Consider the following 57002-nt stretch of genomic DNA (forward strand, 5'->3'; position numbering starts at 1 on the left):
ACACCGACAGCCACGGCCGCTGAGACCGGGCAGTCGACAAGTAGTAAGGGATTGAATGCATGCGCGCCTTAGCTGAGTTCATCATGCGCGGTCGTGTGCAGGCCACTCTGGTAGTGGCTGGATGTGCGGCATTGCCGTTGCTTTATTGGTTGGGTGCTGCCGCAGGTTGCCTTGTGCTGCTGCGGCGCGGTTTGAAGGACGCCCTTGGCGTTCTTGCCCTGGGATTGTTGCCGGCCTTGATCTGGTGGCTGCAATTGGGTGATCCGCGGGTACTTCTGGTACTGCTGGGGTCATCGAGCCTTGCGTTGGTTTTACGCGCAAGTGAGTCCTGGGTCCGCACGCTGCTGGTCAGCGTGGCATTGGGGTTGGTGTACTCAGTGATGCTTGGCGCGGCTTTCCGCCCGCAAATCGAGGCGCTGGCGCAAGAGATCGTCAAGATCCTGCCGCTGGCTCTCGGGGATCTCTACCAGCAGTTGACGGTAGATGAGCGAGCGCGGTTTGCGTCACTGATTGCCCCGGTCCTGACCGGCCTGATTGCGGCATTGTTGCAGGTCGTCAGCGTGCTGAGCCTGATTCTTGGGCGTTATTGGCAGGCGTTGTTGTACAACCCGGGTGGTTTTGGTCGCGAGTTTCGCAGTATCAGAATCCCCGCGGGGCCGGCGATGTTGCTGCTGGCGTGCATGGTTGTCGGGCCGAACTTTGGCCCTCAGATGGCCTTGCTGGCGCCGATTTGCAGCGTACCGCTGGTGTTTGCCGGGTTGGCCCTGATTCATGGGCTCGTTGCGCGAAAGCGCCTGGCCAAGTTTTGGCTGGTGGGGTTGTACGTCACGCTGTTGCTGTTCATGCAGCTGATCTATCCGTTACTCGTGGTTCTGGCCATTGTCGACGGCCTGATTGATTTTCGCGGTCGTCTGGCGTCGAAAGACGCCGATAACGCGAACGGTGAAGGTTAAAAGTTAGAGGATTTTCACATGCAACTGATCCTTCTGGAAAAAGTCGCCAACCTGGGCAACCTGGGCGACAAAGTGAACGTTAAGGCCGGTTACGGTCGTAACTACCTGCTGCCATACGGCAAAGCCACCGCTGCAACCGCTGCCAACCTGGCTGCGTTTGAAGAGCGTCGTGCTGAGCTGGAAAAAGCAGCAGCAGACAAAAAAGCTTCGGCCGAAACTCGCGCTGCCCAACTGGCTGAGCTGGAAGTGACTATCACTGCCACCGCCGGTGACGAAGGCAAGCTGTTCGGTTCGATCGGCACCCACGACATCGCTGATGCACTGACCGCCTCCGGCGTTGAAGTGCAGAAGAGCGAAGTTCGTCTGCCGAACGGCACCATCCGCAACGTAGGCGAATTCGACGTAGCCGTGCACCTGCACGCCGAAGTTGAAGCCACCGTACGCGTTGTCGTGGTAGCAGCTTAAGCAACACCTAACTGACTGGCACCTCGCGTGCCAGGCGGTTAACATCGGGCACGATCCTGTTTACAGGTCGTGCCTTTTGTTTTTCTACAAACCCCTAATTCCAAGTGGCCATGAACGATATTTCAGCTCCTGAGCAATACGATCTGCAAACCGCTGCCCTAAAGGTGCCGCCGCATTCCATCGAGGCCGAACAGGCCGTGCTCGGTGGCCTGATGCTGGACAACAACGCCTGGGAACGCGTGCTGGATCAAGTCTCGGACGGTGATTTCTATCGCCATGACCACCGCCTGATCTTCCGCGCCATTGCCAAGCTGGCCGACCAGAACTCACCGATCGACGTGGTGACCCTGGCCGAGCAGCTCGATAAGGAAGGCCAGACCTCTCAAGTCGGCGGCCTGGGTTACCTGGGCGAGCTGGCAAAAAACACGCCTTCCGTGGCCAACATCAAGGCGTATGCTCAGATCGTCCGCGAGCGGGCCACCCTGCGCCAATTGATCGGCATCAGCACCGAAATCGCCGACAGCGCCTTCAACCCCGAAGGTCGCACCGCTGCCGAGATCCTTGACGAAGCCGAACGCCAGATCTTCCAGATCGCCGAGGCCCGTCCGAAAACCGGCGGCCCGGTGGGCGTCAACGAGTTGTTGACCAAGGCTATCGACCGTATCGACACCCTGTTCAACACCGACAACGCCATCACCGGTATTTCCACCGGCTACACCGACCTCGACGAGAAGACCAGTGGCCTGCAGCCGGCTGACCTGATCATCGTCGCCGGCCGTCCATCCATGGGTAAGACCACCTTTGCGATGAACCTAGTGGAAAACGCTGTGCTGCGCAGCGACAAGACCGTTCTGGTGTACTCCCTGGAGATGCCAGGTGAATCGCTGATCATGCGGATGCTCTCGTCCCTGGGGCGTATCGACCAGACCAAGGTGCGGGCCGGTCGCCTGGAAGATGACGATTGGCCGCGCCTGACCTCGGCGGTCAACCTGCTCAACGACCGCAAGTTGTTCATCGATGACACGGCGGGCATCAGCCCGTCGGAGATGCGCGCACGTACTCGGCGTTTGGTACGTGAGCACGGCGATATCGCCCTGATCATGATCGACTACCTGCAGTTGATGCAGATCCCGGGATCCAGCGGTGATAACCGCACCAACGAAATTTCCGAGATTTCCCGGTCCCTAAAGGCCCTGGCCAAGGAATTCAACTGCCCGGTGGTGGCGCTGTCCCAGCTCAACCGTTCCCTGGAACAACGTCCCAACAAGCGCCCGGTGAACTCCGACTTGCGGGAATCGGGTGCGATCGAGCAGGACGCCGACGTCATCATGTTCGTGTACCGCGACGAGGTGTACCACCCCGAGACCGAGCACAAAGGCATTGCCGAGATCATCATCGGCAAGCAGCGAAACGGGCCGATCGGCTTTATCCGCCTAGCGTTTATCGGTAAGTACACCCGTTTCGAAAACCTCGCGCCGGGCAGCTACAACTTCGACGACGACGAATAAGTTGTTTTAACGAGGCTCTGCAAACAACCCTTCAATCATTGCTTCGTCGTAGCCGTAATTCCAGCGCAGTTCGGTGCCGGGCTCCAGGTCTTCTCCCGCAAAAAGCGCAACGAGCTGCAGCCGCTCCATGGGCAGATCTTTGACCTGGGTGTCCACAAGAAACGCCGCATCCACGACGTTGTATCCGGTTTTAGCCTGTTTGACCGGCTTGCCGCTCTCGTACTCGAACAGGGTGTTGATTCTTGAGAGCAGGTTATCCCCCGAAAGTGCCAGGGCGGGATTTATGGGGCTGGATGTCGTAGTGCCGGGGCGTATGTCCACGTAAACGTCGAGCAAGTACGGGTCGCGGCGGTTCGCCGCGATGTACTCGGGTAGCAACTCCCCGCCATACACCCCAAGAGGTTCATCCTTGCGGATTGCTCGAGTCGTGATCACGGTAGATTGGCCGATCAGGCTCACTTCTTCTGGAAACCGCTGATGGGCTGCTGTGAAGGACACGACTTTAAGCTTGTCATCATAAAGCGCCGCGACTTTTTCAAACCCCTCCCACTGAATGAACGGCATAATTTGCGCCTTGGAAAATTCCTGTCCGGTTTTGCGTGAGCGGCCGTTTATCTCGATTTTTTTGATGCGCATCGGCTCCCCTTTCTCGTTGCGCAAGGGGTATCTGCCGTTGTTGGCTCGATCGTAGATGCCCAGATAGTTCTGGCTGAACTGGTAGCTTCTTATCGCACGCATAGACTGCATCTCCTGACGCATGTAGACCGTGGCGCCTTCTTCTGCCGATAGGTATTCACTGTCCGATTCCGCTGACTCGAATTCCTCTCTGGCGCTAGTGCCTTGGGCGTTCCAGGGCTCTGGGGCGAGCGTTCCGACATTGCTCTGGTCCAGTTCCCACCCCCCTACCTGGCGCTTACGAATAAAGGGTTGGTACGCCCGGAACGGGCTGCGGTTATCCATCAGTTGCCAGCCGTTGTCGTTGAAGCGCACCTGGAAATACTTTGCGTTGTGCAAAATGTAAAAGCGCGAGCTACCACCGGGAAGCGCCGGGGCTTCATAGACGCCGTCGGAGCCTGGGTTCAAGCTGTCCGGTGGCGTTGGGTCGGCGAACAAGGGGTCAAGCTGCCGGATCGATGGAAAGGAAGCCCGCCTGGGTATGTTCGCCCGTATGGCCGGTGACCCTCTGCTCATGATGCGCAGGTTGGTATTGTGCAGAGCCTGTTTCAGCGTGCGGGTGTTGGATTGGGTCAACACGGCTTTCAGTTGGCTGTCAGTCAGGCCGTGAGTGATCGCGTCGAGCAAGTTCGTTGACGCCTGATAGGAGAGGCCTTGTCGGCCCTGGAGTTGATAGTGCTCGCCGCTGCGGGTTATTACACAGTGTGAGGCCGCCTCTTCGGCACCGCTGCAGAACAGCAAACGGCCTGTGGCGTCTTTCTCACGTATTTCAATTCGAAGTGCAGTCGGCCAGCCGGGGACCTGTTCCAGGGTGGACAGCATGATTGCTGGTGTTTCAGTCGTGTCGGCCGAGTCCATGTGAAGACTCGCCCTCGCTCGACTGGCACGCATCTGCTGCCGGTATTGGTCGGCCTCCCAGTGCTGCTCGGCGGTCAGGCTTTTTTCCTGCAGCAGCCTTCGCTGTTGTGCGGGGGAGAGCACGGCGGCCAGTTCTTCAACGTGGCTTGTTGATAATTCGGGAACCAGTTCGCCGATTTGTTGCGCGCTTGCGGAGGTGGCTTTGCCCAGGGTTTGGTTCAGCCAACTGAACAGTCTCGATGGGTGTTGGTGTGCTTGCTCGGTTAGGCGCAGGGCCAGGTTTTCAACGTTGCTCAAGCCTTCCAGGCGGGAGGCGGGCAGCAGTTCGTTGAATTGGCTGGTGGGCAACTGGTCAGCCAGGCAGTGCAGCAGATCGCCTTTGCGAAACCGTGCCTCCGGCACTCTGATCTCTATGCCTGATGTGCCGTGGGTGAGCAAGGTGGCACCGTGTTCATCGACAACCTTCAACAGATACGCTTTGGGCCACTCTGCCAGTGAGCAAACAGAATGAAACTGAATGAAGGGCGTGTAGGGTGTCACTTGTGAGCCTTCTGCCCGGTAGGTGTCGAACGCTTGGATTTCCTCATCAAGATTGAAGCGTTTTAACGTGTCGCGTAGCAGGGGCGGCGGACGCAGCATTTGCTGGTGCGTTTCGCGCAACGTGGCGTTGTCCAAGCCACCCAGCAAGAGGAGCGGCTCTACCTGTGCCTGGGTGATGTTTGACGCGTCCGGTCCCAGGCGCTTGATCAACTTGAGGCTGTCCCAGTCCTGGGGCGTTTCTTGCGCCATGCGCCAACCGCCCACGCCATTGCTGAGCAGCGTCGGGGTGTAGGCGTCGGGGTTTTTGGGGTGTTGCAGTTGCCACGCTTGGCTTTGCGGGTCGCGCTTGACGCTGTGCAGGTGGTCATCAAGCTTTATGTACTGTTGCTGTTCGTGGGTGTAGAGGCCTTGCGCGTTGGCCGGCAGCCCGTCGGGCAAGGTCTTATCGAGATGACGGTAGGGGGCCGGGTCAGGGTTCCAAAGGCGCTCGCCACCCTGTCGCAGCTTCACCTTGACCAGGCCGACGGTGTACCCGGCCGTCTTGACGGCTCCTGCAGTCACCGCAGCCAGCGCAACGCTGTCGACTACGTCCAGCAAGTCGTTGAGCGCTTCGTCACTGTCGCCACGGCTCCAGGCGGCAAAGCCATGGTAAATGGAGTGCACGAGCTGGGCTGCGCTGACCACCAGAAGCACCTCGCCCACGATTGGCACGAAAGACGCCGCGAAAAACAGCAGTGACTGACCAAGGTCCAGAAAACATTGCAGGCGTTTTTGCCTGGCGGCTGCATCGGCGTCCGCTGTGGGTACGGCGAGGGTGCGGGCATCACGTTTGATCTGGTCGATTCGTTGATGGGTGATGGCCAGGAACAGATCGCCTGCAATGGTCGTGCGGCTGACGAGGGCTTCCAGGCTGATGGGCATCGGTTTACCGGTGGCACCTACAGAGGTCCAGTCAGTCCAGGCGGGTTTTATATTCAGTAGTGTTTCCCGGTGTTGTAATGGCACAAGGCGTTTGAAAAACTTCCGGTAGTCAAGGCTCTGGTCGAGGCGTGCGGCCAGTTCGCTTTCCAGATCCGACATGTGGAGGTGCGGGCGAAAGGGGGTCACTGGATCTTCGGGAATGTAGAGCAGATGTTTGCTACCGGTCTGGATGACAAGAACATTGGGTAGCACGACGCTATCGAGGGTCAGATGTGAGCAGGACAGATCCGGGTGACTCCCTTGTTTTTGCAAGGCGAGCAACTGTTCATAAAGAGGCTTGGCGAGGCCGCCTTTCAAGTAAGTCACGTGTAATGCGACCTCGAAGGTCGTGCGCTCCTGATCATTGAAGCGCTTTTCTGCCGAGGATATTCGGCGGGCGTGCTTTCTGGGGCCCAGCACTTGATCCAGGTGGTACTGGTAGTACCGTCCAATATCCAGAGTGCGGCAAAAGCTGGCGAACTGTGCCGGCGAAATCGGATTTCGAATGCCGCTGTTCGAATAGACGCCGGATCCCGCTTCCATTCCACCTTCTTGCGCCTCATCTGCATCAAAATTCTGCAGGGCGGCCTCTAGCAACGTTTGCTCGGTCGTGCGGGCGTGGGTTTTGATCAATCCGAACAGGTGGTGGTTTTTCCATTCCCGGCGCAGAAGGCTCTTTTCGTCGTTCAGCAGCCCGTAGAATTTACGCCTCAACGCGTTTCTCAGCAGCGGGCGGGCAAAGGCCTCGGGGCTTTGCAGCCGATGCAGGAGCGCCTGGAGATCGTGCCTGGATTGGTTGCTCCTGATCAGGCTGTCACGCAAAGCCTTGCGCATGGCTTCGGGGGCACGAGCCAGCCAGGTGGGCAGTTGAGACTGGATGAAGCCTGCGTGGACGGAAAGAGCAGGCGGATGGTGACCGTTCATCGATGTATCCATGGGAAGAGTGGTTCAGTACCAGACTACCCATGGAATCTCTGACAAACGGCTAGCCTGCTGACACCCCGCGCCCCATGAAATCGGGTAATGGGCACTGCTGTGAACAACCTCGATCAAAGCCGACCATTACCGTCGGAATTGGTCAAAATTTGTGCTATATTCCGCGCCCGCGATTTTTCATCTCAACACCGGTCACCGTCATGCAAACAGCCAAGCCGTTATTTGACTATCCCAAGTACTGGGCCGAATGTTTCGGTCCAGCGCCATTCCTGCCCATGAGCAGGGAGGAGATGGATCAGCTTGGCTGGGATTCCTGCGACATCATCATCGTTACCGGTGATGCCTACGTTGACCATCCGTCGTTCGGCATGGCAATTATCGGCCGGCTGCTGGAGTCCCAGGGCTTTCGCGTCGGGATCATTGCCCAGCCGAACTGGCAGTCCAAAGACGACTTCATGAAGCTCGGCGAGCCGAACCTGTTCTTCGGCGTCGCGGCCGGCAACATGGACTCGATGATCAACCGCTACACCGCCGACAAAAAGATTCGCTCCGACGACGCCTATACCCCCGGCGGCATGGCCGGCAAACGCCCGGACCGCGCCAGCCTGGTGTACAGCCAGCGTTGCAAGGAAGCCTACAAGCACGTGCCGATCGTACTCGGCGGCATCGAAGCCTCCCTGCGCCGAATCGCCCACTACGACTACTGGCAGGACCGCGTGCGCAACTCGATCCTGATCGACGCCAGCGCCGATATCCTGCTGTACGGCAACGCCGAGCGGGCCATCGTCGAGGTTGCCCAACGCCTGTCGTGGGGCCACAAGATCGAAGACATTACCGATGTACGTGGCACCGCGTTCATTCGCCGTGACACGCCGGCGGGCTGGTACGAAGTGGACTCCACGCGTATCGACCGCCCGGGCAAGATCGACAAGATCATCAACCCGTACGTCAACACCCAGGACACCCAGGCCTGCGCCATCGAGCAAGAGAAAGGCCCGGTGGATGACCCTGAAGAAGCCAAGGTCGTACAGATCCTGGCCAGCCCGAAGATGACCCGCGACAAGACCGTGATCCGCCTGCCGTCAGTGGAAAAAGTCCGTGGTGACGCGGTGCTCTACGCCCACGCCAACCGCGTGCTGCACCTGGAGACCAACCCAGGCAACGCCCGCGCCCTGGTGCAGAAGCACGGTGAAGTGGACGTGTGGTTCAACCCGCCGCCCATCCCGATGACTACCGAAGAAATGGACTACGTGTTTGGCATGCCTTACGCACGTATCCCGCACCCGGCGTACGGCAAGGAAAAGATCCCGGCCTACGACATGATCCGTTTCTCGGTGAACATCATGCGTGGCTGCTTTGGCGGCTGCACCTTCTGCTCCATCACCGAGCACGAAGGCCGCATCATCCAGAACCGTTCCGAAGAGTCGATCATTCGCGAAATCGAAGAGATTCGCGACAAAGTGCCAGGCTTTACCGGCGTGATCTCCGACCTCGGCGGCCCGACCGCGAACATGTACCGTATCGCCTGCAAGAGCCCGGAAATCGAATCCGCGTGCCGCAAGCCATCGTGCGTATTCCCGGGCATCTGCCCGAACCTGAACACCGACCACTCCTCGTTGATCCAGCTGTACCGCAGCGCGCGTGCATTGCCGGGGGTGAAGAAGATTCTGATCGCGTCCGGTCTGCGCTATGACCTTGCGGTCGAGTCGCCGGAATACGTCAAGGAACTGGTCACCCACCACGTCGGTGGTTACCTCAAGATCGCCCCGGAACACACCGAGGAAGGTCCGCTCAACCAGATGATGAAGCCTGGCATTGGCAGCTATGACAAGTTCAAGCGCATGTTCGAGAAGTACACCAAGGAAGCGGGCAAGGAGCAGTACCTGATCCCGTACTTTATCGCCGCCCACCCAGGCACCACCGATGAAGACATGATGAACCTGGCCCTGTGGCTCAAGGGCAACGGCTTCCGCGCCGACCAAGTGCAGGCGTTCTACCCGTCGCCGATGGCCACTGCCACCGCGATGTACCACTCGGGCAAGAACCCGCTGCGCAAGGTCACCTACAAGAGCGACGCGGTGACCATCGTCAAGAGCGAAGAGCAGCGCCGTTTGCACAAGGCGTTCCTGCGCTACCACGACCCGAAAGGCTGGCCGATGCTGCGTGAAGCGTTGACCCGCATGGGGCGCGGTGACCTGATCGGCCCGGGCAAGGACCAGTTGATCCCGCTGCACCAGCCGTCCACCGACAGCTACCAGAGCGCCCGTCGCAAGAACTCGACGCCGGCTGGCAGCCACAAGGTCGCCAAGGAAACCACCACCAAGATCCTCACCCAGCACACCGGTTTGCCTCCGCGCGGTAGCGATGGCAGCAACCCATGGGACAAGCGTGAGCAAGCCAAGGCTGCGGCCCAGGCACGTAACAAACAGGCCGCCAAGGAACGCAGCGATGCCGCCAAGGGCAAGGGCGGCAAGCCTGCGCGCAAGCCGGTGGTGCCGCGTTGATCGCAACCTGAACAAAAAAACGCCAGCCTGATGCTGGCGTTTTTTTTGGCGTGCTTTCCAGTGACAGTGCGTCGCTTGCGCCAGGCTACCCACGTGTGTGGTTGGGTAGATTCACCACCCGCCGTCACACGGACGGTACAAATAGGTGCGACGCTTGCACCATGGCGCCACCGTTCGCGCCGTTTTGGTGCTGTACTGCACCGGGTCTTACGATAAAGCGCAATGACTGCCGCTCTGGCATAAGTCTTGCGCGCGTCAAGCCCATGCCCTGGCTCGCAGGAGGCCGCCGTGTCGATTCATGTCGCGTTGCACCACGTTACGCATTACCGCTACGACCGCGCCGTTGAACTCGGCCCACAGATCGTGCGTTTGCGCCCGGCGGCTCATAGCCGCACGCGGATTCTGTCCTACGCGTTGAAAGTGCTGCCCGAGCAGCATTTCATCAACTGGCAGCAGGACCCTCAGGGCAATTATCTGGCGCGGCTAGTATTCCCGGAAAAGACGGACGAGCTGCGTATCGAAGTCGACCTGGTCGCCGAGATGGCGGTGTTCAACCCGTTCGATTTTTTCCTGGAACCGTACGCTGAAAAAATCCCCTTCAGCTACGCCGCCGATGAACAGCGTGAGCTGGCGCCCTACCTGGAAACCTTGCCGCTCACGCCCAAGTTTGCCGCCTACCTGGCGGGTATCGACCGCACGCCACTGCCGGCGGTGGATTTCCTGGTGGGTCTCAACCAGCGCCTGGCCGCCGATATCGGTTACCTGATCCGCATGGAGCCGGGCGTGCAGACCCCGGAATTCACCCTGGAAAACGCTTCCGGTTCGTGCCGCGACTCGGCCTGGCTGTTGGTGCAGATTCTGCGCAATCTGGGGTTGGCCGCACGGTTTGTGTCGGGCTACCTGATCCAGCTCACCGCTGACGTAAAAGCCCTCGACGGCCCGTCCGGCACCGAGGTGGACTTCACCGACCTGCACGCCTGGTGTGAGGTGTATCTACCCGGTGCCGGCTGGATCGGCCTGGACGCCACGTCCGGTCTGTTTGCCGGTGAAGGCCACATCCCATTGGCCTGTAGTCCCGATCCATCGTCTGCTGCGCCCATCAGTGGGTTGGTGGAGCCTTGCGAGTGCGAATTCACCCACGAAATGTCGGTAGAGCGGATTTGGGAAGCGCCGCGCGTCACCAAGCCCTACACCGAAGAACAATGGCTGGCGATCCAGGCCCTGGGCCGGCAGATCGATGGCGACCTGCTCAAGGATGACGTGCGCCTGACCATGGGCGGCGAGCCCACCTTCGTGTCCATCGACGACCCTGACGGCGCCGAATGGAACACCGCGGCGCTTGGGCCGGATAAACGTCGCCTGTCCGCCGAACTGTTCCAGCGTATGCGCAAGCACTACGCGCCAAAAGGCTTGGTGCACTTCGGCCAGGGCAAGTGGTACCCCGGCGAGCAATTGCCGCGATGGTCGCTCAATTGCTACTGGCGCCGCGACGGTGTGCCGATCTGGCACAACAGCGCGCTGATCGCCGACGAGCAAGAAGACTATGGCGCGGACGGCACGATGGCCGGGCGTTTCCTGGCGAGCGTTGCTGAACGCTTGAAGCTACCGGCACGCTTTGTGTTCCCGGCCTTCGAAGATAATTTTTACTACCTGTGGCGTGAGGGCGCGCTGCCGCAAAACGTCACCGCCCAGGACCCGCGCCTGAGCGATGAGCTGGAGCGCGAGCGCCTGCGCAAAGTGTTCAGCCAGGGTTTGGATAAAATCATCGGTCAGGTGCTGCCGCTGGCGCGTACTGCCGCCAATGACCGCTGGCAGAGCGGGCGCTGGTACCTGCGCGACAATCACTGCCGCTTGGTGCCAGGCGATTCGCCGCTAGGCTATCGCTTGCCATTGGCGTCGCAACCCTGGGTGACGGCGGCGGAATATCCGTTTGTGCACCCCACCGATCCGAACCAGGATCAGCCGGAACTGCCGACCACCGCACAACTGCAGCGCCATGATGAAGCCGCGCCCGTCGATGAGCGTGTGCCGAAGGTGGACCAGTCCGCCGATTGGCTCACCCGCACCGCCCTGTGTGCCGAAGCGCGCGAAGGTAGGCTGTACCTGTTCATGCCGCCGTTGGAGCGGGTCGAGGATTATCTTGAGCTGGTCGCTGCTATCGAAGCCACCGCCGAAGAGCTGCACTGCCCGGTGTTGCTGGAAGGCTACGAGCCACCGGCCGATACGCGGTTGAGCAACTTCCGTGTCACGCCGGACCCCGGTGTGATCGAGGTGAATGTGCAGCCGTCCGCCACCTGGGATGAGTTGGTCGAACGCACCGAGTTTCTTTACGAGGAAGCGCGGCAAACCCGCCTCACCACCGAAAAATTCATGATCGACGGGCGCCATACGGGCACCGGCGGTGGTAACCACTTTGTGCTCGGGGGGGCGACACCCAAGGATTCACCGTTTCTACGTCGCCCGGATTTGCTGCGCAGTCTGATCAGCTACTGGCACAACCATCCCTCGCTGTCGTACCTGTTTTCCGGCCTGTTTATCGGCCCGACCTCCCAGGCACCGAGAGTGGACGAAGCCCGCAACGACGCGTTGTACGAGCTGGAAATCGCCTTCGCACAAATGCCCGAGCCGGAGGAGGAATGCCCGCCGTGGTTGGTGGACCGTTTGCTGCGCAACCTGCTGATCGACGTGACGGGCAATACCCACCGCGCCGAGTTCTGCATCGACAAGCTCTACTCGCCGGACGGCGCCACTGGCCGCCTGGGCCTGCTGGAACTGCGCGCGTTTGAAATGCCGCCGCACGCGCGCATGAGCCTGACCCAACAATTGCTGTTGCGTGCCCTGGTCGCGCGGTTCTGGCGCGAACCCTATGCGCCGCCGAAACTGGCGCGTTGGGGCACCGAGTTGCATGACCGTTTCCTGCTGCCGCACTTTATCGAGCAGGACTTTGCCGACGTGATCGTCGAGCTCAACGCCGCCGGCTACCCATTGCGCGCCGAATGGTTTGCTGCGCACTTGGAGTTTCGTTTCCCCAAGGTGGGCGACTACGCTGTCAGCGGCATCGAGCTGGAACTGCGCCAGGCCTTGGAGCCCTGGCACGTGTTGGGCGAAGAAGGCGCAGTGGGCGGCACGGTGCGCTACGTGGACTCGTCCCTGGAGCGCCTGCAAGTGAAGTTGACCGGGTTGGCACCGCAACGCTATCTGCTGACGTGCAATGGCGTCCCTGTGCCGCTGCAAGCCACTGGCCGCGTGGGCGAGTTTGTCGCTGGTGTGCGCTACCGCGCCTGGCAACCGGCCAACTGCCTGCAACCGACCATCCCGGTGCATGCGCCGTTGGTGTTTGATCTGTTGGACACCTGGATGCAGCGCTCTTTGGGTGGTTGCCAGTACCATGTTGCCCATCCGGGTGGGCGTAATTACGACAGCTTGCCGGTGAATGCCAATGAAGCGGAGAGCCGGCGGATGGCGCGGTTTTTCCGATTGGGGCATACGCCAGGAAAGCAGCCGGTGCCACAGGTTGTCATCAACGATGAGTTGCCGATGACATTGGACTTGCGGCGTTTCCCCCATAAAAAAGATTGAACACGATCCAAAATGTGGGAGCTGGCAAGCCGGCTCCCACATTAGACTGTGCTGACCTTGACCTTCTTTGCCTCTGCCGAGCGTTCCATGTCCGACTTGCTCGACCGTTACCCGCTGACCGCGGGCACTTATCACGAACTGCTCGATGACAGCGGTGCGGTGCGTGCCCATTGGCAGCGCCTGCTTGACCACCTGCAACGCAGCACTCCCGCGCAACTGGCCCAGCGCCAAGCGTTGCTGACCCGGCAGATCCAGGAAAACGGCGTGACCTACAACGTCTACGCCGACCCAAAAGGCGCCGACCGCCCGTGGGAGCTGGATTTACTGCCCCACGTGCTGGCGGCCGAAGAATGGCAGCAGCTGTCGGCGGGGATCGCTCAGCGCGCGCGCTTGCTCAATGCCGTGTTGGCCGATCTGTATGGTCCGCAACGCTTGATCAAGGAAGGCCTGTTGCCGGCTGAGCTGGTGTTCGGTCACAACAATTTCCTGTGGCCATGCCAAGGCATCCAGCCGCCGGATGGTGCGTTTTTGCACCTCTACGCCGTGGACCTCGCGCGCACGCCGGATGGTCGCTGGTGGGTTACCGCCGACCGTACCCAGGCGCCCTCTGGCGCCGGTTACGCGTTGGAAAACCGTACCATCGTGTCCCGCGCGTTCCCGGACCTGTACCGTGATTTGCAGGTGCAGCACCTCACTGGTTTCTTCCGTACCTTGCAGGAAACCCTGGCCCGTCAGGCGCCCGCCGATGACCAGCCGCCGTTGATCGTGTTACTGACGCCGGGGCGTTTCAACGAAAGCTATTTCGAACACCTCTACCTCGCCCGCCAACTCGGCTACCCGCTGGTAGAAGGGGGCGACCTCACGGTGCGCGACAGCTGTGTGTTCCTGAAGACCCTCAGCGGGCTGCGCCGGGTGCACGCGATCATGCGCCGCCTCGACGACGACTTTTGCGACCCGCTTGAGCTGCGCACCGACTCGGCTCTTGGCGTGCCGGGCCTGCTCGATGCCGTGCGCCAGGGCAACGTGCTGGTGGCCAATGCTTTGGGCAGCGGCGTGCTGGAGTCCCCCGGTTTGCTTGGTTTCCTTCCCAAGATCAACGAGTTTTTGTTCGGCGAGGAACTGATCCTGCCATCCATCGCCACCTGGTGGTGTGGTGAAGCGCCGGTGCTTGCCGAAGCCTTGGAAAAACTGCCCGAACTGCTGATCAAACCAGCGTTTCCGTCGCAAAGCTTTAGCCCGGTGTTCGGTCGCGACCTGGACGAAAAACAACGTGAGGCCCTGGCTGAACGCATGCGCGCACGGCCTTACGCTTATGTTGCCCAGGAGCTGGCGCAGTTGTCCCAGGCGCCGGTGTGGCACACCGTGGAAGACCATCTGCAACACCGCGCCATTGGCATGCGCGTGTACGCCGTGGCCAGCGATCAAGGGTATCGCGTGCTGCCCGGCGGCCTCACCCGCGTAGCCGCCGAAGCCGATGCCGAAGTGGTGTCGATGCAGCGCGGCGGGGCCAGCAAAGACACCTGGGTGCTCGGCGAACGCGCCGCCGGTGGCGAGCATTGGCGTGCTCAGCGCGCGATTGGCGCCCATGACCTGGTGCGTCGCGACCCGTACTTGCCGTCCCGCGTGGTGGAGAACCTGTTCTGGTTTGGTCGTTATTGCGAGCGCTGCGATGACAGCGCGCGCTGGCTGCGTATCGTGCTGGCGCGCTATGTCGATGGCGATGACCCATTGGCGTTGCAGGCCGCTGTCGAACTGGGCGAAACCTTGCGCTTGCTGCCGGAGGAGGGCGAGTTGCCCGAGCGCCTGTTGGCAGCGCTGCTGGGCGATGATTGGCCGTCGAGCCTGCGCGCCAACCTGCAGCGCTTGCAGTGGGCAGCGTCCCAAGTGCGCGGCAAGTTGTCCCGCGAGAATTGGCAGGCCCTGGTGGAGTTGCAGCGCGAAGCCATGGAGCTGGAAAGCGAAACCCCGGATTTTGGCGAGCTGCTGGACTTCCTCAACCGCCTGGTGATGTCGCTGGCAGCGTTGTCCGGGTTTGCCCTGGACGACATGACCCGCGATGAAGGCTGGCGCTTTTTGATGATGGGGCGGCGCATCGAGCGCCTGCAATTTCTCAGCAGCAGCCTCGCGGCGTTCCTGCGTGGCGTGGCGGTGTTCGATCAGGCGGGCCTGGAGTGGTTGCTGGAACTGGGCAACAGCAGCATCACCTATCGCTCTCGCTACTTGGCGGTGCCGCAGTTGATCCCGGTGCTCGACCTGTTGCTGTTGGACGAGCAGAACCCCCATGCGGTGTTGTTCCAGTTGAAACTGGTGAGCCGTACGTTGCGCCGTCTCAACGATGATTTTGGCGTGCCCCGTGAAACCGGTCTTGGGCCGTTGGTGGAGCGCTTGGCGCGGTTCGATCTCGGTTGCCTGGAGAACCCGCTGTTTGGCGAGTCCAGCGTGCGTGCCGCGTTGGACGGCCTGGCCGACCTGCTGCAAGCGGTGGCCGATGAGAGTGGGCAAGTGTCGGATCGCCTGGCGTTGCGCCATTTTGCCCATGTGGATGATGTCAGCCAGCAAACGGTGTCGGTGTGATGAGTGCGCGCTACCAGATTTTCCACGATACCCATTATCACTACGACAGCCCGGTGTCCCTGGCGCAGCAGTTGGCGCACCTGTGGCCACGGCCGTGTGCCTGGCAGCGCTGCAGCGCGCAGCAACTGGACATCAGCCCGCAGCCGTCCTCGCGGCGGGATGAGCTGGACGTGTTTGGCAACCCGATCACGCGGCTGGCGTTCGAGCGGCCCCACGATGAATTATTGGTGAATGCGGGGCTGACCGTTGAAGTGCTGGCGCGGCCTGCGCTGGACTTCCAACAGTCGCCAGCCTGGGACCAGACCCGTGACCGCCTGACCTACAGCAGCCAGCCGATGTCCGATGAGCTGATCGAAGCCTGCCGCTACCGCTTCGAATCGCCCTATGTACACCTGAAAAAAACCTTCGTCGAATTCTCCGAAAACTGCTTCCCGCCGGGATGCCCGTTGTTGTTGGGTGTGCAGGCATTGATGGAGAAAATCTTTGACGAGTTCACCTTTGATGCCGAGGCCACCCAGGTCGCCACACCGTTGGTGGAAGTGCTGGAGCGCCGTCGTGGCGTGTGCCAGGACTTCGCTCACCTGATGCTCGCCTGCCTGCGCTCACGCGGGCTGGCGGCGCGTTACATCAGCGGCTACCTGCTTACCCAGCCTCCGCCCGGCCAGCCACGGCTGATCGGCGCCGATGCATCTCATGCGTGGGTCTCGGTGTATTGCCCGGTGTCGGGTTGGGTGGATTTTGATCCGACGAATAATGTGCAACCGGCACTGGAGCACATCACCTTGGCCTGGGGCCGGGATTTCTCTGATGTGTCGCCGTTGCGGGGGGTGATTCTGGGGGGAGGGAACCATGACCCGGAGGTTCGGGTGACGGTGATGCCGCTGCAATAACGGCAGATTGTGGCGAACCGGGCAAGCCGGTTCACCACAAAGGAAATTATTCAGCCGGATCTTTTGGTGTTTCGGTCTCGTCGCTCGTTTCTTCACCATCAACATCTGCGTTCAGCCCATTGGCCTCTTCTTCTGCAGCGGCTTTCTTGCGTTGCAGTTTTTCCTCTTTCTTCTGCTCCTTGGCCAAGTCTCTCTGACGTTTGGCGAAGGAGTAATTAGGTTTGGCCATGGGCGATCCTCTAGGGTCGAAGGTGAGGGTGGCGGCGCGCAGCTGCCTTGGGTCGCTATGGTAGCAGCTTAGCAGCGCGCTTGGCCTTCACTTACCGCAGGCGTACGCGGCCAGCAGGCCGTTGAACAGTTGGTCGAGGTGCATGGCTCGGACTCCAGTGGGGGATGGGCCGATCATAGGAAGGTCGTACTACTTTGGCTGTTAGATTGTGTTGATAAGTCTGATAGCCTAAAGTTGTATACAATCCGTTGACTCAGATCATAAGAATTCACGCCCGCATCGGGCACCCTTGTCGCAATACGCGTTTTCTAAACCCTGCCTTGGAGATTCACATGTTCGCCAAACTCGTTGCTGTTTCCCTGCTGACTCTGGCTAGCGGCCAGTTGCTTGCTGCAGAGTGCGCAGTCACCGTCGACTCCACCGACCAGATGTCCTTCAACACCAAGGAAATCACGATCGACAAGAGCTGCAAGACCTTCACCGTGAACCTGGAACACTCGGGCAGCTTGCCGAAAAACGTCATGGGCCATAACTGGGTGCTGACCACCAAAGCCGACATGGCTGGCGTTGCTACCGACGGCATGGCCGCTGGCATCGACAAGAACTACCTGAAGGAAGGCGACACCCGCGTGATCGCCCACACCAAGATCATTGGTGCTGGTGAGAAAGATTCGGTGACCTTCGATGTGTCCAAGCTGGCGGCGGGCACTGAATATGAGTTCTTCTGCTCGTTCCCAGGCCACAACTCGATGATGAAAGGCGCGGTGGTGCTTAAGTAAGACCGCGTTATCGTTCATCGCAGGCAAGCCAGCCCCCACATTTGATTTGTGAACACATTCAAATGTGGGGGCTGGCTTGCCTGCGATGGCGGTCTAGCTCACGGCGCGAACGGCATGACCCGCTTGTGCTCAGTCTTGCGATACGTCTCGCAAATAATCCGGAACGCCTCTTCGCGCACCGGCTCTCCGTGCAAAAACGCATCGATCTCTGCATAGGTCACGCCATGTGACGCTTCGTCCGGCTTGCCCGGCGACAGGTCTTCCAGATCCGCTGTCGGCACCTTCTCCACCAACGATTCCGGTGCACCAAAGTGCCGTGCAATCGAGCGCACCTGGTTCTTCACCAGCCCGCTCAACGGCGCCAGATCGCACGCGCCATCACCGAACTTGGTGAAAAAGCCCATCACCGCTTCCGCCGCATGGTCAGTACCAATCACCAGGCCGCTGGCCGCGCCCGCGATGGTGTACTGCGCCACCATGCGCATGCGTGCCTTGGTGTTGCCCAGCACGAAATCACGGGACACCGCCGCCTTGCCTTCAAACGCCGCCACTTCACTGGCCAGGGCTTTTACCGCCGGGCCGATATTCACGGTATGGCGCTCGTCCGGCTCGATAAAGTCCACCGAGGCCTGGGCATCTATCTCATCGAACTGAGTTTCATAAGGCAGGCGCACCGCGATAAAACGGTAGGCCTCGTCGCCGGTGCTGGCGCGCAGTTCCTGCATCGCGCGTTGGGCCAACAGGCCTGCGGTCAGGGAGTCGACACCGCCGCTGATGCCCAGCACCAAGGTCTTGAGCCCGGAATTGCGCAGGCAATCCTGGATAAAGGTGATGCGCCGGGCAACCTCGGCTTCGAGGGCGGCCTGGTCCTGGAACGGTGCTTGAACCTTGAGCTGCTGCGCAATTTCACGCTGTACGGCTTGCATGATTCACTCCTTGCTGGAAAGGGCAGGTACTTTGAAAACGTGCCGCAAATAGGCGACAAAATTCGGGTCGGTGCAATGGGTCTTGCCCGCTTCGTCGGAGATCTTGGCGACAGGCTGGCCATTGCAGGCAGTCATTTTAAGCACGATGCTCATGGGCTCCACACCTGGGATATCGCAGGTCAGGTTGGTGCCAATGCCGAAGCTCACATTGATGCGACCGCGCAGCGCCCGGAAGATCTCCAGGGCCTTGGGCAGCGACAGGCTGTCGGAGAACACCAACGTCTTGCTCATCGGCTCAATGCCGAGCTTATGGTAGTGGGCGATGGCTTTTTCTGCCCACTGCACCGGATCACCGGAGTCGTGGCGCAGGCCGTCGAACAGCTTGGCGAAGTACAGGTCGAAGTCGCCGAGGAACGCGTCGGTGGTGATGCAATCGGTCAGGGCGATGCCCAGCAGGCCACGGTATTCGCGGACCCAGCAGTCGAGGGCGGCGATCTGGCTGTCGATCAGGCGCGGGCCGAGTTGCTGGTGGGCCATGATCCACTCGTGGGCCATGGTGCCCAGGGGTTTCATGTCGAGTTCGCGGGCCAGGTGCACGTTGCTGGTGCCGACAAAACGCCCGGGGAAGTCGTGCTTGAGTACGCTGACCACTTCTTCCTGCACCCGGTACGAGAAGCGTCGGCGGGTGCCGAAGTCGGCTACTTGCAGCTCGGATAGTTCTTCGCTGCTGGCATTGGCCGTCAGCCAATCGAACTTGCGGTACAACTGCTCGCGGGCCTGTTCGAGGATCACGGTCTGGTAGCGGTAGCGGTTACGCACTTCGCTGACGATGGCCAGCATCGGCACTTCAAACAGGATCACATGCAGCCACGGCCCGCGCAGGCGGATAAATAATTCGCCGTTCTCGATGCCGGTCTGCACATAGCGCAGGTTGAAGCGGAACAACCCGAGGAAGCGCAGAAAGTCCGGCTTCATGAAGCTGATGCGCTCCAGGAAACCCAGTTGATCGGGGCTCAGGCTCAACTCGGCAAGGCGCTCGATCTGGTAGCGGATTTCCGCCAGGTACGGGCGCAGGTCCTCACTGTTGCGGCAACGAAACTCCCATTCAACTTCCACGTTCGGGTAGTTGTGCAGCACCGCCTGCATCATGGTCAGCTTGTAGAAGTCGGTGTCGAGCAGGTTCTGCACGATGCGATCGGCAAACACACTCTCGCTCATAACGGGAATCTCCAGACGAGTCGGCGATGGGCGCCGACCTTTACGCACAATTAAGGAAGGGGGCTAGTGGCGCATAGACCTGTGGGGTTTTGCCAGTGATTTTTTTGGAATGGCCACTTGTCCCATCGCAGGCAAGCCAGCTCCCACACTTGGAATGCATTTCAAATGTGGGAGCTGGCTTGCCTGCGATGGCGGTGGTGCGGCCGAATAAATCTAGACCTGCTCCATCATCCACTTCACAAATTCGCGCACCTTGGGCACCTCCGCCGAATGCTCAGGATAAGCCAGGTAATACGCATCCTGGCTCGGCATCGCATGTTGCCACGGGATCACCAGCTTGCCGTCCGCCAATTCCTCTTCCACCAGGAAGCGCGGCAGCAGCGCCACGCCACAGCCCACTTGCGCCGCACGAATGCACATATAGAACGTATCGAAACGCGGCCCGTGGTAACTGTGCTCGGTCTGGAAGCCCTGGCTGGCAAACCAGTCATGCCAGCCCTGAGGCCGCGAGGCATTTTGCAGCAGCACCAGGTCGCTCAGTTGCGTTGGGTCCGTAAACGGCCGCGCAGGCAGGCTCTCCGGCGCACACACCGGCACCAGCTCTTCGCTGAACAGCTTGAGGGTCTCGGTACCGGGGCGTGAGCCCTGGCCAAAGTAGAACGCCATGTCGGCCTTGCCTTGCAGCAGTTCGTCCGGCTCCTGTTCGTTGCACAGGTCCAGGTGGATTTGCGGGTGGCGCAGCCGCCATCCCTTAAGGCGCGGCACCAGCCAACGTGCGCCGAAGGTGTAGGGCGTGGAGACCCGCAGCACTTCGGTCTCGCCACCGTAGGAGCGCAGGTAGTGGGTGGACATCTCCACTTGCGTGAGGATTTTTCTCACTTCCACCAAGTACAAATCGCCCGCTGGGGTCATCTGCAAGCGGCGACGCACGCGGCGAAACAGCAGGTGCTGGAGTAATTCTTCCAACTGCGCCACCTGCTTGCTCACCGCGCTCTGCGTGAGGTTCAGCTCCTCGGCTGCGCGGGTGAAGCTCAGGTGGCGGGTGGCGGCTTCGAAGCACTGCAGGGCGGTGATCGAGGGCAAATGTCTTTTGTTCAGCACGGCGTGCCTCTTTTTATGCTTTGCATGAATAAACGGAATGATATCTCGCCTAATCGTCGTTTGTTGGCAAGTCTTGGGCCAGCTACAAATAAGGTCTGGATCGCCGTGCGGGCCGCGGCGCGAATTTTCTGTTTGCAGATTGAAGGAGTGACCCATGGTTGCCGCATTGCTTGATCGTCTCGGGGTAGACCCAGCGTTGTACCAGTCGGGCAAACACCCCGTGCATTCGCCGATTGACGGCAGCCGTATCGGCAGTGTGCAGTGGGAAGGTGCCGCCGAAGTGGAGCAACAGGTCAGTCGCGCCGAGCATGCATTCGACGCCTGGCGAAAAGTGCCGGCCCCGCGTCGCGGTGAACTGGTGCGCCAGTTCGGCGACGTGCTGCGCGAATACAAGGCTGATCTCGGCGAACTGGTGTCGTGGGAAGCCGGCAAGATTACCCAGGAAGGCCTGGGCGAAGTGCAGGAAATGATCGACATCTGCGACTTCGCCGTCGGCCTGTCCCGCCAGCTCTACGGCTTGACCATCGCCTCTGAGCGCCCAGGCCACCACATGCGTGAAACCTGGCACCCGCTGGGCGTGGTCGGCGTGATCAGCGCCTTCAACTTCCCGGTGGCCGTGTGGGCGTGGAACACCACCCTGGCGCTGGTGTGCGGCAACGCGGTGATCTGGAAACCGTCGGAAAAGACCCCGCTCACCGCCCTGGCTTGTCAGGCGCTGTTCGAGCGTGTGCTGAAGAATTTCAACGACGCCCCGCAATACCTCAGCCAAGTGATCATCGGCGGTCGCGATGCCGGCGCCGCGTTGGTCGATGACCCGCGTGTGGCCCTGATCAGCGCCACCGGCAGTACCCGCATGGGCCGCGAAGTCGCGCCCAAAGTCGCCGCGCGTTTTGCTCGCAGCATCCTCGAACTGGGCGGCAACAACGCGATGATCCTCGGCCCAAGCGCCGACCTGGACATGGCCGTGCGTGCCATCCTGTTCAGTGCGGTCGGCACCGCCGGCCAGCGTTGCACAACCCTGCGTCGCCTGATCGCCCATGAGTCGGTGAAAGAAGAGATCGTCACCCGCCTCAAGGCCGCCTATTCCAAGGTGCGCATTGGCCACCCGCTGGAAGGCAACCTGATCGGCCCGCTGATCGACAAGCATGGTTTCGAAAACATGCAGGATGCCCTGGAGCAAGCCTTGAGCGAAGGCGGCAAGGTGTTCGGCGGCAAGCGCCAGCTGGAAGACAAGTTCCCGAATGCCTACTACGTGTCGCCGGCCATCGTGGAGATGCCCGAGCAAAGCGACGTGGTTTGTACCGAAACCTTCGCGCCGATCCTTTACGTGGTCGGCTACACCGACTTCGCTGAGGCCCTGCGCCTGAACAACGCAGTGCCTCAAGGTTTGTCGTCGTGCATCTTCACCACCGATGTGCGCGAAGCCGAGCAGTTCATGTCGGCGGTGGGCAGTGATTGTGGCATCGCCAACGTCAACATCGGCCCGAGTGGCGCGGAAATCGGCGGTGCGTTTGGTGGCGAGAAAGAAACCGGTGGCGGGCGTGAATCGGGGTCGGATGCGTGGCGCGGGTATATGCGTCGCCAGACCAATACCGTGAACTATTCGCTGGAGTTGCCGCTGGCACAGGGCATCACCTTCGACTAACGCGGTTAAAAATGTGGGAGCGGGCTTGCTCGCGAATGCGGTAGATCAGTTGTACATCTGTTGACTGACACACCCCATTCGCGAGCAAGCCCGCTCCCACATTTGATTGCATTTACAGTTCGGAATAGATGTTTGTTAGGTCTCACCGGAGTCTGGCAATGGCATTACGCGAAACATGTTTATGGGAGCACCTCACCCCAAGCCGCCCCGATCGCGCCGCACTCAAAGGCGAACTCAAGGTGGATGTGTGCGTGATCGGCGCCGGCATCACCGGCTTGTCGGCGGCCATTCATCTGCTGGAGCAGGGCAAAAGCGTCGCCGTGCTGGAAGCCCATCGCACCGGCCACGGTGGTTCGGGGCGCAATGTCGGCTTGGTGAACGCCGGCCTGTGGATCCCGCCGGACGACATCGAAGCCGGTTTCGGCACAGAGGTGGGCAGCCAGCTCAACCGGATGCTGGGCGCGGCACCCTCGTTGGTGTTCAGCCTGATCGACAAATACAACATCGATTGCCAATTGCGCCGCGAGGGCACCTTGCACATGGCGCACAACGCGCGTGGCGAGGCGGATTTACGCAGCCGTGAAGAACAATGGCAGCGCCGTGGCGCGCCGGTTGAATTGCTCACCGGCCAGGCATGCGAGCACGCCACGGGCACAAAAAAAATTGCAGCGGCCTTGCTGGATCGGCGTGCTGGCACCCTGAACCCGATGGCCTATACCAGTGGCTTGGCCAACGCTGCCGCAGGCCTTGGCGGGCAGTTGTTTGACCATTCACCGGTGACTCAGCTGGAGCGCCAAGGCGCGCAGTGGTCGGTGCAAACCGCTCAGGGTTCGGTGCAGGCTGCACAAGTGGTGATCGCCTCCAACGCCTACACCGAAGGCGAGTGGACCGAGCTTCGGCGCAATTTCTTCCCCGGTTACTACTACCAAGTCGCGTCAGCCCCGCTGACAGATGACGCCGCCCAGCAGATCCTGCCTGGCGGTCAAGGCTCTTGGGATACACGCCAAGTGTTGAGCAGTATTCGCCGCGACGCCGATGGACGCCTGTTGCTCGGCAGCCTGGGCAATGGCAACCAGAAACCGGCGTGGTTCCTCAAGGCGTGGGCCGATCGGGTGCAGCAGCATTACTTCCCGTACCTCAAATCGGTGCAGTGGGAATACACCTGGACTGGCTGCATTGCCTTTACCCCCGATCACCTGATGCGTCTGTTCGAACCGGCGCCGGGCCTCGTGGCCGTTACGGGCTATAACGGACGTGGCGTCACCACCGGAAGCGTGGTCGGCAAGGCGTTTGCCGACTACTTGTGTCACCAGAATCCCCAGGCCTTGCCGATTCCCTTCGCGCCGATGCAGCCGTTGGCCGGCGTTGGCCTGCGCAGCTGTCTTTATGAGGCTGGATTCTCGCTCTATCACGCCGGGCAATGCCTGAGGATCGTGATCTGATCAGCGAAATACCCTTCAAAAGCCTGCATTTTCTTAGCAGGCTACTAATCTGTATTGGTGCAAGTCGTAGCAATCACGCACTGTAAATGTGCAGTTCCGTTACGCAGTCTGTTACAGCTGTAGGAACTGTCGTTTCTCCGTCTGGTTGCAGGTGCGACCTGCCAGGGTTGTACTTTTTTTGCTTGTTGGTTGCACCTCCTGAGGCTAGAGGGTTGCACGTCCTGGCAAGCGGAGCCGAAACGCCCGTAATAACAATGACACCGTGTCTTTTTGAAGAATAAAAACGTAATGGCACGAGGCTTGCTCTGGGCTTTCAGTGGAAAGTTTGAACGCAAGTTGTAGTGCCTAAAATCAAAAATATCGGAGCACCACTCATGTCCCAGACGTTTTACAAGAAAGGTTTTCTGGCCCTCGCCGTTGCAGCGGCACTGGGTGTTTCTACGTTTGTTCAAGCTGATGTGAAGATTGGCGTCGCGGGGCCCATGACGGGTGCCAACGCCGCTTTCGGTGAGCAGTACATGAAGGGTGCCCAGGCGGCAGCCGATGTAATCAACAAGGCCGGTGGCGTCAACGGCGAGCAGATCAAGCTGGTTGCCGGTGACGATGCCTGCGAACCCAAGCAAGCGGTGGCCGTGGCCAACCGCCTGGCCGACCAGGACAAAGTGATCGGCGTAGTCGGGCACTTCTGCTCGTCGAACACCATCCCGGCTTCCGAGGTGTACGACGAAGCGGGCATCATCATGATCACCCCGGGCTCCACCAACCCACAGGTGACCGAGCGTGGCCTGGGCGCCGTGTTCCGTATGTGTGGGCGTGACGACCAGCAAGGCATCGTCGCCGGCGACTACATCGTCGACGTGCTCAAGGGCAAGAAAGTCGCGGTCATCAACGACAAGGACACCTACGGCAAAGGCCTGGCCGACGCCACCGCTGCCCAGTTGACCAAGCGCGGCGTGAAGCCGGTGCTGGAAGAAGGCTTGACCCGCGGCGAAAAAGACTTCAGCGCGCTGGTCACCAAGATCCGTTCCACCGGTGCTGACGTGGTGTACTTCGGCGGCCTGCACCCCGAAGCCGGTCCACTGGTTCGCCAGATCCGTGAAGCCGGTCTGAAAGACGTCAAGTTCATGTCCGATGACGGCGTCGTCACCGACGAACTGGTTGCCACCGCTGGCGGCGCGCAGTACGTCGACGGCGTCTACATGACCTTCGGCGCCGACCCGCGCCTGCTGCCAGACAGCAAGGCCGTCGTTGAGCAATTCCGCAAGGCGGGCGTCGAGCCGGAAGGCTACACCCTGTACGCCTACGCCTCGATCCAGGCCCTGGCCGCTGGCTTCAACGGTGCCAAGTCCAACAAGGGCGAAGACGCTGCCAAGTGGCTCAAGGCTCACCCGGTGAAAACCGTCATGGGTGAAAAAGCCTGGGACGGCAAGGGCGACCTGAAAGTCTCCGACTACGTGGTTTACCAGTGGGACAAAGACGGTAAATACCATCAGCTGGAAAAACAGAAGTAATTACAAGCACCACGGACCCAATGTGGGAGCGGGCTTGCTCGCGAAAGCGGAGTGTCAGTCTCTGAATGTGTTTCTGACACACCGCATTCGCGAGCAAGCCCGCTCCCACAGGGGGACTGTGCTGTGATCGAGATCTGTCTTTTCCTCCAGAAGCGCCGCACACCCACAGGTGTGCAGGTGCTCACCGCGTGAGATTGCGTTATGGATGGTATTTTCCTGCAGCAACTGGTCAACGGCCTGACCCTCGGGTCGGTCTATGGCCTGATCGCCATCGGCTACACAATGGTCTATGGCATCATCGGCATGATCAACTTCGCCCACGGCGAGGTTTATATGATTTCCGCTTACCTCGCGGCGATCAGTCTGGCACTGCTGGCTTACTTCGGCATCGAATCCTTCCCGCTGCTCATTCTCGGCACCTTGATCTTCACCGTGGTCGTCACCGGCGTATACGGTTGGGTCATCGAACGGGTCGCCTACAAACCGCTGCGCAACTCCACCCGCCTGGCACCGCTGATCAGCGCCATCGGCATCTCGCTGATCCTGCAGAACTACGCGCAGATCGCCCAGGGCGCCAAACAACAAGGTATTCCCACCCTGCTGGCCGGGGCCTGGCGTGTCGACATCGGCAGCGGCTTCGTGCAGTTGACGTACACCAAGGTGTTCATCCTGGTCGCCGCCTTCGCGGGCATGGCCCTGCTGACCTACGTGATCAAGTACACCAAGCTCGGCCGCATGTGCCGCGCGACCCAACAAGACCGCAAGATGGCGTCGATCCTCGGTATCAACACCGACCGGGTGATCTCCTATGTATTCGTCATCGGTGCGGCCATGGCGGCATTGGCCGGCGTGCTCATCACCCTCAACTACGGCACCTTCGACTTCTATGCCGGCTTCATCATCGGCATCAAGGCATTTACCGCGGCGGTACTCGGTGGCATCGGTTCCCTGCCTGGGGCGATGCTCGGCGGGATCATCCTCGGCATCTCCGAGTCGCTGTTCTCGGGGTTGATCAACTCTGACTACAAAGACGTGTTCAGTTTCTCCCTGCTGGTGGTGATTCTGATTTTCCGTCCCCAGGGCCTGCTGGGTCGCCCACTCGTGGCTAAGGTGTAAACATGTCTGCTGCCAAACCCATCGATATCAAGAAAAGTGTGGTCGATACGGTCCTCGCCGGGCTGATTTCGCTGATCGTGTTCGGTCCGATCGTCGGCGTGGTCCTCGACGGCTACAGCTTCAACCTGGAACCGGCCCGTGTAGGCCTGCTGGTGGCCATCGTGATGGTCGGCCGCTTCGCCATGAGCCTGTTCCTGCAAACCCCCAAGGGCCTGAAGATTCTGCAGGGCTTCGAGAGCAGTGGCTCGGGTGTGCACGTGCTGGCGCCGGACTACAAGTCGCGGCTGCGCTGGATCATCCCGGCGCTGATCGTGATCGCCATCGTGTTCCCGATCTTCGCCAACAAGTACCTGCTGACCGTGGTGATCCTCGGGCTGATCTACGTGTTGCTCGGCCTGGGCCTCAACATCGTGGTCGGCCTAGCGGGCCTGCTCGACCTGGGGTATGTGGCGTTCTACGCCATCGGCGCCTACGGCCTGGCGCTGGGTTATCAATACCTTGGCCTGGGCTTCTGGACGGTGCTGCCGCTGGCGGCCATCGCGGCGGCATTGGCGGGGTGCATACTCGGGTTTCCGGTGTTGCGAATGCACGGTGACTACCTGGCCATCGTGACCCTGGGTTTCGGTGAAATCATCCGCCTGGTGCTCAATAACTGGCTGTCGTTTACCGGCGGCCCGAACGGTATGCCGGTGCCATCGCCGACCTTCCTCGGCCTGGAATTCGGGCGCAAAGCCAAGGACGGCGGGATTCCGTTCCACGAGTTCTTCGGCATCGATTACAACCCCAACATCAAGTTCATGTTCATCTACATCGTGCTGTTCCTGGTGGTGCTGGCCGTGTTGTACATCAAGCATCGCCTGACCCGCATGCCAGTGGGCCGTGCCTGGGAGGCCTTGCGCGAAGATGAAATCGCCTGCCGCTCCATGGGCCTGAACCACGTGCTGGTCAAGCTTTCGGCGTTCACCATCGGTGCCTCCACCGCCGGTTTGGCGGGTGTGTTTTTTGCCAGCTACCAGGGCTTCGTCAACCCGTCGTCGTTTACCTTCTTCGAGTCGGCGCTGATCCTGGCCATCGTGGTCTTGGGCGGCATGGGCTCGACGGTGGGCGTGGTGATCGCGGCGTTCGTGCTGACCGTTGCGCCGGAACTGCTGCGCAGCTTCTCCGAGTACCGCGTGCTGCTGTTTGGCGTGTTGATGGTAGTGATGATGATCTGGCGACCGCGCGGGTTGATCCGCATCAGCCGTACCGGTGTGACACCACGCAAGGGGGTAGCGCCATGAGCAAGGAAGTCGTGCTCTCTGTGGAACACCTGATGATGCACTTCGGTGGCATCAAGGCCCTGAGCGATGTGAGCCTCAAGGTCGAACGCAACTCGATCTTCGCGTTGATTGGCCCGAATGGAGCGGGCAAGACCACGGTGTTCAACTGCCTAACCGGCTTCTATAAAGCCAGCGGCGGCAAGATCAATCTCAACGTACGCGGCAAGCAGACCGACGTGATCCAATTGCTCGGCGAGCGTTTCCAGCCCACCGACTTTGTCTCGCCCAAAAGCTTCCTCAGCCGGGTGTACTACAAGATGTTCGGCGGCACCCACCTGGTCAACCGCGCAGGCTTGGCCCGTACGTTCCAGAACATTCGCCTGTTCAAGGAAATGTCCGTGGTGGAAAACCTGCTGGTAGCCCAACACATGTGGGTCAACCGCAACATGCTCGCGGGCATCCTCAACACCAAGGGCTACCGCAAGGCCGAAAGCGACGCCCTCGACCACGCCTTCTACTGGCTGGAAGTAGTGGACCTGGTGGACTGCGCCAACCGCCTGGCCGGTGAGCTTTCCTACGGCCAACAGCGCCGCCTGGAAATCGCCCGCGCCATGTGCACCCGTCCGCAGATCATCTGCCTGGACGAACCGGCAGCCGGCCTCAACCCCCAGGAAACCGAAGCGCTCAGCGCGATGATTCGCCTGCTGCGCGACGAACACGACCTTACGGTGGTGCTGATCGAACACGACATGGGCATGGTGATGAGTATTTCCGACCACATTGTGGTGCTGGACCACGGCAACGTGATTGCCGAGGGTGGGCCGGACGCGATCCGCAACGACCCGAAAGTGATTGCTGCCTACCTGGGCGCGGACGAAGAGGAGCTGGTATGAGTGCACCTATCCTCGAAATGAAGGACCTGGACGTGTACTACGGCCCGATCCAGGCCCTGAAAAAGGTCTCGCTGCACATCAACGAAGGCGAAACGGTGAGCCTGATCGGCTCCAACGGCGCGGGTAAGTCCACGTTGCTGATGTCGATCTTCGGCCAGCCACGGGCCGAGTCGGGTCAGATTCTGTACAACGGCGTCGACATTACCCACAAATCGTCCCACTACATCGCCTCCAACGGCATTGCGCAGTCGCCGGAAGGGCGGCGGGTGTTCCCCGACATGACTGTTGAGGAAAACCTGCTGATGGGCACCATCCCCATTGGCGACAAGTTTGCCCAGGAAGATATGCAGCGCATGTTCGAGCTGTTCCCACGGCTCAAGGAACGGCGCACCCAGCGGGCCATGACCATGTCCGGTGGCGAGCAGCAAATGCTCGCCATCGCCCGCGCGCTGATGAGCCGGCCCAAGCTGTTGCTGCTGGACGAACCCAGCCTGGGCCTGGCGCCGATTGTGGTGAAGCAGATCTTCTCGACCCTGCGTGAGCTGGCGGCTACCGGGATGACCATCTTCCTGGTGGAGCAGAATGCCAACCATGCGTTGCGCCTGTCGGACCGGGCGTATGTGATGGTCAACGGGGAGATTCGCCTTACAGGTACCGGTAAAGAGCTGTTGGTGAACGAGGAAGTGCGCAACGCCTACCTGGGCGGGCACTGATCTAAAGCTTGACGCAAAACCCCTGTGGGAGCTGGCTTTGTGTGGGAGCTGGCTTGCCTGCGATAGCATCGCCTCGGTTTATCAGATAGACCGAGGTGCCTGCATCGCAGGCAAGCCAGCTCCCACAAAGAGCAGCTCCCACATTTGTTTTTGCGGTGTTCACAAGTGCGATACCAAATTGTGGAAAACAAATCCAGCCACCTCCCAAAGCGCGACATATAGCCGCCGCAAATCCCTGTTTTGTCACAGTTTTGACTTGTCCCCATCCACTGTGGAACCGGCTGTGGGTAACGTGGGAGTAGCTGGCTGAACGCCTTTAAAACCGTGGCTTACAGCAAGGTGGTTGTTTTTTGAACAGTGGGTTTTTCACGACCGGCGAAGGGGTTTGTCAACCTGTTTAAAGACACAGGTATATGACTGATTTATGTCGCTTCAGCCTGTGGATAAGTCTGTGATTAAACTCTGGAAAGACTGCCGCAGAGGCCGGAATGTCTGGCCTGTAGCCATCGTTTGGATTTTCTTCCGGTCCATGGGGCTACATACGCCCCTCTGCAGGTCAAGCAAAAAACTTTCTAAAATCGCCTGCAAGCCCCGCATACAGCGGCTTCAGGTGTTTTGCAGTTGCCCCCAAAGACTGTGGGCGCAGTTGTGGATAACCTGCGTGTATATGGCTGCACGCCACGGTTTACAAGGCTTAGCGCGCAATGGTTAAAAAATGATCAGCAACACATGAAGTTCTGCGCATAGCGGTTGCTGCAACCGCAGCGTACGGGCATTCTGCTGGCTGATTTTTTTCCCGATGCCCGCAAGGAGAACACCATGTCCGACACGCTGTTTATTACTGGCGCAACCTCAGGTTTCGGCGAAGCCTGCGCCCGTCGTTTTGCCGAAGCCGGCTGGAAACTGGTGCTCACTGGCCGTCGTGCCGACCGCCTGAATGCGTTGGTCGAAGAACTCTCCAAGCAGACCGAAGTGCACGGCCTGGTAGTGGACGTGCGTGATCGCAAAGGCATGGAAGAGGCCATCGCCAACCTGCCGCCATCGTTTGCCAAGCTGCGCGGGCTGATCAACAACGCGGGCCTGGCCGTCGGCACCGACCCAGCACCCAAGTGCAGCCTCGACGATTGGGAAACCATGGTCGACACCAACATCAAGGGCCTGCTGACCACCACCAACTTGCTGCTGCCACGCCTGATCGCACACGGCCGTGGCGCGGGCATCATCAACCTGGGCTCCATTGCCGGTAACTACCCGTACCCGGGCAGCCACGTGTATGGCGGCTCCAAGGCGTTCGTGAAGCAGTTCTCGCTGAACCTGCGTTGCGACCTGCAAGGTACCGGCGTACGTGTGACCAACATCGAGCCAGGCCTGTGTGAGAGCGAGTTCTCGCTGGTGCGCTTTGGCGGTGACCAGGCGCGTTACGACGCGACCTATGCCGGTGCCGAGCCGATCCAGCCGCAGGACATTGCGGACACGATCTTCTGGGTCATGAACACCCCGGCGCATGTGAACATCAACCGCCTGGAGCTGATGCCGGTGAGCCAGACCTGGGCTGGGTTTGCCATCGAGCGTGGTGGGAAGTAAGGCTTTAAACCGCGTCGCCTGCTTCGCGAGCAAGCCCGCTCCCACATTTGACCGCATTTCAAGGATGTACTCGGTCAAAATGTGGGAGCGAGCTTGCTCGCGAAGGCGTCAGATCGGCCAAAACAGGCCATAAGGTACACTCTCCTCCTGAGAACCCCTCCGCACTGTGCGGTTTTAAGGTTTTGACGGGAGGAAATGTGAGTAACCGAGGTGAGCAGTCCCTGCTCAAACAATCGACCATCCTGATGTTCGCAGTCGCGATCGCCGGGATTGTCACGGGCGTGATATCCGGCGCCCAATCCATTCTGTTCGACGGCTTTTTCTCGCTGATCGCCACCGCCATCAAGGTGTTGATGCTGATCACGGCCAAGCTGATCGCCAAGAAAAGCAACGAGCGTTTCCAGTTCGGCTATTGGCACCTGGAGCCCATGGTGCTGCTGATCGAAGGCAGCTTCCTGTTGCTGATCGCCATCTATGCGTTCCTCAACGGTGTGTTCGGCATTATCAATGGCGGGCGCGAGATCGAGTTGGGGCTGGTGATCATTTATGCGGCGGTGTTTACCGTCGTCGAGTTCGCCTACTTCTTCTACGTGCGTTATCGCAATCGCACGCTCAAGTCATCGCTGATCCAGTTCGACAACATCAGTTGGCTGGTGGATGCGATGTTGTCGGTGGGCTTGCTGATCAGCTTTCTGGCGGCACTGTTGCTCAAGTCCCAGGGCTACGGTGAGTGGGCGGTGTATGTCGACCCATTGATCCTGATCCTGTTGGCCCTGAGCATGCTGGCGCCGGCGTTCAAGATCCTGCGCCCGGCGTTGCGCGAGGTGCTGGGGATTGCCCCGGACCAGTTGGACGACAAGGTGCGCGAAGTGATGGACGCGGCCCAGGCCAAGCATGGGTTCGACGATTATGTGTCCTACGTGCAAAAGCACGGACGGGCGCGGTTCATCGAGATTCATGTGGTGCTGCCGGCGGATTACCCGGTGGACAGCGTCGCGACGCTGGACGGGTTGCGCGAGGAGATATCCACAGGGCTGGGCAAAGCGGATGCGGCGCGCTGGCTGACAATCAGCTTTACCGGGGATCGAAAGTGGATTGCGTGACAGGCAGTTAGACAGGGTTGAAGCCATCGCAGGCAAGCCAGCTCCCACATTCGACCGCATTCCAAATGCTAGGACGCGGTCAACTGTGGGAGCTGGCTTGCCTGCGATGGGGCCCTAAAGGTCAATCCAAGTGCTGGATCAGACCCTGATAGCAAGTCGCCAAGTGATAAGGCGTAGTCGACGGCATATCCCGACGGCTCACCACACCCTTGGCATCCAGGCATTCATTCCAGCCTTTCTCATGCAAGAAGTGCTGTTGCAGCGCCAGCAATTGGCGCTGCAACACAGCTTCGCTATTGGGCCGCAAGGTCAGTGCTCGCAGGTATTCCGCCTGGGCCCAGATTCGCTGGGTGCCATCGCGCACGCTGCCGTCCAACGCCAGCATGCCGCTGACCGCGCCGCTCGACTTATCCACACCGTGTTGCTCGGCATAGGCAAACGCCTGCGTCAGCGAGGCATGCAACGGCGTACCCCGCAGCACATCCGAAGACTCCAGCAAAAAGAACCACTCAAACTGGTGCCCAGGCTCAAACCAGTTATCCACAGCACCCAGCGGTTTTTCCATCATCACGCCGTGCTGGCGGTCGATGAAGCGCCGTTGCATCGCTGTCGCTAAGGCCAGCAGGGCCGCTTGTACGTCAGCGTCTTCGCGCACCGCGAGGGTGGCGAGGAAGCCTTCGGCCAGGTGCATCAACGGGTTTTGCAGCGGGCCGGACTTGAGGGATGACCAGTTGCGCTCCAGTACTGCCTCAAACAGGCCGTCGCCTGTGGAAAAGCGTTGTGCGACCACTTCAAGGGCTGCGTTGAGCACCGATTCCACCAACGGCTCGCGCACTTTGGCCCAGTAATGGGCGCAGGCGAAGATGATGAAGGCGTGGGTGTAGAGGTCTTTGCGCTTGTCCAACGGCTGCCCGGCCGGGTCGATACTGTAGAACCAGCCGCCATGCTCGGCATCGTGGAAGTGCCGCTGCAGGGAGCGGAACAACGCGGCTGCGCGCTCTTCGGCGAAGGCTGCACCAGGCTCGCCGATCAGGCTGGCGAACAGGTACAACTGCCGGGCGCAAGCCATGGCGCGGTAACGTTGTGGGGGCAGTGGGCGGTGATCGGCGTCCAGCGCTTCATAAGGCAACGCCAAGTCGGCATTCCAGCCCGGGCCCTGCCAGAGCGGCACGATAAGGCTGTGGAAGTGCGTGAGCACGGCGTTCAGGGCGGAGTTTGGAGCGGTGGGCATTGGCTGGCGTCGTCACGGCAGGGGTGTAGGCGCGCATGGTAGCAGGCTTGAGTTATATGGTGTCTGGTCTACCGCTATCGGGGGCAAGCCCCCTCCCACATTTTTGACCTGCGAACCCGATCAAATGTGGGAGCTGGCTTGCCTGCGATGAAGCCCTCACAAGCTCTGCAATACTCAGCCCGCCAGCAACCAAACCCCAGTCGCCGCCGAAGCTGCCCCGGCAATCCGCACCAACGGTGCTGCCGCAGCCGGCAGGAAACGCACCACTGCATAACCGGCCGCGTGCAACACCGCCGTTGCCGCCACAAACCCGGCCGCATACGCCCAAGGGCTGGACATGTCCGGCAGCTCCAGACCATGTGCCACACCGTGGAACAGCGCGAACAATGCGGTCGCACCCACCGCCACGAACAACGGTGGACGCACCGCCAGTGCCACCGCCAGGCCCAAAGCCAATACCGACGCAGCGATCCCGCTTTCCATCGCTGGCAATTGCATCCCTTCAAAACCGAGTACACCACCGATCAGCATGGTGCCGACAAAGGTGCACGGCAGCGCCCAACGTGCGGTGCCTTTCTGTTGGGCAGCCCACAAACCGACGGCAACCATCGCCAGCAGGTGGTCGATGCCGCTGAGTGGGTGGCTGATGCCGGCCACCAGGCCGTTGTCGCCATGGCCCGGATGCGCGAAGGCCAGGGCCGGGGCGAGCAATAGGGTGGCGGCGGCGAAGAGTTTCTTGAGGCTCATGGACAGGTTCCTTATGGGTTGATCAGGCAGCGGTCAGCAGGCCTTGGCGTTCGATGAAGGCGACGATCTCATCCAGGCCGACGCCAGTTTTCTGGTTGCTGAACACAAAGGGTTTGCCGTTGCGCATGCGGGTGGTGTCGCTGTTCATCAGTTCCAGCGAAGCGCCCACCAGTGGCGCGAGGTCGATCTTGTTGATCACCAGCAAGTCGGATTTGCAAATGCCGGGCCCACCTTTGCGCGGCAGCTTGTCGCCGGCGGACACATCGATCACGTAGATGGTCAGGTCCGAGAGTTCAGGGCTGAAGGTTGCCGACAGGTTGTCGCCGCCGGACTCCACCAGGATCAGGTCCAGGCCGGGGAAGCGGCGGTTGAGTTGGTCCACCGCCTCGAGGTTGATTGAGGCGTCTTCGCGAATCGCGGTGTGCGGGCAACCACCGGTCTCCACACCAATGATGCGTTCTGGCGCCAGGGCCTGGTTGCGCACCAGGAAGTCAGCATCTTCGCGGGTGTAGATGTCGTTGGTGACCACGGCGAGGTTGTAACGGTCGCGCAGGGCGAGGCACAGGGCCAGCGTCAGGGCGGTCTTGCCCGAACCCACCGGGCCGCCGATGCCTACGCGCAGAGGTTGAGTGTTCATGTACTTCTTCTCCTAGGAACGGAACAGGCGGCTGTACTGGCGCTCATGGGCCATGCACGCCAGCGACAGGCCAAACGCGGCGCTGCCTACGTGGTTGAGGTCGATGCGAGCAGCGTCCTGCTGGGCTTGTTGCAGCAGTGGCAGCAGTTCGCTGGTCAGGCGCTGGGCGGCTTGCTGGCCCAGGGGCAGGGTTTTCATCAGCACCGCGAGTTGATTCTCCAGCCAACTCCATAGCCAGGCGGCCAGCGCATCGTCGGGGTTGATGTTCCAGGCGCGTGCGGCGAGGGCCCAGCCCAGCGCAAGGTGGGGTTCGCTGCACTGTTCAAGAAACGCACGGGCGGCGCTGTCCAATTCCGGCAGACCGTTGAGCAGTTGTTGCAACGAGTAGCCCATTTGGCGGCTCTCTTGATACAGCTCACGGGTCTCGCGGCTGGCGCGGTGTTCTTCGCACAACTGCGCCAGGCTTGACCAGTCCTCGTCAGCGGCAGCGCGGCAATGGGCGAGCAGTAGCGGTGCTTCGAAGCGGGCGAGGTTGAGCAGCAACTGATCGCTGATCCAACGGCGGGCAGTGGCTGCGTCGTTAACTCGACCATTCTCCACGGCCATCTCCAGGCCCTGTGAATAGCTATAGCCGCCAATCGGCAATTGCGGACTGGCCAGACGCAGCAGCGCCCAGGCTGGGTTCATAGTCGGACGCCGAATTGATGCAGCTTAGGCGGATAGTTGAAGTCTTCGTCGCCATGCCTTGAATGATGATGGCCGCCACCGTAGGCACCGTGTTCCGGTTGGAACGGCGCTTCGAGGGTCTCGGTAGTGGCGCCCAACTGGTCAAGCATGGCCTTGAGTACGTAGTCGTCGAGCAGGCGCAGCCAGCCGTCCCCGACTTGCAAGGCAACGTGGCGATTGCCCAAGTGATAAGCGGCGCGGGTCAGTTCAAACGCGCTGTTGCAGGTGACGTGCAGCAACTGTTCAGGACGGGCGCACACGCGTACGACACGTCCGTCTTCAGCTTGTAGGAATTCGCCATCGTGCAACGGCGGTTGTCCGCGCTCCAGAAAAAGGCCGACGTCTTCACCGTCAGCACTGAAACAGCGCAGGCGGCTTTTGCTGCGTGCTTCGAAATTCAGCAGCAACTCGGCGGCCCAGAGGGCTTGCGGGGCGATTCGGCGGTGGATCACCAGCATGAGGAAGCTTCCAGCGATGAGCGATGCAAGTGCTAGAGCAAGGGGCTTGCCAACCCCGAGGGGGTGTAGGAATAGCCTGACGGCTAGGAAGGTTTCGCCACTAAATAGGGCAAGGGAGGATGATTTGTGTGCGCCAATGTGGTGCGAAATTCCATCTGGCGCACTCGCTGTGGGCGTTTTAGGATTTGTCCTACGCGATCTGGGGATTTGCCGTTCATTACATTACGTGCAGGAAAAGTAGGCTTTGCGCCGTGTTCAATTCACTGCGACGTTCATCATGATCAAGTCATTTTATTGTTTAGTCATTGTCAGCCTGTCTTTGGTTATTTCATCGGCTTCGGCCAGTCTGCAACCCCGTCCAATGTTCATCGAGTCGCTTAATGAGCCTGCGATCACCGATGTGATCGACCGCGCCCACGAGTTGCTGGGCACACCTTATAAATGGGGTGGGGCCTCAGAAGACCAGGGCTTTGATTGCAGCAGTTTCCTGGTTTATCTGTTCAAGACCGAAGCCAACATCCACATTCCGCGCACCACGGTGGCGATGCATCGCTCCAAGGCCGCAACGATCAAGCGCAACGCGCTGAAACCTGGTGACGCGGTGTTTTTCAAAGGCAATGGCCGCGGCCAGGTCAGCCATGTGGGGCTCTATATCGGCGAGGGCAAATTCATTCACTCGCCGCGTACCGGCAAGAACGTGCGCATCGACTCGTTGAACAATACCTACTGGAACAAAAACTACACCACCGCCAAGCGCTTCCATTCGGCGGGCTGATTGGCCTATTCGGTGCTGCCCAGGCCTTGCCAGTGCTTCAAGCCGATAAAGATAAAGCGCAGTTGCTGGGTGATTTTCGCCTGGGGCGTAAGGTGGGCAGGCAGGGCCTGAGCCGGAGGGTCGATGATGTCGGGGAGGGTGGCAAACACGCTTTTGACGATCAGGTCGGCCATCACGTGCAAGCCTTCGGCATCCAGGTGTTGCAGCTTTGGCATCAATGTCAGGTCGGCCGCCAGGTCGCGGGTGATGTCTTCGCGCAGGGCGCCGATGGCCTGACGCACCGCGAGGCAGCCGCCGTATTGCTCGCGAGCCAGGAACAGGAACTGTGAACGGTTGGCCGAGACCACATCGAGAAAGATCCGCACCGAGGCATCGATGATGCCGCCCATCACGAATTCGTTGTGGCGTACCAGGCGAATCGTGGCGCGGAAGGTCTGGCCGACTTCACTCACCAGCACCAGGCCCAACTGGTCCATGTCGGCAAAATGACGATAGAAACCGGTGGGTACGATACCAGCTGTCTTTGCCACTTCCCGCAGGCTCAAGCTGCCAAACCCACGGCCACACTCCATCAGGTGGCGGGCTGCGTCCATCAGGGCGAGGCGGGTCTGTTGCTTCTGTTCGGCACGGGGCAGCATTGGCGGGCAGGCTTAGTCGACAAGTACAGCGACGCACTCTAGCAAAACAGCTTCATCGGCGTCGAACTTGGCGGGGGATGTGCGTGAGTGGGTCTACAGCAAAGCAAAAGCCCGATCGGCAGATCGGGCTTTTTTATCGGCCTCCACAGGCTTAGCTCTGTGCTTCGTGCAGTTCTTTCAGGCGGTCAGCACCACCTTCGGCAACACCTTCGGTGTAGGCGCGTTTGTTGGCTTGTTCAGCGCCGCCTTCAACCAGGCCTTTCTGTTCCAGGCGATCACGGCCACCTTCCGCAACGCCTTCGGTGTAAGCGCGTTTGTTGGCTTGTTCCGAACCGTTTTCAGCAACGCCTTTGGCGTAGTCACGGTTCTCTTCTTCTTGCGAACCGCTGCGAGCCAGGGTTTGGCTGGACTGAACGGCTTGGGCTTTATTCTGTGGGGTCGCTTGTTCGGCGGCTGGCAGGGCAAAAGCGCTGGAAGCCAGGACAGACAAGAGGACGGTAGCGAGTATTTGGCGTTTCATGATGGTTGCTCCTTGGGAGGGCGATAAAGTGGGTACAGGGCTAATGCTACTCTCGATAAGTCGATATAAAAGTTCATAAATACAATGGTAATAATCAACAGAATTGATTGTTCGCTGCGGAGGCTCTAGCACGCGCCTCTCAAGCCCGCGGTTTTGCACCGTGGTGGGTATTTTCGACACGGAGCTGGGTAACAATGGTGCGCCGTCGATGGCTTTAACCTGTCGAGATGGTCAGGAAAATAGATTTTTGCGGTTAAATCGGTGATCGGGTTAAACCCCCAGGCGGTTTGCCAGTCGTACCCATATGAGCTGTAGTTCAGCTACGTAGTCGTATTCAGGAGTCCTGTGCAATGACGCGCACTCGTAAAATTGTCGCTTGGAGCTGCGCCAGCTTCGTTCTGTTAATCGCCGTGGTGGTGCTGGTCCTGGTGTTCTTTGACTGGAACCGCATCAAGCCGCCCCTCAACGCCAAGGTCTCCGAAGAATTGCATCGCCCGTTTGCCATCAATGGCAACCTGGCCGTGGTGTGGGCGCGGGAGCCCGATGAAGGTGGCTGGCGCGCCTGGGTGCCGTGGCCCCATGTGATCGCCGAAGACCTGACACTGGGCAATCCCGATTGGTCGAAAACCCCGCAAATGGTCACGCTCAAGAAAGTGGAGCTGCGCATCTCGCCGCTGGCCTTGCTGGTACAGCGCGTGGTGATCCCGCGTATCGACCTCACCGAACCGAGTGCACAGTTGCAGCGTCTGGCAGATGGACGCGCCAACTGGACCTTCAAGTTCGATCCCAAGGACCCGAATGCCGAGCCTTCCAGCTGGGTCGTGGACATCGGCGCCATTGGCTTCGACAAAGGCCACGTGACCCTCGACGACCAGACCCTCAAGACTCAGCTGGACGTGATTATTGATCCGCTCGGCAAACCGATCCCGTTTGGTGAAATCGTCGGCGACGCCAATGCCAAGAAGGCCCTGGAAAAAGGCTCGGCGCCGCAGGACTACGCGTTTGGTCTCAAGGTCAAAGGCCAGTATCACGGACAGAAGCTCGACGGCACCGGCAAGATCGGCGGCCTGTTGGCCCTGCAGGACGCGGCCAAGCCGTTTCCGTTGCAGGCCCAAGTCAAGATCGCCGACACCAGCATTGCGCTCGCCGGTACCCTCACCGATCCGCTTAATCTTGGCGCCCTCGACCTGCGCCTGAAACTTGCGGGTAGCAGCCTTGGCAACCTGTACCCGCTCACCGGCGTGACCCTGCCGGATTCGCCGGCCTACTCTACCGATGGTCACTTGATCGCCAAGCTGCACGAACCCACCGGCGCATCGTTCAGCTATGAAAACTTCAACGGCAAGATCGGCAACAGTGATATCCACGGCAACCTGGGTTACGTCGCCAGCCAGCCACGGCCCAAGCTCACCGGCGCGCTGGTATCCAACCAACTGCTGATGACCGACCTCGCACCGCTGATCGGCGCCGACTCCAATGCCAAGCAAAAGGCGCGGGGCGGTGAAAGCAAACAGCCGGCGACCAAAGTGCTGCCGGTGGAAGAGTTTCGTACCGAGCGCTGGCGTGACATGGATGCCGATGTGGAATTCACCGGCAAACGCATCGTGCACAGCGCCGAGTTGCCCTTTACCGACCTTTACACCCACCTGGTGCTCAACGACGGCGAGCTGAGCCTTGAGCCTCTGCGCTTTGGCGTGGCAGGTGGCAAGCTGGATGCGCAAATTCGCCTGAACGGTCGCACCACGCCGATGGAAGGTCGCGCCAAACTGACGGCGCGCAACTTCAAGCTCAAGCAGCTGTTCCCGACCTTCGAACCGATGAAAACCAGCTTCGGTGAGCTCAATGGTGATGCCGATATTTCCGGTCGCGGCAACTCTGTGGCGGCGCTGCTGGGCACCTCCAACGGCGACTTGAAGATGCTGATCAATGACGGCGCCATCAGCCGTGGCCTGATGGAAATCGCCGGGCTCAACGTGGGTAACTACGTGGTGGGCCGCCTGTTTGGCGACAAGGAAGTGAAGATCAACTGCGCGGCGGCCGACTTCGGGATCAAGACTGGCTTGGCCACGACGCGGTTGTTTGTGTTCGACACCGAGAACGCGATCATCTACATCGATGGCACGGCGAACATGGCCTCGGAGCAATTGGACCTGACCATCACGCCAGAATCGAAAGGCTTCCGGTTGTTCTCCCTACGGTCACCGTTGTACGTCAACGGGCCGTTTATCAAGCCCAATGCGGGCGTGAAAGCCGTGCCGTTGATGCTGCGGGGTGCGGGGATGGTGGCGCTGGGTGTGATAGCAGGGCCTGCAGCTGGGTTGCTGGCGTTGGTGGCCCCAAGTGGCGATGAGCCAAACCAGTGTGCGCCGTTGTTGCAGCAAATGCGTGAGGGCAAGGCGCCGAAAACGGTGAAAGGCTAACTGAATAAACCAGGGCCTGAAATGTGGGAGCGGGCTCGCTCGCGAAAATGGTGGATCAGTCAATTGAATGTGTTGACTGAAACTCCGCTTTCGCGAGCAAGCCCGCTCCCACATGGGGCTCGCGGTGTTATTTGTTACAGGCTTTCCAGGATGTCCGCCATGTCGTCGGCGTGTTCTTCTTCCTGGGCCAGGATTTCTTCAAAGAGACGGCGAGTAGTCGGGTCTTTATCACCGATGTATTGGATGATCTCGCGATAGCTGTCTACCGCAATCCGTTCGGCTACCAGGTCTTCGTAGACCATTTCCTTTAGATCTTTGCCCGCTACGTATTGAGCGTGGGAGTTCTTCGACAGCAGGTCCGGGTTGAACTCCGGCTCGCCGCCCAACTGCACGATACGCTCAGCCAGTTTGTCGGCGTGCTCGGCTTCCTGTGTGGCGTGCTCAAGGAACTCCTCAGCGGCAACGTGGGCCTTTACGCCGCTGGCCATGAAGTAGTGGCGCTTGTAGCGCAGCACGCAGACCAACTCAGTGGCCAGCGACTCGTTGAGCAAGCGGATGATTTCTTCTCGGTCAGCGTCATAACCTTCGGTCACGGCGCCATTTTCGACGTTCTGGCGGGCGCGGCTGCGCAGGGTTGCAACGTCAGTCAGGTGTGCGTCAGTCATCTCAATCTCCTGGTGCTAATCCGGTTTTGCGCCACGCTCTGCCGGCGTGATCGCTCCAAGTTGTGAGTGCCGCGCAACACAAAAAGTTTTATCGGATTTCAAAGGGCTTGGCCGGACAGCTTCGCTTCCTGCTGTACCCATTGGAAAAACGCCCGCACCGGCGGATGGCGCTCGCGTCCTGGCACGCAAAGGGCGCTGTAGCCCGCGCCGTCGACATGGACTTGCGGTTTGTAAGGCACTAGCAAACCGGCGGCGACGCTTTCCGACACCAGGATATTGCTGGCCAATACCAACCCCTGCCCGGCGATCGCTGCCTGCAACGCATAGTGCTCCTCGTCGTATTCGCGCAGCAGCGCCGTGTGAGCCAGCCACGTTTCTCCGGCCTTCTCACACCAGGCTTGCCAGCCCAGGGCGTAAAGCTTGGAGTTGTGCCAGCGCACGCTGATCAGCGTCGGTACCTGGGTGCTTGCCCGGGCGACGTGTTCGGGGGAGCCGTACACCGCAAAGCGCTCATCGAGCAGGCACTCGCCGTACAGGTGCGGGTAATCGCCGGGGCTGTAGCGAATCACCAGATCGACGCTGGCGTCCTGTTGCAGGTCGACGACGTCGCATCTGGTATCCAGGCGCAGGCTGATGTCGGGGTGAGCGGCATAAAAGCGCCCCAGTCGTGGCACCAGCCATAACGCGGCAAACGCAGGTGTTGTAGAGACAGTGAGCTGCCCGGCGCTGCGTTGCGGGCGCAATGTGTCGAGGCTGTGGGCGACGTCGAGCAGGGCGCCGTGCAAGCTGCGAAACAGCCGCTCACCGCCTTCGGTGAGGCGTACTTGGCGCGGCAGTCGCTCGAACAATGGCGCGCCCAGCCAGGTTTCGAGGGTACGTATCTGGTGGGACACCGCCGTGGGCGTCACCGACAGCTCCAGGGCGGCTGCCTTGAAACTCAACAGGCGTGCTGCCGATTCAAAGGTGCGCAGGGAGGTGAGAGGCAGTGAAGCAAACATCTTGGCTCCATGGATGAATTTTATTCATCTTGATCAACTATTGCTCATTTGTCGCTCGGCGCGCTCATCACTAGATTTGCGAGCAAGAGCAGCGATCATTCAGATCGCCATAGTCTAACTCGCGAAGGTGATACAGATGAAAAAAATGCTAGTTATCCACGCCAGTCCCCGTGGCGAACGTTCCCACTCCCGACGCTTGGCCGAATCGTTTCTCGATGTCTGGCAGGCTGGCAACCCGGGCGCACAGGTCACCCGTCGCGAAGTCGGCCGGGCCTTTATCCCGCATGTGACCGAGGCATTTGTGGCGGCCAATTTCTACCCCGAGCCACAAGCCCTGCCAAAGGTGATGAAAGCCGACCTGCAATTGAGTGACGAGCTGGTGGGCGAGCTGATCGAACACGAACTGCTGGTGATTTCGATGCCGCTGTATAACTTTGGCGTACCCAGCGGGCTAAAGGCCTGGATCGATCAGATTGTGCGCATGGGCCTCACGTTCGACATCTCCCTGGACAGCAACGGTAACGCGCAATATCAAGCGTTGCTCAAGGGCAAGAAGGCGCTGATCATCACCAGCCGCGGTGGCAGCGGGTTCGGCCCGGGCGGTGAGTTCGAATGGATGAACCATGCCGACCCGCACCTGCGTACGGCGTTGGGGTATATCGGTATCGACGATATCAGCGTGATTGCCGCCGAGGGTGAAGAGTCGGACAAAAGCGTGTTCCAGCGCTCATACGACGAAGCCGAGCGCCAACTGCATGATTTTGCAGGGCGCTTTTAAGGTGTCATAAGGCTGTCACCGGGTGGTCATGTCGATAAGTGAAACGGTGGTCTAGGATGGGCTCATCGCTTTCCTGATCAGGACCTTTGCGCCATGCCGCAATCCCTTGCCACGCGTTATCCCCTGGTGCTGGTGCCCGGCATGCTGGGCTTTGTGCGCCTGGGGTTCTTCCCCTACTGGTACGGTATCGTCCCTGCGCTGCGCAAAGGCGGGGCACAGGCATTTCCGGTCCAGGTGGCCCCGCTGGACTCCAGCGAGGTGCGCGGCGAGCAGTTGCTGGTGCAGATCGAACGGATTCGCCGCGAGACCGGTGCCGACAAGGTCAATCTGATTGGCCACAGCCAGGGCTCGCTCACCGCGCGATACGCGGCGGCAAAGCGTCCGGAGTGGGTGGCCTCGGTGACCTCCGTGGCCGGGCCCAACCATGGCTCGGAGCTGGCCGACCATATCCACACCCACTACCCGCCTGACAGTGTGAAAGGCCGGATCATGAGTGCGGTGTTTTACCTGTCGGCCTGGGGGATGGGGCTGCTGGAAACCGGCTATCGTGGGCCGCGATTCAAGGCTGATTTGCATGCCTCCCACCGCTCGCTGACCAGCGAGGGGGTTGCGCTGTTCAATCGCGATTATCCGCAGGGCTTGCCACAGACGTGGGGCGGGCAGGGCGCAGAAGAGGTCAATGGCGTGCGCTATTACTCGTGGTCCGGCACCTTGCAGCCGGGCATTACCGACCGCGGTCGCAACCTGTTCGACGGCACGCACCGCAGCTGCCGTCTGTTTGCCCGCAGCTTTGTACGTGAGAAAGGCCAGTGCGACGGGATGGTCGGGCGCTACAGTTCGCACTTGGGGCTGGTGATCGGTGATGACTACCCGCTGGATCACTTCGATATCGTCAACCAGTCCTTGGGACTGGTGGGCAAGGGCGCCGAGCCGATCAGGCTGTTTGTCGAGCATGCGCAAAGGCTGAAGGCGGCAGGTGTTTAGGAGGCGGGTGCGCTCCCACAGGGACTGCATTCAGCCCGCACGTACGGGTGTAGTCCAACGCTCCGAAAGAATTACCCCGCCCAACGTCAGCAAACCGCCCACCAGGTGATACAGCGCCAATTCTTCCTTCAACACCACGGCAGCAATCAGCGCCGTAATCAGCGGCAGCAAGTTGAAAAACAATGTCGTCCGGCTCGGCCCCAGGGTCTTCACCGAATGCATCCACGCCAACGGTGCCAACATCGACGCCAGCAAGCACGCGTACAGCACCAGCGGGATATTCGCCCAACCCAGGCCAGCCTTCGACGAAAACAGGTACAGCGGAAACAGCACCACTACCGCCACCAGTATCTGCAAATACAGCAACACCAACGGCGGCAGGCGCAACTGCCATTTTTTCAACAGGGTGCTATAGACCGCGTAGGCCAGGGTGGCCACCAGCATCATGCCGTCGCCGAGGTTGACCCCGTGTTGCAACAGCGCATCCAGGCTGCCGGCGGATACCACCACGACCACGCCGCCAAACGACAGCACCGCACCGGTGAGGGCGCCGTAGGTCAGGCGCTGGCCGAGGCTGATGATAGCGGCCGTCAGCGCCATCAACGGCATCAGCGACAGGATGATGCCCATGTTGGTGGCGGTGGTCAGTGACGCGGCGTAGTACGCCAGGCTTTGGTACACCGCCATGCCGAGTACGCCGAGCAGGATGATCTTGCCCAGGTTCGGGCGAATCAGCGCCCAGTTGGCGATCACCGGCTTGAGCATGAACGGCGTAAACAGCAGCGCCGCCAGCAGCCAGCGGTAAAAACCGATCTCTGCAGGGAAGATCGACCCCACGGCCAACTTGTTGACGACGGTGTTGCCAGCCCAGATAAGAATGGCCAGCAGGGGATAAGCGTATTGCATCGCAAGGAACCAGGTGTGTTGTTGAGGCAGGATTATCCATTGTCTGGATCGAAGCCTATACTGCGATCCAGACAAACGACCGTTGTATCCAGACAATATGGCCAAGCACAACGTACGCCTCCCGGATTTCCGCCAGCTGCCCAGCCCGGTGTACTTTCGTTATTCGGATTTTGCCCCTGACACCGAGTGCACGCCGCACCAGCATTTCTGGGGTTCGCTGGATTATTCCGCCAGCGGTGTCATGCGCATGGAAGTGGCCGGCAACCGCTTCATGTCGCCGCCGCAATACGCGGTGTGGGTGCCTCCTCATACAGAGCACAGTTCGTACAACGCCGAGGCAATCGTCTACCACTCGGTAGGGCTGGCGCCGGAGCTGTGTGAGCAACTGCCACCGCAGCCCTGCACCCTGGCCATCAGTGACATCCTCAAGGCCATCCTCAGTGACTTTGCCAAGCGTGACGTTAATATCCCGCAGACCGAAGCCGATATCCGCCTGGCCCACGTCCTGGTGGACCAACTCAAACAGGCGCCGATCCACGATTGCTTTCTGCCTTACGCCCGCCACCCCGGCCTGCTCGGTGTGCTGGAAGGCATGCAGGCCGATCCAGCCGACAACCGCCCGTTGGCGCACTGGGCCGAGCAGGTTCACGTGAGTGAGCGAACCCTCGCGCGCCAGTTTGTGCGGGAGTTGGGCATGAGCTTCGGCGAATGGCGCCAGCGCCTGCGCTACCTCGCAGCCATAGAATCGCTGGACAGTGAGCACAGCGTGCAACACGTGGCGTTCGACCTGGGCTACAGCACCGCCTCGGCCTTTATCGCCATGTTCCAACGCCACGCCGGCTGCACGCCGGAGCAATACCGTCGGTCGAATATTCGCGGGCGGTGAAGATGTAACAGGCTTTGACTACACTTCTGGGCAGGCCGTGCCCCTTCGGCACGGTAACAGGGAGAAAACTCCATGAAGATGCTGCGTATTCCGCTGTTGATGGTCGGCCTGCTGCTGTGTTCCCAAAGCTTCGCTGACACCGCCCAGCAAAATAAAATGACCACCTGCAATGCCGACGCCACCACCAAGGCCCTCAAAGGCGATGAACGCAAAGCCTTCATGAGTACTTGCCTCAAGGCGGCTCCCGCCAAGACCCTGACGCCGCAGCAGCAGAAGATGAAAGACTGCAATGCCTCGGCGAAAACCAAAGCGCTGGCCGGTGATGCACGCAAGACCTTTATGAGTACGTGCCTCAAAGGCTGATCACGCTTGCCCAAGCGCTTGAGTTCAATGTGGGAGCTGGCTTGCCTGCGATAGCCTCACCTCGGTCTGACTAAGGCACCGAGTCGCCTGCATCGCAGGCAAGCCAGCTCCCACACTTGATCGCATTCGCAACCGACCCACTCGCTTGATTCCCTCAAGGCTGGCAGACTGCCCTTCCTTTAACGCCGTTCGTTTTGAGGCTGTATGCCAACGTTTTCTCAGCGTCACGTGATATTGCTGGCCAGCTACATCATCATTTTCGGCGGACTGCTGCTGGTACTGCCGCTCAAGTTGCTGCCCAGCCTGCTGGCCGGCCTGCTGGTCTTTGAACTGGTCAACATGCTCACCCCCCAACTGCAACGGCTGATCGAAGGCCGGCGCGCGCGTTGGCTGGCGGTGGCCTTGCTCGGCACGTTGATCGTCAGCGTGCTGACCCTGATCTTCGCCGGTGCCATCAGCTTCCTGCTCCACGAAGCTGAAAACCCCGGGGCTTCCCTCGACAAATTCATGGGCGTGGTCGACCGCGCGCGCGGCCAACTGCCGCCGTTCCTCGACGCCTACCTGCCCGCCAGCGCTGCCGAGTTCCGCGTGGCCATTGGCGACTGGCTGAGCAAGCACCTGAGCGAGTTGCAACTGGTGGGCAAAGATGCCGCCCACATGTTCGTCACCCTGCTGATCGGTATGGTGCTCGGCGCGATCATCGCGCTGCAGCGCGTGCCCGACCTGACCAAACGCAAACCGCTGGCCGCCGCGCTGTTCGACCGCCTGCACTTGCTGGTCCAGGCCTTTCGCAACATCGTCTTCGCCCAGATCAAGATCGCCGCGCTCAACACCGCCTTCACCGCCGTGTTCCTCGCCGTGGTGCTGCCGCTGTGCGGGATTCACTTGCCGCTGACCAAAACCCTGATCGTGCTGACCTTCCTGCTCGGCCTGCTGCCGGTGATCGGCAACCTGATGTCCAACACGCTGATCACCATCGTCGCGCTGTCGCTGTCGATCTGGGTGGCGGTGGCGGCACTGGGGTATTTGATTGTTATCCACAAGGTCGAGTACTTCCTCAACGCGCGGATCGTGGGCGGGCAGATCAGTGCCAAGTCGTGGGAATTGTTGCTGGCGATGCTGGTGTTTGAGGCGGCATTTGGCTTGCCCGGCGTGGTGGCGGGGCCGATTTATTATGCGTATCTCAAGAGTGAGCTGAAGCTCGGCGGGATGGTGTAGAGGGCAGCTCTCAGTTGCAAGCCGCAAGTTGCAAGTAAAAGCAGATGTGCTCTTACTTGCAGCTTGCAGCTAAAAACTTACCGCTCAGTAGCCGTACCGCTTGCTGGCCTCAATCGCCAGACCACTGCCGATACTGCCAAAGATATTCCCTTCCACATGCCGCGCCTTCGGCAACATCGCCGAAATGCTGTGGCGCAGTGCAGGGATCCCGCTGGAACCGCCGGTAAAGAACACCGTGTCCACCTGCTCCACGCTCACCGAGGCGTCGTTGAGCAACTGCGTGACACTGCCGCGCACGCGCTCAAGCAAGTTATCGATGGACGACTCGAACAGCGCCCGGCTCAGGTCTACGCTCAGGCCTGCTTCAATCCGGTCCAGCGGCACGTGGCGGTTGTCTTCGTGGGTCAGTTGGATCTTGGTTTCTTCCACTTCCATGGCCAACCAGTGCCCGGCGCGTTCTTCGATCAGCTTGAACAGGCGATCAATACCGCCAGTGTCTTCGATGTCGTAGCGCATGCTGCCCAGGGCCAGCTGGGATTTTTGCGAGTACACCGAGTTGATGGTGTGCCAGGTGGCCAGGTTCATGTGATGGCTGGTGGGCATGTAGGCGCCGCTTTTCATGCGGCTGCCGTAGCCGAACAGCGGCATCATGCCGGCCAGCGAGAGCTGTTTGTCGAAGTCGGTCCCGCCGATGTGCACGCCGCCAGTGGCGAGGATGTCATCGTGGCGGTTGTCGTTGTGACGACGGTCCGGCGACAGGCGCACCAGCGAGAAGTCGGAGGTACCCCCGCCGATGTCGACGATCAGTACCAGCTCTTCTTTCTCAATGGTCGACTCGTAGTCGAACGCTGCCGCAATCGGCTCGTATTGGAACGAGATGTCCTTGAAGCCGATCTTGCGGGCTACGTCTACGAGGGTGTTCTCGGCTTCCTGGTCGGCCAACGGGTCGTCATCGACGAAAAACACCGGGCGGCCCAGTACCACTTCTTCGAACTCACGGCCGGCGTTGGCTTCGGCACGGCTCTTGAGCTGGCCGATAAACAGCGCCAGCAGGTCGGTGAACGGCATTGCGGTGCCGAGCACGCTGGTGTCGTGCTTGATCAGCTTGGAACCCAGCAGGCTCTTGAGCGAGCGCATCAGCCGGCCTTCGTAGTTTTCCAGGTACTCGTGCAGCGCCAGGCGACCGTACACCGGGCGGCGTTCCTCGAAGTTGAAGAACACCACCGACGGCAGCGTGATTTTGTCGTCCTCCAGCGCAATAAGCGTCTCCTCGCCGGGGCGGATCCAGCCGACGGTGGAGTTGGACGTGCCAAAGTCGATGCCGCAGGCACGGGCTGGGGATGGGTTTTCCATGACAATCAGGTTCCGGTTGAAAAACGGCCGCGCAGTGTATGCCAGTCGAGAGCGGATGCGTAGGCCGACCATCCGTTAAATCTTGCTTGAAACCTGGCGATTCGCCCCCACATCTGATGCATACGGCAAGTGCCGATAACACTTTGACGCACCCCCAGGCCACATCACTCAACAGGTGCAAAGCAGCGCACGTTGTGCCCCGGGCTGTGCGATCTCGATTAAGGATGGTGAACCGCCGATGGATTTCAAAGACTACTACAAGATATTGGGTGTTGAGCCGAGCGCCGATGACAAGGAAATCAAGGCGGCTTACCGCAAGCTCGCGCGCAAATATCACCCGGATGTCAGCAAGGAAAAAGACGCCGAAGAGAAATTCAAGGACGCGTCCGAAGCCTACGAGGCGCTCAAAAGTGCCGACAAGCGCGCCGAATACGACGAGCTGCGCAAATACGGCCAGCATGGCCAGCCGTTCCAGGGGCCACCGGGCTGGCAGAGCCGTGGCGGCTTTGGCGGCGGTCAGGACGCGGGCGACTTCTCGGACTTCTTCAGCTCGATCTTCGGCTCGCGTGGCGATGCCTTTGGTGGCGGCCAGCGCCGTCCAACCGGTCGCAAGGGCCAGGACGTGGAGATGCAGCTGACCGTGTCGCTTGAAGAGACGCTGTCCACCGAGTCCAAGCAGATCAGCTTCCAGGTGCCGCAATACGACGCGTCGGGCCGTCACGTGAGCAACACCACCAAGAGCCTGAACGTGAAGATCCCCGCCGGCGTCGCCGACGGTGAGCGCATCCGCCTCAAAGGCCAGGGTGCGCCAGGTATTGGCGGAGGGGCCAATGGCGACCTGTACCTGATCATCAAGTTTGCGCCGCATTCGAAGTTCGAAGTCGAAGGCCAAAACCTGGTGATCACGTTGCCGCTGGCACCGTGGGAATTGGCGCTGGGCGCGGAAGTGGCAGTGCCGACCCTGACCGGCAAGATCAACCTCAAGGTGCCTGCCGGCAGCCAGAACGGCCAGCGCATGCGCGCCAAGGGCCATGGCTTGGCGAACAAAGCCGGCGAGCGCGGTTTCCTGTACATCCAGCTCAAGGCAGTCATGCCAAAGCACGCCGACGACGAAACCATCGCCTTGTGGCAGGAGCTGGCGCGCAAGGCTGCGTTCAACCCACGCGAAAACTTCTGACCGCAGCGTCGTGGGTAACTACCTACCGCTGACGGTGTGCTCTGGCATGGTGTGCTGTCTCTCCATTTCACAGGAGAGGCATCATGCCCGAGACTCCCGTTACACCCCCCGTTTCCCGCAGCATCCATGCGCCGCTGATTGAGCAATCTCTACCGGCCTGGGTCACTGCTGCTACCGCACCGCGACGTGCCCAATTCAAACAAGCCGATGCACCCTTGCCGGACTGGTATCTGCAGGCCACGCCGGCGCAACGCAAGGCCCTGGGGGATGCGGCTGTCGCAAGCTTCAGTGCACAGACGGACCTGGATGAGACGTCACCCGGCAGTTACGAGGTAGGCCTGCCCTCGATCATCGCAGATGAACGAGCGCTGATCGTTAAGCTAACCAGCGAAGCGATGCAACGCGCAAAACTGCAGAGGACGGAAATCCCTTTCCATCTTGCCCAGGGCAACGGTGAACTGCATCAGAACAGGAAGTAACGCTGCGCCATCGGCAATGATTCGGCCGGTTCACACCACAGCAACACCCCGTCGGCCTTGACCTGGTAGGTCTGTGGGTCGACGTCGATTTGGGGCAGGTAGTCGTTGTGGATCAGGTCGGTTTTCTGCACGTCACGGCAGCCTTTCACCACGCCTATCTGCTTTTTCAACCCCAGCGCTTCCGGTAACCCGGCTGCATGCGCCGCCTGGCTGATAAAGGTCAGGCTGGTGGCGTGCAGTGAGCTGCCGAAGCTGGCGAACATCGGGCGGTAATGCACCGGCTGTGGCGTTGGGATCGACGCGTTGGCATCGCCCATCAGGCTTGAAGCAATGGCGCCGCCCTTGAGGATCAGGGTCGGCTTGATGCCAAAAAACGCGGGGCGCCACAGCACCAGGTCGGCCCACTTGCCCACTTCTACCGACCCGACGATATGGCTGATGCCATGGGTAATTGCCGGGTTGATGGTGTATTTGGCGATGTAGCGTTTGGCGCGGAAATTGTCGTTGCCAGGGCCGTCGCCGGGCAGGGCGCCGCGCTGTTTTTTCATCTTGTCGGCGGTTTGCCAGGTGCGTGTGATCACTTCGCCGACGCGGCCCATGGCCTGGCTGTCGGAGCTGATCATCGAGAACGCGCCGAGGTCGTGCAGGATGTCTTCGGCGGCGATGGTTTCGCGGCGGATACGGCTTTCGGCGAAGGCCACGTCTTCGGCAATGCTCGGGTCCAGGTGGTGGCAGACCATCAGCATGTCGAGGTGTTCGTCGATGGTGTTGCGGGTGAAGGGGCGCGTCGGGTTGGTTGAGCTGGGCAACACGTTAGGGAAACCGCAGGCCTTGATGATGTCCGGCGCGTGGCCGCCACCGGCACCTTCGGTGTGGTAGGTGTGGATGGTGCGGCCCTTGAGCGCGGCGAGGGTGGTTTCGACGAAGCCCGATTCGTTGAGGGTGTCGCTGTGGATCGCCACCTGCACGTCGTACTCGTCGGCCACGCTCAGGCAGTTGTCGATGCTGGCGGGGGTGGTGCCCCAATCCTCATGCAGCTTCAAACCGATGGCGCCGGCCTTGACCTGTTCGATCAGTGGCTCGGGCAAACTGGCGTTGCCCTTGCCGGTGAAACCGATGTTCATCGGGAACGAATCACTGGCCTGGAGCATGCGCGCCAGGTGCCAGGGGCCGGAAGTGCACGTGGTGGCGTTGGTGCCCGTCGCAGGTCCTGTACCACCGCCGATCATGGTGGTGACGCCGCTGGTCAGCGCTTCTTCGATCTGCTGTGGGCAGATGAAATGCACGTGGCTGTCGATGCCGCCGGCGGTGAGGATCATGCCTTCGCCGGCGATCACTTCGGTGCTGGCGCCGATGGCCATGGTCACGCCGGGCTGGATGTCTGGGTTGCCGGCCTTGCCGATGGCGTGGATGCGACCGTTCTTGAGGCCGACGTCGGCCTTGACGATGCCCCAGTGGTCGATGATCAGTACGTTGGTGATCAGGGTGTCGACCACTTCGTGGGCGAGCAATTGGCTTTGGCCCTGGCCGTCGCGGATGACTTTGCCGCCGCCGAATTTCACTTCTTCGCCGTAAATGGTGAAGTCTTTTTCCACTTCGACAAACAGCTCGGTGTCGGCCAGGCGGACCTTGTCACCGACGGTGGGGCCGTACATGTCGGCGTAGGCTTGGCGGCTGATTTTCATGTGTGTGCCCTGAGAAATTTGTGTTGAATGTGAAATAGCTATCGCAGGCAAGCCAGCTCCCACAGTTGACCGAGTTGTCACTTTGGAATGCGTTCACCTGTGGGAGCTGGCTTGCCTGCGATGAGGCCCTAAAGGTCGCCCATAATTCGCCCGGCAAACCCGAATACCCGCCTGCCCCCACTCAAATCCACCAACTCAACCTCCCGGCTCTGCCCCGGCTCAAACCGCACCGCCGTCCCCGCCGGGATATTCAAACGCATGCCCCGGCTCGCCGCACGATCAAAGGTCAACGCGTCATTGGTCTCGAAAAAATGGTAATGCGAGCCCACCTGGATCGGCCGGTCGCCGCTGTTGGCCACGCTCAAACTGAGGGTGCGGCGGCCCACATTGAGTTCGATGTCGCCAGGCTGGATCTGATATTCACCAGGAATCATGAGGGTTGCCCCAGGGTCTTGAAGTAAATGGCGGTCGGGGTGTAGCGCCCGTCCGGGCTTTGGCAATAGTCAGGCAGCTCACCAATCTTGGTGTAGCGCAGCGACTGGTAGAAGGCTTCGGCGGGTGAGCCGGCTTCGGTGTCCAGGTACAGCAGGCCGCGTTTGTGCTGGCGTGCGGCGAGTTCCAGGGCATTCATCAATTGCTGGCCCAGGCCATGGCGGCGTGCGCGGGTGTGGACCAGCAGCTTTTGCACCTCGGCACGGTTCAGGCCGTTGGCTTTCTGGCACAGCGCCAATTGCACGCTGGCGATCACCTGCTCATCGCGCACCACCACCCACAGCAGCAGGCTGGTGTCTTCGATGCTCGCCTGCACGCCCGCCAAATACGCGCGGGCCTGGGCCTCGTCGAAGTCGGCCATGAAGCCGACAGACGCGCCGTGCTTGACCGCGTCCAGCAACAGCTCGATCAAGCCCACGCGGTAGTGGGCAAAACTTTCAGCATTGACTCGACGCAGTTGCGCGGTGTTCATCAACGTCACTCCTTGGGCGGTTCTGCGCCCGGATTCAGGGTCAGTTGCATAAAGGTCAGGTCCAGCCAGCGGCCAAACTTGATGCCGACCTGCGGCATCTGCCCGGTGGTGATGAAACCTTGGCGTTCATGCAGGCGGATCGAGGCGTGGTTACTGCTTTCGATGGCCGCGACCATCACGTGTTTGCCACAGGTGCGTGCGCGTTCGATCAAGGCCTCCATCAAGCGCGGCCCCACACCTTTGCCGCGTTGGTCGCTGCGCACATACACCGAGTGCTCGACGCTGTAGCGGAAACCTTCGAAGGGGCGCCAATCGCCGAACGAGGCATAGCCGGTGACTTCATCGTTTTCCACGGACACCAGGATCGGATAACCCTGGGCATGGCGTGCGCTGAACCAGGCCTGGCGGTTGCCCAGGTCGACCGGCTGCTCGTTCCAGATCGCCGTGGTGTTGAGCACCGCGTCGTTGTAGATCGCCCGGATCGCCGGCAAGTCGTTTTGGGTTGCGTCACGAATCATCATCAGGCCTCACGCAATCGGCTGGTGGACGGTGACCAGCTTGGTGCCGTCGGGGAAGGTGGCTTCTACCTGGATGTCCGGGATCATCTCCGGAATGCCTTCCATCACCTGTTCACGACTGAGCAGGGTGGTACCAAAGTGCATCAGGTCAGCCACGGTGCGGCCATCGCGAGCGCCTTCCATCAAGGCAGCAGAGATGTAGGCGATGGTTTCCGGGTAATTGAGCTTCACGCCCCGCGCAAGGCGACGCTCGGCCACCAGTCCTGCGGTGAAGATCAGCAGTTTGTCTTTTTCCCGTGGGGTCAGGTCCATGGTTCAAGGTCTCTCTTAAACAGCATTCTTATAAACAACAGAGATCAAATGTGGGAGCTGGCTTGCCTGCGATAGCGCTGGTTCAGGCAGTACATCTGTCACTGACCCACCGCTATCGCAGACAAGCCAGCTCCCACATTTTGATCTTCATGTGCTCCAGATTCGGGGTGGTACCGCTTCTCTGCCCAGTACGGCAGGGCGCAGCAGTTTCCATAAATCAATCAACCAAGCCCTCGCCAACAGCGCTTCACCTGCCAGACAACGGGCCACCAGCAAACCCGGCAATTGGCTCAGGTCGCCACGCACCGCATGGGGCAGGGCGCGGCATTGTTCGAGCAGTTCAGGGTCGATATCGCCGGTCAGCAGCAAGGTGGCAAACACCGGCTGTCCGTCCAGGCCGATGGGCGAGTCGAGCAAGCCATCGGCACCCACAATGCGCTGGCGTTCATGCCAGAGCAATTGGCCGTCGCGGCGGATATCCAAGTGGGATTGAAAGTGGCCCAGGTTAAAACGCTCGCCACTGGCGGGGCGGCCGAGGGCGATCACGTCCCAGTAGAACAGTCGCGCATCGCCTTGCAGCTCGATGCGTGTGCTGAGTTCGGCTTGGGCTGCACTGAACACGATGGTCTCCTGGGGCAGCCATTCCAGCGTGGCGCCGGCTTCCACCGTGAGGTCCAGTTGCTGATACGCCGGGCCGCTGGCGCGGTACCACTTGGCCGCGCCGGGGCTGGTCAATTGCGCCCATGCGCCGGTGCCGACATGGGCGCTGATGTCCAGGCGATCACCACCGGCAATGCCGCCGGGCGGGTGCACGATGATGTGCTGGCACACCTCGGGGCCTTCGGCGTACAGGTGCTTTTGCACCCGCAGCGGGCCGATGTGGCGGCGCATCACCGGGCGTGTGGTGTCGCCGAAACGCGCGTAGCCGAGTTCCAGCTCGGCGTGCCAGCTGGGGGTGAACAGGGCAGGGGTAACGGGCAGGTTCATGGTTTGTGCTTATCGTTAGGACGCTACAGATTAGATCGTTACGAGGCCGCGTACACCTTCGCTTTCCATATTTTCTCCACGGCCCTGCTGCACGATCTCGCCACGTGACATCACCAGGTACTGGTCGGCCAATTCGGCGGCAAAATCGTAGAACTGCTCCACCAGCAGGATCGCCATGTCGCCACGGGCGGCGAGCTTCTTGATCACCGCGCCGATCTCCTTGATCACCGAGGGCTGGATGCCTTCGGTGGGCTCATCGAGGATCAGCAGGCGTGGGCGGCTGGCCAGGGCGCGGCCAATCGCCAACTGCTGTTGCTGGCCGCCGGACAAGTCGCCGCCGCGCCGGTGTTTCATTTGCAGCAGCACCGGGAACAGTTCGTAGATGAATGCAGGCACTTCCTTGGCTTCGGAGCCGGGGAAGCGGGCGAGGCCCATCAGCAGGTTTTCTTCAACGGTGAGCCGCCCGAAAATCTCCCGGCCCTGGGGCACATAGGCAATACCAGCATGCACACGCTGGTGGGGTTTGAAGCCGGTAATGGCTTTGCCCTCCCAATTCACCACGCCTTCCTTGGAGGGCAATAAACCCATCAGGCATTTGAGCAAAGTGGTCTTGCCCACGCCGTTACGGCCGAGCAGACAGGTGACTTCGCCGACCTTCACGTCAAAAGACAGCCCGCGCAGGATGTGGCTACCGCCGTAGTATTGGTGCAATTTTTCAACTTGCAACATATCCAAATTCTCCTCAAATCCCTTGTGGGAGCGGGCTTGCTCGCGAAGACGGTGGGTCAGTGACAGATGTGGTGACTGACACACCGCCTTCGCGAGCAAGCCCGCTCCCACATAAAGCAAGTCAGTGTCTAGGTCAGCGACCGAGATAGACTTCGATCACCCGCTCATTGTCCTGCACCTGTTCCAGCGACCCTTCGGCCAGCACGCTGCCCTGGTGCAGCACGGTGACGTGGTCGGCAATCGAGCCGACAAAGCCCATGTCGTGTTCCACCACCATCAGCGAGTGCTTGCCTGCCAGCCGCTTGAACAGTTCGGCGGTGAATTCGGTCTCGGCGTCGGTCATGCCTGCCACCGGTTCGTCCAGCAGCAGCAGCTGTGGGTCTTGCATCAGCAGCATGCCGATTTCCAGGAACTGTTTTTGCCCGTGGGACAGCAGCCCGGCCGGGCGCTGCACCGAGGCCGTCAGGCGGATGGTGTCGAGTACCTCGTCGATACGGTCCTTCTGCTCGCCGCTCAGGCGTGCGCGCAGGCTGGCCCATACGGACTTGTCGGTCTTCTGCGCCAGCTCCAGGTTTTCGAACACGCTGAGGGCTTCGAACACCGTGGGCTTCTGGAACTTGCGGCCAATGCCGGCCTGGGCGATCTGCACTTCACTCATGCTTGTGAGGTCGAGGTTTTCACCAAACCAGGCGCTGCCGTGGCTGGGCCGGGTCTTGCCGGTGATCACGTCCATCAGCGTGGTCTTGCCCGCACCGTTGGGGCCGATGATGCAGCGCAGTTCGCCGACGCCGATGTACAGGTTCAGGTTGTTGAGCGCCTTGAAGCCGTCGAAGCTGACGCTGATGTCTTCCAGGGTCAGGATGGTGCCGTGGCGGGTATTGAGGCCCTTGCCCGCCGCCTGGCCAATGCCGATGGCATCGCGGCCGGTGCCTGCGTCGAAAATAGGTTCAAGCATGACGTTCCTCATTTCTTCAGCAGGCCGATAACGCCCTTGGGCAGGTACAGCGTGACGATGATGAACAGCGCCCCAAGGAAGAACAGCCAGTATTCCGGGAAGGCCACGGTGAACCAGCTCTTCATGCCGTTCACTACGCCAGCGCCGAGCAGCGGGCCGATCAGCGTGCCGCGCCCTCCGAGAGCGACCCACACAGCCGCTTCAATCGAGTTGGTCGGCGACATTTCGCTGGGGTTGATAATGCCCACCTGTGGCACATACAGCGCCCCGGCCAAGCCGCACAACACCGCGCTCAACACCCACACGAACAGCTTGAAACCGCGCGGGTCGTAACCGCAGAACATCAGGCGGTTTTCCGCATCGCGCAGCGCTGTCAGCACGCGGCCGAATTTGCTCTGGGCCAGGCGCCAGCCGATGTACAGGCTCGCCACCAACAGCAATACCGTGGCCACGAACAGCACCGCCCGCGTGCCCGGCTCAGTGATGCCAAAGCCGAGGATGCTGCGAAAGTTGGTGAAACCGTTATTGCCGCCAAAGCCGGTCTCGTTGCGAAAGAACAACAGCATGCCGGCAAAGGTCAGGGCCTGGGTCATGATCGAGAAATACACGCCCTTGATTCGCGAACGGAAGGCGAAGAAGCCGAACACCAACGCCAACAACCCTGGCGCGAGCACCACCAGGCACAGGGCCCAAAGGAAATGCTCGGTGCCCACCCAATACCAGGGCAATTCGGTCCACGACAAAAAGGTCATGAACGCCGGCAACTCATCGCCCGACGCCTGGCGCATCAGGTACATGCCCATCGCATAACCGCCGAGGGCGAAGAACAAACCGTGGCCGAGGGACAACATCCCCGCATAACCCCACACCAGGTCCAACGCGAGGGCGACGATGGCGTAGCACAGGATCTTGCCCACCAGCGTCAGCGTGTA

At 60.5% G+C, this 57002-nt stretch carries 51 protein-coding genes (1 of these 51 running past the window's edge); 26 read left to right on the top strand and 25 right to left on the bottom strand.

Annotated features, from left to right (window positions below):
- Nucleotides 1–59: 59 nt before the first annotated feature.
- From CFE47_RS17200 to dnaB, 3 genes are all read left to right on the top strand, one after another.
- Nucleotides 60–953 (top strand): YybS family protein, encoded by an 894-nt coding sequence (locus CFE47_RS17200; RefSeq protein ID WP_185705104.1) that lies wholly within the window; start codon nt 60–62, stop codon nt 951–953.
- An 18-nt stretch (nt 954–971) separates the two neighbouring features.
- Nucleotides 972–1418 carry a 50S ribosomal protein L9 gene (gene rplI, locus CFE47_RS17205; RefSeq protein WP_003171376.1) on the top strand — a complete coding sequence of 149 codons (447 nt, stop codon included), beginning with the start codon at nt 972–974 and terminating at the stop codon, nt 1416–1418.
- Between the two features lie 110 nt (nt 1419–1528).
- Nucleotides 1529–2926, top strand: coding sequence for a replicative DNA helicase (gene dnaB / locus CFE47_RS17210; protein ID WP_192300266.1), 1398 nt, complete (start codon nt 1529–1531; stop codon nt 2924–2926).
- 6 nt (nt 2927–2932) lie between these two features.
- Here dnaB and CFE47_RS17215 read toward each other — a convergent pair whose 3' ends face one another.
- Nucleotides 2933–6883, bottom strand: a complete 3951-nt coding sequence (locus tag CFE47_RS17215) for a dermonecrotic toxin domain-containing protein (protein WP_286838792.1) — start codon at nt 6881–6883, stop codon at nt 2933–2935.
- 212 nt (nt 6884–7095) lie between these two features.
- Between CFE47_RS17215 and CFE47_RS17220 the strand changes: the two genes are divergently transcribed.
- The 4 genes from CFE47_RS17220 (at nt 7096) to CFE47_RS17235 (ending at nt 16442) form a co-directional block, all read left to right on the top strand.
- A complete protein-coding gene (locus tag CFE47_RS17220) occupies nt 7096–9399 on the top strand; it encodes a YgiQ family radical SAM protein (RefSeq protein ID WP_185705106.1) in 2304 nt (767 codons plus the stop codon).
- Between the two features lie 288 nt (nt 9400–9687).
- On the top strand, nt 9688–12978 hold the full coding sequence (locus tag CFE47_RS17225; protein WP_286838795.1) for a transglutaminase family protein: 3291 nt from the start codon (nt 9688–9690) through the stop codon (nt 12976–12978).
- Nucleotides 12979–13065: 87 nt separating this feature from the next.
- A complete protein-coding gene (locus tag CFE47_RS17230; RefSeq protein WP_286838797.1) occupies nt 13066–15552 on the top strand; it encodes a circularly permuted type 2 ATP-grasp protein in 2487 nt (828 codons plus the stop codon).
- Complete coding sequence (locus CFE47_RS17235) at nt 15552–16442, top strand: transglutaminase family protein (protein WP_286838800.1); 891 nt, start codon at nt 15552–15554, stop codon at nt 16440–16442. Before CFE47_RS17230 ends, CFE47_RS17235 begins: the two co-directional genes overlap by 1 nt.
- Before the next feature lie 46 nt (nt 16443–16488).
- Here CFE47_RS17235 and CFE47_RS17240 read toward each other — a convergent pair whose 3' ends face one another.
- On the bottom strand, nt 16489–16671 hold the full coding sequence (locus tag CFE47_RS17240; RefSeq protein WP_016976924.1) for a hypothetical protein: 183 nt from the start codon (nt 16669–16671) through the stop codon (nt 16489–16491).
- Between the two features lie 332 nt (nt 16672–17003).
- Between CFE47_RS17240 and azu the strand changes: the two genes are divergently transcribed.
- Nucleotides 17004–17450: an azurin gene (gene azu / locus CFE47_RS17245; RefSeq protein WP_185705114.1), complete on the top strand. Its 447-nt coding sequence runs from the start codon at nt 17004–17006 to the stop codon at nt 17448–17450.
- 98 nt (nt 17451–17548) lie between these two features.
- Here the strand turns inward: azu and nadE are convergent, their stop codons facing one another.
- From nadE to CFE47_RS17260, 3 genes are all read right to left on the bottom strand, one after another.
- Complete coding sequence (gene nadE, locus CFE47_RS17250; protein ID WP_185705117.1) at nt 17549–18376, bottom strand: NAD(+) synthase; 828 nt, start codon at nt 18374–18376, stop codon at nt 17549–17551.
- A 3-nt stretch (nt 18377–18379) separates the two neighbouring features.
- Entirely contained in the window at nt 18380–19594 is a 1215-nt protein-coding gene (pncB, locus tag CFE47_RS17255) for a nicotinate phosphoribosyltransferase (RefSeq protein ID WP_185705119.1), read from the bottom strand.
- Between the two features lie 213 nt (nt 19595–19807).
- Entirely contained in the window at nt 19808–20695 is an 888-nt protein-coding gene (locus CFE47_RS17260; protein WP_286838806.1) for a LysR family transcriptional regulator, read from the bottom strand.
- A 154-nt stretch (nt 20696–20849) separates the two neighbouring features.
- On the opposite strand from CFE47_RS17260, the gene amaB reads away from it, so the two are divergent.
- The 9 genes from amaB to CFE47_RS17305 all read left to right on the top strand — a co-directional run bounded on the left by amaB (nt 20850) and on the right by CFE47_RS17305 (nt 31961).
- Nucleotides 20850–22340, top strand: coding sequence for an L-piperidine-6-carboxylate dehydrogenase (gene amaB, locus CFE47_RS17265; RefSeq protein WP_286838808.1), 1491 nt, complete (start codon nt 20850–20852; stop codon nt 22338–22340).
- A gap of 158 nt (nt 22341–22498) precedes the next feature.
- Nucleotides 22499–23782 carry an L-pipecolate oxidase gene (gene amaA, locus CFE47_RS17270; protein WP_286838811.1) on the top strand — a complete coding sequence of 428 codons (1284 nt, stop codon included), beginning with the start codon at nt 22499–22501 and terminating at the stop codon, nt 23780–23782.
- A 374-nt stretch (nt 23783–24156) separates the two neighbouring features.
- Entirely contained in the window at nt 24157–25293 is a 1137-nt protein-coding gene (locus CFE47_RS17275) for a branched-chain amino acid ABC transporter substrate-binding protein (protein ID WP_185705127.1), read from the top strand.
- 201 nt (nt 25294–25494) lie between these two features.
- Nucleotides 25495–26409: an ABC transporter permease subunit gene (locus CFE47_RS17280; protein WP_010213575.1), complete on the top strand. Its 915-nt coding sequence runs from the start codon at nt 25495–25497 to the stop codon at nt 26407–26409.
- Nucleotides 26410–26411: 2 nt separating this feature from the next.
- Entirely contained in the window at nt 26412–27689 is a 1278-nt protein-coding gene (gene livM, locus CFE47_RS17285) for a high-affinity branched-chain amino acid ABC transporter permease LivM (RefSeq protein WP_185705129.1), read from the top strand.
- Entirely contained in the window at nt 27686–28561 is an 876-nt protein-coding gene (locus CFE47_RS17290; protein ID WP_124525577.1) for an ABC transporter ATP-binding protein, read from the top strand. The genes livM and CFE47_RS17290 overlap by 4 nt, the downstream gene beginning before the upstream one ends.
- Nucleotides 28558–29274, top strand: a complete 717-nt coding sequence (locus CFE47_RS17295; RefSeq protein WP_185705131.1) for an ABC transporter ATP-binding protein — start codon at nt 28558–28560, stop codon at nt 29272–29274. Before CFE47_RS17290 ends, CFE47_RS17295 begins: the two co-directional genes overlap by 4 nt.
- Before the next feature lie 819 nt (nt 29275–30093).
- Nucleotides 30094–30858, top strand: a complete 765-nt coding sequence (locus tag CFE47_RS17300; protein WP_286838819.1) for an SDR family oxidoreductase — start codon at nt 30094–30096, stop codon at nt 30856–30858.
- A 197-nt stretch (nt 30859–31055) separates the two neighbouring features.
- Nucleotides 31056–31961: a cation diffusion facilitator family transporter gene (locus CFE47_RS17305; protein ID WP_185705135.1), complete on the top strand. Its 906-nt coding sequence runs from the start codon at nt 31056–31058 to the stop codon at nt 31959–31961.
- Nucleotides 31962–32082: 121 nt separating this feature from the next.
- Here the strand turns inward: CFE47_RS17305 and CFE47_RS17310 are convergent, their stop codons facing one another.
- The 5 genes from CFE47_RS17310 to ureE form a co-directional block, all read right to left on the bottom strand.
- Entirely contained in the window at nt 32083–33192 is a 1110-nt protein-coding gene (locus CFE47_RS17310; protein WP_286838822.1) for an AGE family epimerase/isomerase, read from the bottom strand.
- Nucleotides 33193–33366: 174 nt separating this feature from the next.
- Nucleotides 33367–33939, bottom strand: a complete 573-nt coding sequence (locus tag CFE47_RS17315; protein WP_286838824.1) for a HupE/UreJ family protein — start codon at nt 33937–33939, stop codon at nt 33367–33369.
- A gap of 22 nt (nt 33940–33961) precedes the next feature.
- Entirely contained in the window at nt 33962–34576 is a 615-nt protein-coding gene (ureG, locus tag CFE47_RS17320) for an urease accessory protein UreG (protein WP_028615537.1), read from the bottom strand.
- A 12-nt stretch (nt 34577–34588) separates the two neighbouring features.
- Entirely contained in the window at nt 34589–35263 is a 675-nt protein-coding gene (locus CFE47_RS17325) for an urease accessory protein UreF (protein WP_286838827.1), read from the bottom strand.
- Complete coding sequence (ureE, locus tag CFE47_RS17330) at nt 35260–35760, bottom strand: urease accessory protein UreE (RefSeq protein WP_286838829.1); 501 nt, start codon at nt 35758–35760, stop codon at nt 35260–35262. The genes CFE47_RS17325 and ureE overlap by 4 nt, the downstream gene beginning before the upstream one ends.
- 277 nt (nt 35761–36037) lie before the next feature.
- Between ureE and CFE47_RS17335 the strand changes: the two genes are divergently transcribed.
- Nucleotides 36038–36535 carry a C40 family peptidase gene (locus tag CFE47_RS17335; protein WP_286838831.1) on the top strand — a complete coding sequence of 166 codons (498 nt, stop codon included), beginning with the start codon at nt 36038–36040 and terminating at the stop codon, nt 36533–36535.
- Nucleotides 36536–36540: 5 nt separating this feature from the next.
- Here the strand turns inward: CFE47_RS17335 and CFE47_RS17340 are convergent, their stop codons facing one another.
- Together CFE47_RS17340 and CFE47_RS17345 are read right to left on the bottom strand one after the other, a co-directional pair.
- A complete protein-coding gene (locus CFE47_RS17340) occupies nt 36541–37173 on the bottom strand; it encodes a TetR family transcriptional regulator (protein ID WP_065900186.1) in 633 nt (210 codons plus the stop codon).
- Between the two features lie 151 nt (nt 37174–37324).
- Entirely contained in the window at nt 37325–37693 is a 369-nt protein-coding gene (locus CFE47_RS17345) for a hypothetical protein (protein ID WP_286838836.1), read from the bottom strand.
- A 350-nt stretch (nt 37694–38043) separates the two neighbouring features.
- Between CFE47_RS17345 and CFE47_RS17350 the strand changes: the two genes are divergently transcribed.
- Nucleotides 38044–40113, top strand: coding sequence for an AsmA family protein (locus CFE47_RS17350; RefSeq protein ID WP_286838839.1), 2070 nt, complete (start codon nt 38044–38046; stop codon nt 40111–40113).
- A 134-nt stretch (nt 40114–40247) separates the two neighbouring features.
- Here CFE47_RS17350 and CFE47_RS17355 read toward each other — a convergent pair whose 3' ends face one another.
- A complete protein-coding gene (locus CFE47_RS17355; protein ID WP_286838841.1) occupies nt 40248–40778 on the bottom strand; it encodes a ferritin-like domain-containing protein in 531 nt (176 codons plus the stop codon).
- A 98-nt stretch (nt 40779–40876) separates the two neighbouring features.
- Entirely contained in the window at nt 40877–41776 is a 900-nt protein-coding gene (locus CFE47_RS17360; protein ID WP_286838842.1) for a LysR substrate-binding domain-containing protein, read from the bottom strand.
- A 136-nt stretch (nt 41777–41912) separates the two neighbouring features.
- On the opposite strand from CFE47_RS17360, the gene CFE47_RS17365 reads away from it, so the two are divergent.
- Both CFE47_RS17365 and CFE47_RS17370 read left to right on the top strand, forming a co-directional pair.
- Nucleotides 41913–42554, top strand: a complete 642-nt coding sequence (locus CFE47_RS17365) for an FMN-dependent NADH-azoreductase (protein ID WP_286838845.1) — start codon at nt 41913–41915, stop codon at nt 42552–42554.
- Nucleotides 42555–42647: 93 nt separating this feature from the next.
- A complete protein-coding gene (locus tag CFE47_RS17370; RefSeq protein WP_286838847.1) occupies nt 42648–43538 on the top strand; it encodes an esterase/lipase family protein in 891 nt (296 codons plus the stop codon).
- Between the two features lie 30 nt (nt 43539–43568).
- On the opposite strand, the gene CFE47_RS17375 is transcribed toward CFE47_RS17370, so the two are convergent.
- Entirely contained in the window at nt 43569–44444 is an 876-nt protein-coding gene (locus tag CFE47_RS17375; RefSeq protein WP_286838849.1) for a DMT family transporter, read from the bottom strand.
- 97 nt (nt 44445–44541) lie between these two features.
- Here CFE47_RS17375 and CFE47_RS17380 point away from each other — a divergent pair, with 97 nt between their 5' ends.
- The 3 genes from CFE47_RS17380 (at nt 44542) to CFE47_RS17390 (ending at nt 46911) form a co-directional block, all read left to right on the top strand.
- Nucleotides 44542–45330, top strand: coding sequence for an AraC family transcriptional regulator (locus tag CFE47_RS17380; protein WP_286838851.1), 789 nt, complete (start codon nt 44542–44544; stop codon nt 45328–45330).
- Nucleotides 45331–45402: 72 nt separating this feature from the next.
- On the top strand, nt 45403–45693 hold the full coding sequence (locus tag CFE47_RS17385) for a PsiF family protein (RefSeq protein ID WP_286838853.1): 291 nt from the start codon (nt 45403–45405) through the stop codon (nt 45691–45693).
- Between the two features lie 204 nt (nt 45694–45897).
- Nucleotides 45898–46911, top strand: a complete 1014-nt coding sequence (locus CFE47_RS17390) for an AI-2E family transporter (protein WP_025857321.1) — start codon at nt 45898–45900, stop codon at nt 46909–46911.
- Nucleotides 46912–46995: 84 nt separating this feature from the next.
- Here the strand turns inward: CFE47_RS17390 and CFE47_RS17395 are convergent, their stop codons facing one another.
- Entirely contained in the window at nt 46996–48264 is a 1269-nt protein-coding gene (locus tag CFE47_RS17395; protein WP_286838858.1) for an Hsp70 family protein, read from the bottom strand.
- A 238-nt stretch (nt 48265–48502) separates the two neighbouring features.
- Between CFE47_RS17395 and CFE47_RS17400 the strand changes: the two genes are divergently transcribed.
- The gene (locus CFE47_RS17400; protein WP_286838860.1) at nt 48503–49441 is read left to right on the top strand and encodes a DnaJ C-terminal domain-containing protein; all 939 of its coding nucleotides are present in this window, start codon (nt 48503–48505) and stop codon (nt 49439–49441) included.
- An 83-nt stretch (nt 49442–49524) separates the two neighbouring features.
- Nucleotides 49525–49920, top strand: a complete 396-nt coding sequence (locus tag CFE47_RS17405; protein WP_286838862.1) for a hypothetical protein — start codon at nt 49525–49527, stop codon at nt 49918–49920.
- Here the strand turns inward: CFE47_RS17405 and ureC are convergent.
- The 9 genes from ureC to urtC all read right to left on the bottom strand — a co-directional run.
- Nucleotides 49905–51605, bottom strand: coding sequence for an urease subunit alpha (gene ureC / locus CFE47_RS17410; protein WP_286838864.1), 1701 nt, complete (start codon nt 51603–51605; stop codon nt 49905–49907). The two genes, CFE47_RS17405 and ureC, sit on opposite strands and share 16 nt — an antisense overlap.
- Nucleotides 51606–51733: 128 nt before the next feature.
- The gene (locus tag CFE47_RS17415) at nt 51734–52039 is read right to left on the bottom strand and encodes an urease subunit beta (RefSeq protein WP_286838866.1); all 306 of its coding nucleotides are present in this window, start codon (nt 52037–52039) and stop codon (nt 51734–51736) included.
- Complete coding sequence (locus CFE47_RS17420) at nt 52036–52569, bottom strand: GNAT family N-acetyltransferase (RefSeq protein WP_286838868.1); 534 nt, start codon at nt 52567–52569, stop codon at nt 52036–52038. Before CFE47_RS17420 ends, CFE47_RS17415 begins: the two co-directional genes overlap by 4 nt.
- Nucleotides 52570–52574: 5 nt before the next feature.
- The gene (locus CFE47_RS17425; RefSeq protein ID WP_286838975.1) at nt 52575–53087 is read right to left on the bottom strand and encodes a GNAT family N-acetyltransferase; all 513 of its coding nucleotides are present in this window, start codon (nt 53085–53087) and stop codon (nt 52575–52577) included.
- Nucleotides 53088–53096: 9 nt separating this feature from the next.
- A complete protein-coding gene (locus CFE47_RS17430; RefSeq protein ID WP_010213535.1) occupies nt 53097–53399 on the bottom strand; it encodes an urease subunit gamma in 303 nt (100 codons plus the stop codon).
- A 147-nt stretch (nt 53400–53546) separates the two neighbouring features.
- Nucleotides 53547–54386 (bottom strand): urease accessory protein UreD, encoded by an 840-nt coding sequence (locus CFE47_RS17435; protein WP_286838872.1) that lies wholly within the window; start codon nt 54384–54386, stop codon nt 53547–53549.
- A 30-nt stretch (nt 54387–54416) separates the two neighbouring features.
- Nucleotides 54417–55115 (bottom strand): urea ABC transporter ATP-binding subunit UrtE, encoded by a 699-nt coding sequence (urtE, locus tag CFE47_RS17440; RefSeq protein WP_286838875.1) that lies wholly within the window; start codon nt 55113–55115, stop codon nt 54417–54419.
- Nucleotides 55116–55248: 133 nt separating this feature from the next.
- Nucleotides 55249–56082 carry an urea ABC transporter ATP-binding protein UrtD gene (urtD, locus tag CFE47_RS17445; RefSeq protein ID WP_286838877.1) on the bottom strand — a complete coding sequence of 278 codons (834 nt, stop codon included), beginning with the start codon at nt 56080–56082 and terminating at the stop codon, nt 55249–55251.
- Nucleotides 56079–57002, bottom strand: the 3' portion of a protein-coding gene (urtC, locus tag CFE47_RS17450; protein WP_286838879.1) for an urea ABC transporter permease subunit UrtC. Its footprint extends 144 nt past the window's final position; 924 of the gene's 1068 nt are visible here — the last part of the coding sequence; its start codon lies off the right edge, out of view; its stop codon occupies nt 56079–56081. Before urtC ends, urtD begins: the two co-directional genes overlap by 4 nt.

The organism is Pseudomonas sp. PGPPP1 (assembly GCF_002255865.1).
GTDB lineage: Bacteria > Pseudomonadota > Gammaproteobacteria > Pseudomonadales > Pseudomonadaceae > Aquipseudomonas > Aquipseudomonas cremoris.

Excerpts from the sequence above, each read along its gene's own strand:
- CFE47_RS17200 (WP_185705104.1), top strand. The coding sequence starts at position 60 with ATGCGCGCCTTAGCTGAGTTCATCATGCGCGGTCGTGTGCAGGCCACT.
- rplI (WP_003171376.1), top strand. The coding sequence starts at position 972 with ATGCAACTGATCCTTCTGGAAAAAGTCGCCAACCTGGGCAACCTGGGC.
- dnaB (WP_192300266.1), top strand. The coding sequence starts at position 1,529 with ATGAACGATATTTCAGCTCCTGAGCAATACGATCTGCAAACCGCTGCC.
- CFE47_RS17215 (WP_286838792.1), bottom strand. The coding sequence starts at position 6,883 with ATGAACGGTCACCATCCGCCTGCTCTTTCCGTCCACGCAGGCTTCATC.
- CFE47_RS17220 (WP_185705106.1), top strand. The coding sequence starts at position 7,096 with ATGCAAACAGCCAAGCCGTTATTTGACTATCCCAAGTACTGGGCCGAA.
- CFE47_RS17230 (WP_286838797.1), top strand. The coding sequence starts at position 13,066 with ATGTCCGACTTGCTCGACCGTTACCCGCTGACCGCGGGCACTTATCAC.
- CFE47_RS17235 (WP_286838800.1), top strand. The coding sequence starts at position 15,552 with ATGAGTGCGCGCTACCAGATTTTCCACGATACCCATTATCACTACGAC.
- CFE47_RS17240 (WP_016976924.1), bottom strand. The coding sequence starts at position 16,671 with ATGGCCAAACCTAATTACTCCTTCGCCAAACGTCAGAGAGACTTGGCC.
- azu (WP_185705114.1), top strand. The coding sequence starts at position 17,004 with ATGTTCGCCAAACTCGTTGCTGTTTCCCTGCTGACTCTGGCTAGCGGC.
- nadE (WP_185705117.1), bottom strand. The coding sequence starts at position 18,376 with ATGCAAGCCGTACAGCGTGAAATTGCGCAGCAGCTCAAGGTTCAAGCA.
- pncB (WP_185705119.1), bottom strand. The coding sequence starts at position 19,594 with ATGAGCGAGAGTGTGTTTGCCGATCGCATCGTGCAGAACCTGCTCGAC.
- amaB (WP_286838808.1), top strand. The coding sequence starts at position 20,850 with ATGGTTGCCGCATTGCTTGATCGTCTCGGGGTAGACCCAGCGTTGTAC.
- amaA (WP_286838811.1), top strand. The coding sequence starts at position 22,499 with ATGGCATTACGCGAAACATGTTTATGGGAGCACCTCACCCCAAGCCGC.
- CFE47_RS17275 (WP_185705127.1), top strand. The coding sequence starts at position 24,157 with ATGTCCCAGACGTTTTACAAGAAAGGTTTTCTGGCCCTCGCCGTTGCA.
- CFE47_RS17280 (WP_010213575.1), top strand. The coding sequence starts at position 25,495 with ATGGATGGTATTTTCCTGCAGCAACTGGTCAACGGCCTGACCCTCGGG.
- livM (WP_185705129.1), top strand. The coding sequence starts at position 26,412 with ATGTCTGCTGCCAAACCCATCGATATCAAGAAAAGTGTGGTCGATACG.
- CFE47_RS17290 (WP_124525577.1), top strand. The coding sequence starts at position 27,686 with ATGAGCAAGGAAGTCGTGCTCTCTGTGGAACACCTGATGATGCACTTC.
- CFE47_RS17295 (WP_185705131.1), top strand. The coding sequence starts at position 28,558 with ATGAGTGCACCTATCCTCGAAATGAAGGACCTGGACGTGTACTACGGC.
- CFE47_RS17300 (WP_286838819.1), top strand. The coding sequence starts at position 30,094 with ATGTCCGACACGCTGTTTATTACTGGCGCAACCTCAGGTTTCGGCGAA.
- CFE47_RS17310 (WP_286838822.1), bottom strand. The coding sequence starts at position 33,192 with ATGCCCACCGCTCCAAACTCCGCCCTGAACGCCGTGCTCACGCACTTC.
- CFE47_RS17315 (WP_286838824.1), bottom strand. The coding sequence starts at position 33,939 with ATGAGCCTCAAGAAACTCTTCGCCGCCGCCACCCTATTGCTCGCCCCG.
- ureG (WP_028615537.1), bottom strand. The coding sequence starts at position 34,576 with ATGAACACTCAACCTCTGCGCGTAGGCATCGGCGGCCCGGTGGGTTCG.
- CFE47_RS17325 (WP_286838827.1), bottom strand. The coding sequence starts at position 35,263 with ATGAACCCAGCCTGGGCGCTGCTGCGTCTGGCCAGTCCGCAATTGCCG.
- ureE (WP_286838829.1), bottom strand. The coding sequence starts at position 35,760 with ATGCTGGTGATCCACCGCCGAATCGCCCCGCAAGCCCTCTGGGCCGCC.
- CFE47_RS17335 (WP_286838831.1), top strand. The coding sequence starts at position 36,038 with ATGATCAAGTCATTTTATTGTTTAGTCATTGTCAGCCTGTCTTTGGTT.
- CFE47_RS17340 (WP_065900186.1), bottom strand. The coding sequence starts at position 37,173 with ATGCTGCCCCGTGCCGAACAGAAGCAACAGACCCGCCTCGCCCTGATG.
- CFE47_RS17345 (WP_286838836.1), bottom strand. The coding sequence starts at position 37,693 with ATGAAACGCCAAATACTCGCTACCGTCCTCTTGTCTGTCCTGGCTTCC.
- CFE47_RS17350 (WP_286838839.1), top strand. The coding sequence starts at position 38,044 with ATGACGCGCACTCGTAAAATTGTCGCTTGGAGCTGCGCCAGCTTCGTT.
- CFE47_RS17355 (WP_286838841.1), bottom strand. The coding sequence starts at position 40,778 with ATGACTGACGCACACCTGACTGACGTTGCAACCCTGCGCAGCCGCGCC.
- CFE47_RS17360 (WP_286838842.1), bottom strand. The coding sequence starts at position 41,776 with ATGTTTGCTTCACTGCCTCTCACCTCCCTGCGCACCTTTGAATCGGCA.
- CFE47_RS17365 (WP_286838845.1), top strand. The coding sequence starts at position 41,913 with ATGAAAAAAATGCTAGTTATCCACGCCAGTCCCCGTGGCGAACGTTCC.
- CFE47_RS17370 (WP_286838847.1), top strand. The coding sequence starts at position 42,648 with ATGCCGCAATCCCTTGCCACGCGTTATCCCCTGGTGCTGGTGCCCGGC.
- CFE47_RS17375 (WP_286838849.1), bottom strand. The coding sequence starts at position 44,444 with ATGCAATACGCTTATCCCCTGCTGGCCATTCTTATCTGGGCTGGCAAC.
- CFE47_RS17380 (WP_286838851.1), top strand. The coding sequence starts at position 44,542 with ATGGCCAAGCACAACGTACGCCTCCCGGATTTCCGCCAGCTGCCCAGC.
- CFE47_RS17385 (WP_286838853.1), top strand. The coding sequence starts at position 45,403 with ATGAAGATGCTGCGTATTCCGCTGTTGATGGTCGGCCTGCTGCTGTGT.
- CFE47_RS17390 (WP_025857321.1), top strand. The coding sequence starts at position 45,898 with ATGCCAACGTTTTCTCAGCGTCACGTGATATTGCTGGCCAGCTACATC.
- CFE47_RS17395 (WP_286838858.1), bottom strand. The coding sequence starts at position 48,264 with ATGGAAAACCCATCCCCAGCCCGTGCCTGCGGCATCGACTTTGGCACG.
- CFE47_RS17400 (WP_286838860.1), top strand. The coding sequence starts at position 48,503 with ATGGATTTCAAAGACTACTACAAGATATTGGGTGTTGAGCCGAGCGCC.
- CFE47_RS17405 (WP_286838862.1), top strand. The coding sequence starts at position 49,525 with ATGCCCGAGACTCCCGTTACACCCCCCGTTTCCCGCAGCATCCATGCG.
- ureC (WP_286838864.1), bottom strand. The coding sequence starts at position 51,605 with ATGAAAATCAGCCGCCAAGCCTACGCCGACATGTACGGCCCCACCGTC.
- CFE47_RS17415 (WP_286838866.1), bottom strand. The coding sequence starts at position 52,039 with ATGATTCCTGGTGAATATCAGATCCAGCCTGGCGACATCGAACTCAAT.
- CFE47_RS17420 (WP_286838868.1), bottom strand. The coding sequence starts at position 52,569 with ATGAACACCGCGCAACTGCGTCGAGTCAATGCTGAAAGTTTTGCCCAC.
- CFE47_RS17425 (WP_286838975.1), bottom strand. The coding sequence starts at position 53,087 with ATGATTCGTGACGCAACCCAAAACGACTTGCCGGCGATCCGGGCGATC.
- CFE47_RS17430 (WP_010213535.1), bottom strand. The coding sequence starts at position 53,399 with ATGGACCTGACCCCACGGGAAAAAGACAAACTGCTGATCTTCACCGCA.
- CFE47_RS17435 (WP_286838872.1), bottom strand. The coding sequence starts at position 54,386 with ATGAACCTGCCCGTTACCCCTGCCCTGTTCACCCCCAGCTGGCACGCC.
- urtE (WP_286838875.1), bottom strand. The coding sequence starts at position 55,115 with ATGTTGCAAGTTGAAAAATTGCACCAATACTACGGCGGTAGCCACATC.
- urtD (WP_286838877.1), bottom strand. The coding sequence starts at position 56,082 with ATGAGGAACGTCATGCTTGAACCTATTTTCGACGCAGGCACCGGCCGC.